Here is a 57,671-nt window from a genome sequence, read left to right on the forward strand (position 1 = left end):
GTGTGGAGCTGACGAGTACTAATCGGTCGAGGGCTTATCCTACGAATGACACTCAGGTTGATGATTTGATTCACCTTCTTCTTTCACCGCTTTTGTTTCGCTTCCAGTTTTCAGGGCGCAAGAGCCTTGAATGTTGAATGGTTCTGTATCGGTTCAGGTCTTGTACCGAATCGCGTACTCGTTGTGGCGGCGTAGCTCAGCTGGCTAGAGCATTCGGTTCATACCCGGAGGGTCAGGGGTTCAAGTCCCTTCGCCGCTACCAATTATACTTCCCATGGAGGCTTAGCTCAGCTGGGAGAGCATCTGCCTTACAAGCAGAGGGTCGGGGGTTCGATCCCCTCAGCCTCCACCATAATTACATCCCAAAAGCGAACTGCTTGCGGGGATAGCTAGTAACGCGGAGCCGTGGTGTAGAGGCCTAACATGCCTGCCTGTCACGCAGGAGACCGCGGGTTCGAATCCCGTCGGCTCCGCCATTTACTTAAGGCTCGATAGCTCAGCTGGTAGAGCAGAGGACTGAAAATCCTCGTGTCGGCGGTTCGATTCCGTCTCGAGCCACCATTCGTTTGATCCGGTATTGGCAAGCCAATCAGGTATGCGCTCTATCGGCGGGTTTAACATGGAGGGTTAGCGAAGTGGCCAAACGCGGGAGACTGTAAATCTCTTCCTTCGGGTTCGGTGGTTCGAATCCATCACCCTCCACCATTTTCACCCCAAAAAGTGAAACAAAGCGTTGTAGTGAATTCCGATTACTTTTCGGGGCCCCCGCGATGCGAGCCATTAGCTCAGTTGGTAGAGCACCTGACTTTTAATCAGGGTGTCGAAGGTTCGAGTCCTTCATGGCTCACCAGTTTTGAACCTACAGCAGACGTTGATACGTCTGTTTTTTTATATTTTCAACGAAAGTTGCCGTCATCGAAATCGAACCAGTAGGGTTTTATGTAGGGATGCGTTGCCTCCTTGCCTCCATTTCTCTAGAGGGTGATTTTGTCCCGTTTGGGGAAAAGTAAGGGAAATCGCCGATCAACCGATCAGGAGGATTCCCATGGTCTACCTTTACGCGCTCAGCCTTGCTTTTCTGCTTATACTCTTGACTGTGCCCGTGGTCCGTACAGTCGCGCTTAAGATCGGATTCGTGGATCGCCCTACCAAACGGAAGGTGCATTCCGAGCCCGTCCCGCTCAGCGGGGGAGTGGCCATATACGCGGGAGTCATTGTCACGGTTTGGGCATTCCTGGGCAAAGGACCGCTGCTGGCGGCACTGGCGCTGGGCGGAGGCTTGCTTGTAGGCATCGGATTGATCGATGACGCGTTTAAGGCATACGCCAAGGAATTCCCGATATGGCCAAGACTGATCACCTACATAGGCGTGTCGATGATTCCGTCCGCGTTCGGCATCTCGATTGCCGGCATTTCCGTTCCCGCCCGTTCGGCAATGATCCTGTTCTCGCCCGGCTGGGCCGCTTTCTTCACCCTGCTATGGGTGTTCGCCTTGCTCAACATGCTGAACTTCATCGACGGCATCGACGGGCTCGCCTCCGGCGTGACTGCAATCTCTTCCATGACGCTGTTCGCAGCTTCGCTTATCTTCTCGCATCAGGACACGGCCCTTGTCGCCGTAGCGCTCTCGGGAGCGTGCCTGGCTTTCCTCGCTTACAACTTCCATCCTGCCCGCATTTTCATGGGCGACGCAGGAGCGACCTTCCTCGGATATACGCTGGCGGTGACCGCCGTGGACGGAACCCTCAAAGGGGCTACGCTGCTTTCGCTGTCCGTCCCTATGCTTGCCCTCGGAGTGCCGATTCTCGATACGATGATCGTCTTCTCACGAAGATTGCTTGTAGGCAAAGGACTGCATCGCGCCGATAATCTGCATACCCATCACAGTCTGATGAAGTGGGGCTTGACCCAGGTCCAGACCGTGTCCTTTCTCTATTTGATCGCGGCAGTTTTCTCGCTTCTTTCCATTGTTGTGCTTCTCGTGCTTCGCTGAGTGTCCCTCGGTCGCGCTATATATGGTACAATGACCCCATACCGCTATCTTCGTGACAAGGGGCTTCAACGATGAACAAAACCAAGCTGCAGCAGTTGGGGCAACTGCTGAACGCGAGTGTCACAGCAAAAGTGCTGGCCGGCTCGGAATGGGTTGCGGCCGGCGGTAAAAAGCATCCTGAGGCCGGCGACGCGCTTCAGACGGAGAACAGCTGCTTTATGATTACGCGGGTGGACGGCTCCGATCTGCACGGGATGGAGATCGGCGGAACGCTGACGGCCCTGGAGACGAAGCTGCTCGGCTGGGCCCTCCAGCAAGGCGGAATGAAAAGCTTGTCTGCGGCTTCCGACCTGGAACGTCAGGCGAAGCGGCTTGGCGACTGGATTCAACAGTCCGTAGCGGCCGGAGAATGGCGCGCCGAGGTTCCCGATCGGATGGAGCTGCGCAACCGGCTGTTCGATGGAATGGTTCCTTTTCTGCTGCTCTGCGAGCAGGTTGGAGATAAGGAGCCGTCGTATGCGGAATTGGAAAAGACGATCCGGACGTTTATCGCGGACGACACGCTGCTGATCCCGCTACGCGAGCACGAATGGCTCGTATTAAGCAGCGACAGCGTCTTGTCGGAAGCGGATGCGGACGGCGATGAATTGCTTGGCCCGGAGGAAACGAAGGAACTGCTCGGGACCCTCGCGGAGGGCCTGCAGCAGCTGATCACGGGGGAATGGGGCGGCGAGTGCCACGTAGCGGTCGGAGAACCGATCGTACCCTCGGAGAACGTGGTGAGAATTGTGTCCACGTTGCGGGAAACGATGTTCCTCGGACGCAAATTCCATGTTGGCATGCAAATTCACTTGCCGTGGCTCGTACATCTGGAACGGCTGTTAAGCGGCATTCCCGAGACGGTCAGATCGCGATTTGTTGAAGAGATGATGGGCAGACCCGATTTGTTCACGGATTCGGAGACCGTCGCGACGCTTGACGCGTTCTTCTCCATGGACTGCAATGTCAGCGAAACGGCCAAGAAATTGTTCATTCACCGCAACACGCTGCTGTACCGATTGGATAAAATCAAACACGAGGCGGGGCTGGACGTTCGTTCCTTCAACGACGCGGTACTTGTCCGCATATTATTGCTATTGTACAAAGTTACGAAAAGGAAATGAATTTTTTGTACGCTTTGTGCATAGTCATCTGGGCAGAGCGTGAGGTAAGATAGTCCTGTACCTTCAAACGAAGTTTAGGGGGAAATGTACAATGGCAGGCGTTCGCTTAGAAAAAGTGTATAAAAAATATCCGGGATCCGACAAAGCATCGGTTACGGACTTCAATCTGGATATTCAAGACAAAGAGTTCCTTGTACTCGTAGGTCCTTCCGGTTGCGGTAAGTCGACTACGCTGCGCATGATCGCAGGTCTCGAAGAAATCTCCGAAGGCAAACTGTACATTGGCGACCGTGTCGTAAACGATGTGGCTCCGAAAGATCGCGATATCGCGATGGTATTCCAATCGTACGCTTTGTATCCTCATATGAACGTGTATCAAAACATGGCATTCGGTCTGAAGCTGCGGAAGTTCCGCAAGGACGAGATCGACCGTCGCGTACGCGAAGCGGCTCGCACGCTCGAAATCGAGCACTTGCTCGACCGTAAGCCTAAAGCCTTGTCCGGTGGTCAACGTCAACGGGTTGCCTTGGGACGCGCGATCGTTCGCGAACCTCAAGTCTTCTTGATGGATGAGCCTCTTTCCAACTTGGATGCCAAGCTGCGTACACAAATGCGTGCTAACATCTCCAAATTGATGAAGCGTCTTGAAACCACTTGTATCTACGTAACGCATGACCAAACAGAAGCAATGACGATGGGCGATCGTATCGTCGTCATGAAAGACGGCTTTATTCAACAAGCCGATACGCCAGATGTGCTGTACAACCACCCGATTAACCTGTTCGTAGCAGGCTTCATCGGCGCTCCGGCGATGAACTTCATCACGGGCCAACTGGTTGAAGAAGGCGGTTCGATCCGTTTCCGCGCTACAGGCTTCAACGTTGAAATTCCGGAAGGCAGAGCGAAAGATCTTCGCGCCAAAGGCTATGTCGGACGCGAAATTATTCTGGGCATTCGTCCTGAAGACCTGCACGAAGAGCCAGTCTTCATCGAAGCTTCCCCGAACAGCGTCGTGAGCGCGACAATCGAGGTTGCCGAGAACCTGGGTCACGAGCAATACCTGTACCTGAACGGTCTGGGCAACGAGAACGTCATCGCTCGTATCGACGGACGTTCCGGTCTTCGCGAGAACCAAAACATCAAGCTCGCGATCGACATGAACAAGATCCATATCTTCGACAAAGACTCGGAGCTTAACGTTTTCGAGAACTAATATATTCGTAAGAGCGGAAACCGTCCGGCCATTGCCGGGCGGTTTTTTGTCTATTCAGGGCTTGGAGTAGACCCATCGGTTCCGACGTGAGATAATTGCTTTGTTCCATTATTTTCGATACGATAATTAAGGAAAATAGAAAAGGAGCTGTACGATGGCGAAAAAAGTGAGGGTATCCGAGCTCGTGCAGCAATTTCATCTTGAAATTGTCGCCGGCGAAGACGGATTGCGACGTACAATTATTACGGACGACCTAAATCGGCCTGGCTTGGAGATGGCCGGTTATTTCAATTACTATCCGGTCGAACGTACGCAAATACTTGGCCGCACAGAGCTGGCGTTCCTGGAAACCTTGACTTCGGAGGAGCGGCGCGACCGCATGGAGCGCTTATGCCACGAGGAAACGCCTTGCATCATCCTCACCCGCGGACAAGAAACTCCGGCCGAGTTGATCGAGATCGCCAACGAACGGCATTTTCCCGTATTGAGAAGTTCCGTCGCCACGACGATTCTGCTCAGTCGGATCACCAATTTTCTGGAGAAGAAATTAGCCCCGTCGGCCACGATTCACGGGGTGCTTGTAGATGTATATGGACTTGGTATGCTGATTACGGGCGGCAGCGGCATCGGAAAAAGCGAAACCGCGCTGGAGCTGGTGAAGCGCGGACATCGTCTAATCGCGGACGACGCCGTGGAAATTCGCCAGACTTCGGACAATCATCTGTTCGGCACGGCGCCGGACTTGATCCGTCACCTTCTTGAGATTCGCGGGCTGGGCATTCTTAACGTGATGACGCTGTTCGGCGCAGGCGCGGTAAAAAATCAAACCAGCATTAGCCTTGTCGTACGCTTGGAGAATTGGCAGCAGGACAAGCAATACGATCGTCTGGGGCTTGACGAGGAGACAACCAAGATTATCGAGACGGAGGTTCCGTTGCTTACGGTGCCGGTGCGTCCGGGACGAAATCTGGCGGTTATTCTCGAAGTGGCGGCCATGAATTATCGCTTGAAGCGTATGGGCTACAATGCCGCGCAGCAATTTACGAACAAGCTGACCGAAGCGATATCCGAGGACGATTATGAATAACGTAGGAGGTTGAACATGTATACGATGCTTTTGAATCCGATCGCTTTCTCGATTGGATCGCTGGATGTACATTGGTACGGGATTATACTGGGAACTGCGGCTTTGGCCGGCTTGCTGCTGGCGGTTAGGGAAGGCAAGCGCTTCGGTCTCAACCCCGATTTTTTCCTGGATTTGATGCTGTTCGGAGTTCCTTCGTCGATTATTGTGGCGCGCCTCTATTACGTAGCCTTCAAATGGGGGTATTATAAGGATCACCCGGGAGAGATTCTGCAGATTTGGAATGGCGGGATCGCGATATACGGGGCTTTGATCGGCGCCTTGCTGTGCGGATTTTTCTACATCCGGGCGAAAGGCTTTAATTTCTGGAGAGTCGTGGACATCTGCGCTCCCTCTCTGCTTATCGGCCAGATGATCGGACGTTGGGGGAACTTCGTCAATCAGGAAGCCTACGGCGGTCCCGTCGAGAAGTCCTTTCTGAGCGACACGTTACATATTCCGGCTTTTATCGTCAATCAGATGAACGTCGAGGGCACCTACCATCATCCCGCGTTCTTATACGAATCCTTATGGAGCCTGGTCGGTCTGGCGATACTGTTCGTCATCAGACGCCGTAATTTTCTTCGCTCGGGCGAATTGTTTATCAGCTACTTTATCTGGTATTCCATTGGGCGTTTCTTTATCGAGGCGCTGAGAACGGATAGTCTGGCCTTCCAAGGCCCCGCTTGGCTGAAAACGCTGCTCGATGCCTTATGGTCGCCGATGACGGCTGTGTTCGAGCAAGGCTACCTGAATCCCGACGAAGGCAATATCCGCGTCTCGCAAATGCTGGCTGTCCTTCTCGTCCTGGCGGGCATTGTTCTTATCGTCCTGCGCCGCAAGCTGGGATGGTCGACTCAGAAATACAACGATCCGCTCATTAACGTGAAGATGGGAAAGGCCGCCAATGAGGCGCAAGCAGAAACGGAGAGCATCAAGAATGAAGCAAACAAGGAAGATCACGACCGTCCTGTTTGATCTGGACGGGACAATCATCGATACGAACGAATTGATCATCCAGTCGCACATACATGCGCTCCGCGGAGCCGTTCCCGAAGGCTTCGGAAGGGAACAGATCATTCCGCTGATGGGCATGCCGCTGACGCTTCAGATGGAATTGTTCACCGGGAGGAAGGACGTCGCTTCGCTCGTGCATGCTTATCGGGAATATAATCTGATCAAGCATGACGAGATGGTGTCCTTGTTCCCGGGAGTGCGCGAGACTTTGGAGGAACTGCGAAGCGCAGGCTTGCGTATGGGGATCGTGACGACCAAGATGCGCCAAACGACGATTCGGGCGCTGAAGCTTCTGGAAATCTATTCGTTCATGGATACGATCGTGAGCCTGGACGACGTCGAACATGCGAAGCCGCATCCGGAGCCGGTAGCCAAAGCGATCGAAGCGCTGGGCGCGGAGCCGTCCGAGACGATGATGGTGGGGGATAGTTCCATGGACATCGAATCGGCGTTAGCGGCGGGAGCCGTTCCGGTCGGCGTGGCTTGGTCTCTGAAAGGGGAACAGGCGTTGCTTGACGTCGGGGCCGCTCACATCCTGCAGCGGATGAGCGAGCTGCCGGCACTGTGCGGGATTGGGAATGAGGGTGCTTAAGGTTGAGAAACGTAGAGCGGTATCCGGTGGAAGGGCCGAATGCGCTTTGGCAAGTGTATCGGACGGTGTCGCGGGTGAAAGCGGTACGGAACTTCATTTTTATTCAAATCGCCCGTTATTGTCCGATACTGCCCGTCAAGAATTGGATCTATAGACGTGTCCTCGGCATGAAGGTCGGACGCCATACGGCGTTCGCGCTCATGGTGATGGTCGACGTCTTTTTTCCTGAACGGATATCCGTCGGGGACAACTCGATTATCGGGTACAATTCTACGCTGCTGACGCATGAGTACTTGATCAAGGAGTATCGCTTGGGAGATATTCGCATCGGCTCGAATGTCATGATCGGGGCGAACGTAACGGTTCTTCCCGGCGTGACGATCGGAGACGGGGCCGTGATCGCGGCCGGCGCGGTTGTCCATAAAGATGTGGCTCCCGGCGCCCGGGTCGGGGGAAACCCCTTGCGGGAGCTTGGCGTTACAGGCAGCGCTTTGGACGAGGAGAGTTAACAAAAATGCCCGGATGGAAACGCATATGCAAAATCGTCGGTTATTTGCTGCTCGTTCCGCTGCTGCTATGTTTCACGTACCAGAACCGGTTGAACGAGTCTACCTATAAATCATTTCAAGAACCGCTGGACACCGTGGTCTCCGCGAGCCATATCGCGAGCGAATACGACGTGATTGTGGCCGGAACGGATCCCGAAGGCATTGTGGCGGCGATCTCCGCGGCTCGCAACGGCCTTAAGGTGCTTCTGACGGAAGATCGGGACCGTCCGATCCTAGGCGGCCTAATGACCCTTGGATGGCTGAATTCGCTAGATCTGAACAAGGCCCCGGTGTCGTATCGATTCTGGAACAATCCCGTGTATCTGGATAAGGGACTGTTCCAGGAATGGTATAACGGAATCAGAGGCACGTCTTTCGACGTTAATCATGCGGCGAATTTGTTTTACCGGATGGTATCCTCGGAGCCGAATATCGATCTGCTGATGATGGTTCGGAAAATGGAGCCGTTGATGGAGGGCGACCAGGTCGTCGGAATGGACCTGGTCAAGGAGAACGGCGAAGAGATTCGCGTTCGAACCAAGGCGATCATCGACGCGACGCAGGATGCGGACATTGCCGTCGCCGCCGGGGCGGCATATACGCTCGGGCGCGAAGATATCGGGGAGCCGGACGGCCAGATGGCGGTCACGCTCGTGTTCAAGCTTAGCGGGGTGACCGGCAAGGTATGGCACGGGTTGAAACAACATAAGAATACGGGCTTTGACAATCGGAGCATCTGGGGTTACCAGGATGCGAGGGAATACGCCTCGTCCGACCCTTCGAGGGTGAAAATCCGCAGCTTGAACATCGGCCGGGAAGACGGCGATACGGTTCTGATCAACTCGATGCAGATCTACGGCATCGATCCGCTAGATCCCGAGTCGCTTAAAGAAGGCATGAGGATTGGGGAGAAAGAAGCGCCGCTGATCGTCGATTTTCTAAAAAAGAAGTTCAAGGAATTCCGCAACGTGGAGTTCGCGGGCACGGCCCCGGAGCTGTACGTGAGGGAGACCCGGCATATTCAAGGCGAATACCGGCTAACGATGTCGGATCTAATGGAGAATCGCGATCATTGGGATGCGATCGCTTACGGTTCTTATGAAGTCGATATTCAAAGCTTGAACGCGAACAACAAGGGATCGATCATGATGGTTCCGGAGCAATACGGCGTTCCTTTCCGCTGCCTTGTTCCGCTTAAGGTGGACGGCTTGCTCGTCGTCGGCCGTTCGGCGAGCTTCGATACGCTGCCCCACGGCAGCGCCCGGGTCATTCCGCTGGGGATGGCGACGGGGCAAGCGGCGGGCGCGGCGGTGAAGCTGGCGCTCGATCGCGGCGTCACGCTGCGCGACCTCTCCAAGTCGGCAGACGGGATCGCCGAGCTTAGGCATCGGCTTACGAAGCAAGGGATGGATCTGAAGATGCGGAGCTTCCCGACCCCGGCTTACGCCAATCATAAGGATTATCAGGGATTGCTTGCGGCAACGAGCCACTTCCTAACCATCGGCGGATATTCGAACGACGGTTGGAATCTGGACGAAGCTTCGAACCCGAAAAGATTCGCCAATCAAATTCGCATCGTACAGAAAAGATATCCGGAAACGTTCGCCAGGGCGCTCACTTCCGAGTTTATCGGAGGTTCGTCATCGGACGGGCCGCTTGATCTGGATCAAGCGGCGTATACGATCGCTTTGGCGGCGGGAATCTCCGACGACAAGAAGGCGGCACTGCAGGCGCTTGCGGACCGGGGCTGGATTCGCAAGGAAACGATCGACGGTTTGGCGGACCGGGACCGACTAACGAACGGAGATACGTTCACGATCGTTCGCGACGTGATGGAATACGGAGTCGGCATTACGTTCGAGTAAGGAGAAACCGCTCGATGACCTGAAAGTCATCGGGCGGTTTTCGATATCCAGGGAGGTTATGGCGGGATTGACTGCGCGGAAGCCGCGTGGTAATATACGACTAACTTCTTCATTTTGGCAGCATGGTAACTTGGTAGCACTTTAACGCAATGAAGTAAAAAGCGACAATAATTTTAACCGTACTTTTGTTGGATAGAAACGAGGCGAGCAACGATGTCGAAACCGAAAGTGTTCGAAAAACCGACCGGCGTGAAGGATTATTTGCCGCACGCGGTCGCCAAGCTCCGCCGCATCGAGCGCAGCGTGCTGGAGTGCATGCGCCTGTGGGGTTACGAGCAGATTATTACGCCGACAATCGAATATTACGATACGGTCGGGGTGGCAAGCGCCACCTCCGATCAGAAGCTTTTTAAATTGTTGAATCAACGGGGCACGACGATCGTGCTGCGCTCGGATATGACGGGGCCGATCGCCCGCGTCGTCGGTTCCTTGCTTAAAGACGGGCCGTTTCCGATACGTCTCAGCTATCATGGCAACGTGTTTCGCGCGTTCGAGGAAGAGGGCGGCCGGGACGCGGAGTTCTATCAAACGGGCGTAGAGCTTGTCGGAGACGCGTCTCCCGAGGCGGATGCGGAAGTGATCGCGCTTGCTGTCGCTTCCTTGAAGGCCGCCGGCGTGCCGGAGTTCAAGATCGCGATGGGGCATGTGGGCTTCTTGAACGGATTGTTCGAAGAGACGCTGCCCGGTTTGGAGAGCGAGCAAGAGGCTTTAAAAGCGTGTCTGCTGCAGCGGGATTATGTCGGATACCGCGACATGATTCGCAAGCTGTCGCTCGGCGACGAGTGGAAACGGGAGCTGGAAGAGATTCTTCGTCTTCGCGGAGGGCAGGAAGTATGCGATCAGGCACTCGAGCTTAGCGAGAACGAAAGCGCCCGCGCGGCGATCAAGCATCTGTGCGAAGTATGGGACGTGCTGGAGGCTTACGGCATTCAAGAGCATGTGCTGATCGATCTAACGATGATCGGGGATTTCTCTTATTATACGGGTTTGACTTTCGAAGGGTATGCATCCCGTTTGGGATTCCCCGTGTGCAGCGGGGGCAGATACGACAATCTGCTGGCGCAGTTCGGAAGACCGGCTCACGCGACGGGATTCGCGCTCAAGACGACGCGAATTCTCGAAGTCGTGGAGGACGCGGAAGAGGAACCGGGACGGACGCTGATCGTGTACGGTCCCTCGTCGCGCAGAGAAGCGCTGGAGCAGGCCGCGGGCAGACGGGAGAAGGGCGAAGCGGTCGTCGTTGCCGCCTACTCCCCGGATGATGCGGAGCTACTGGCCGCAAGGCGGCAGGTTGGAACGGGCGCTCAGGTCTACAAGGGCCAAACCTATCGCGACATCGTATGGATCGGCGCGGAAGAGGGGGGATTGGCGTGACGGATAACGGCGTATTAAAGGTTGCTATGCCCAAAGGGCGTATCTATAAGCAGGCAAGCAAGCTGTTCCGCCAAGCAGGACTGCCGATTCCGGAGGATTTCGACGATTCCCGGAAGCTGATCATTCCGGTGCCGGAAGCGAACATGGAGTTCATCATGGCCAAGCCGGTCGACGTACCGACTTATGTCGAATACGGCGTCGCGGATATCGGAATCGTGGGCAAGGACGTGCTTATGGAAGAAAATAAGGACGTCTACGAGCTGCTCGATCTTGGCATCGCGAAATGCCGGATGTCGGTAATCGGGCTGCCGGATTGGAAGCCGGTCATTCATCCGCGCGTGGCTTCGAAGTACGCTAACGTGGCTTCGCAGTATTTCCGAGAGCAAGGTCAGCAAGTAGAAGTGATCAAGCTGAACGGCTCGATCGAGCTGGCGCCTCTGATCGGCCTGGCGGACCGCATCGTCGATATGGTGGAAACCGGGCAGACGTTGAAAGAGAACGGCTTGGTGGAGATGGAGACGCTGTTCCAGGTCACGAGCCGCTTGATCGCCAACCGTGTCAGTTACAGGCTGAAGAACTCGGCGATCCAGGAACTGTGCGACCGATTGGGAACGGTGATCGGGGCTTCGGTGTAAGCGGAAAGGGAAAGGAGGAGCCAGGATGTATATAGGTAAAGCGGCCGATTTTCGGTTGGAACGGGAAAACGAATACGGTTCCCCGGAGCAGAACGCGGCGGTGAAAGAAATCGTGGAGGCCGTGCGCAAGGAAGGCGACGCGGCTCTGCTGCGATATACGGCCATGCATGATAAGGTGTCGCTGAAGCCGGAGCAGTTGCGCGTAACGGACGAAGAAATTCAAGGCGCATACGCTAAGGTGGAGCCGGAGTTTCTCGAAGCGCTGAGACAGGCCGCGGCGAATATTACGGCTTTCCACGAGAAGCAGAAGCGCGGCTCGTGGATGGACGTCTCCCCTGACGGCACGATGCTCGGCATGGCGATCCGTCCGCTGCGGCGCGTCGGACTGTACGTGCCCGGAGGCAAGGCGGCTTATCCGTCGTCGGTGTTGATGAACGTGCTTCCGGCCAAGGTAGCCGGCGTGCCGGAGATCGCGCTGGTGACGCCTCCGGCGACCGGCGGTCGGGAAGGCATCGACCCGTATATCCTCGTCGCGGCCGCGGAAGCGGGCGTGACGGAGATGTACCGGGTCGGGGGAGCGCAGGCGGTCGCCGCGCTCGCGTACGGGACGGCGAGCATTCCCGCCGTCGACAAGATTTGCGGGCCCGGCAACATCTACGTGGCGCTGGCGAAACGCGCCGTGTACGGCGCGGTCGACATCGACAGCATCGCGGGCCCGAGCGAGATTGTCGTGCTGGCGGACGATAGCGCGCATCCGGGCTACGTGGCTGCGGATATGCTATCGCAGGCGGAGCATGACGAGATGGCCTCGTCGGTGCTGGTGACGACATCGCGGAAGCTTGCAGATGCCGTTGCGGCGGAGCTGGAACGGCAGGTGGCTACGCTGCCGCGCGCGGACATTGCCAGACGCTCTCTGGAGCAGTACGGAGCGATCCTGGTCGTGGACAGCCTGGACGAGGGGCTGGATGTCGTAAACAAGCTGGCTCCGGAGCATTTGGAAGTGCTGACGGAGGAGCCGCTGGAGCTGATCGGCAGGATCGAGACGGCGGGCGCGATATTCCTCGGGCCGTACAGCTCCGAGCCGGTGGGCGATTATTTCGCCGGTCCGAACCACATTTTGCCGACGAACGGAACCGCCCGGTTCTCCTCGCCGTTGAATGTGGACGATTTTCTGAAGAAATCCAGCTTGATTCGATACAGCAAGCAAGCATTGTTTAGAGACGCCGCGGGGATCGCGACGCTGGCCCGTCATGAGGGGCTCGAAGGACACGCCCGCGCGGTGGAAATCCGACTGGAAGGCAGGAAAACGAAGTGAGCGAACAAGTAAAGGGAGGCCGCGCGTCGGCTGTATCCCGCAAGACGAACGAGACGGACATTCAATTGTCCTTAGGCGTAGACGGAACCGGCGAGGTGTCGCTCGAGACGGACGTTCCGTTCTTGAACCATATGCTGGACCTGTTCGCGAAGCACGGGCAATTCGATCTGAAGGTCGAAGCCCGCGGGGACGTGGACATCGACGATCACCATACGGTGGAGGATATCGGCATTTGCTTGGGCCATTCGCTCCGCGAAGCGCTAGGCGACAAGGCGGGCATTAAACGTTATGCCAGCGTGTTCGTGCCGATGGACGAAGCGCTCGCGCAAGTCATCGTTGATGTCAGCAACCGGCCGCATTTCGAGCTTAAAGGCGAGTTCCCTGCCGCGACGGTCGGAAGCTTCACGGTAGAGCTCGTACATGAATTCCTCTGGAAGCTGGCGCTTGAAGCGCGCATTACCTTGCACGTCATCGTTCACTATGGACGAAATACGCATCATATGATCGAGGCAGTATTCAAGGCGCTCGGCCGCGCGCTCGACGAAGCGACGTCGATCGATCCGCGCGTGAAGGGCGTGCCTTCCACCAAAGGAGTGTTATAAGTGATCGCGATTATCGACTACGGCATGGGAAACTTGCACAGCGTCAGCAAAGCCGTAGAGCGGCTTGGCTGCGAAGCGTTGGTCACCTCCGATCCGGAGCGGATACTGGCTGCAGACGGCGCGATCCTGCCGGGCGTCGGAGCGTTCGGAGATGCGATGGCGAATCTGCACGCGACAGGCTTGGCGGATACGACCAAGGAGTATGCGGCTTCCGGGAAGCCGCTTCTCGGCATTTGTCTGGGCATGCAGCTGTTGTTCACGGAAAGCGAGGAGCACGGCGAGCATCAGGGCCTGGACTTGCTGCCGGGGCGGGTCGTCCGGTTTCAAGGGAACTACAAGGTGCCGCACATGGGCTGGAACGACCTGATCTTCAAGCAGGAGAGTCCGCTGTTCAAGGGTGTGAAGCCGGGACACGTGTATTTCGTGCACTCTTACCACGCGTTGCCGGAGCGGGAGTCCGATCTGCTGGCGGTGACGGACTATCATCAGCCGGTAACCGCGATCGTGGGCCGCGGCTCCGTGTTCGGCATGCAGTTCCATCCGGAGAAAAGCGGCGAGTTTGGCATGACGCTACTCCGCAAGTTCACGGATATGACAGTCGGGAAAACTAATTGGACTTTTTGAACTACCTCTGTAAAGGACTGAGTAATTTTGAAGTTCAGACCTTGTATCGATATTCACCAAGGCAAGGTGAAGCAGATCGTCGGGGAAACGCTTCAGGCGGACGCCTCGAAGGTCGTGGAGAACTTCGTCTCCGAACGGGGGGCGGACTACTATGCTTCGCTGTATAAACAAGACGGGTTAACCGGCGGGCATATTATCATGCTCGGCGGCGGCAACCGGGAAGCTGCGCTGTCCGCGCTAAGGGCATATCCCGGCGGCTTGCAGATCGGCGGAGGCATCACGGCGGATAACGCGGCAGCCTTCTTAAGCGAAGGGGCTTCGCACGTCATCGTCACTTCTTACGTTTTCAAGGACGGTCGCCTTCAAATGGACAACTTGCGGAGAATCGTATCCGAGGTTGGCCGGGAACGACTTGTACTTGACCTCAGTTGCAAGGAACGGGACGGCAAATGGTACGTGGTGACAGACCAGTGGACGAAGTTCAGCGATCTGGAAGTAAACGAAGCCAATGTCCGAGAGCTCGAAAGCTACTGCGACGAGTTCTTGATCCACGCGGTCGACGTTGAAGGGAAGCGGGAGGGCGTTCAAGAGAAGCTGGCCTCTCAGCTCTCCGAATGGGCGACAATTCCGGCCACTTACGCAGGCGGCGCGCGATCAATCGCGGATTTGGAGCGATTCCAAGAGTTAACGCGCGGCAAGCTGGACATTACGATCGGCAGCGCTCTCGATATTTTCGGAGGGACTCTTCCATATAGCGAAGTCGTGGCCTATTGCGATCCATCGCGGTCGCGATAACGATAACGGATAACGCGATTAAAGAGCGTGTTCAAAAAGTTCGATTTTCAGTACCGAGGCTGGTCGTTCGCCTCCGGCGAACTGCTCGCCCATGCATCCGGGAAGGTTGGATGAAGACCGGTGATGAGGAACGGAGCGTAGGAGAACCTACGTGAGTACCGGAAGAACCGGCTGAATTCAAGATTCGATGTCGATTATTCTTCTTGAAATGGCTTCGTAATCAAAATCGGACTTTTTGAACTACCTCTAAAAGGAGGAACGTCACTTGTTAGCTAAAAGAATTATTCCTTGCCTCGATGTGAAAGATGGCCGAGTCGTCAAGGGCGTGAATTTCGTGAATTTGCGGGATGCCGGCGATCCGGTGGAGCTGGCGGCGATCTATGATCGCGAAGGCGCGGACGAGCTGGTATTTCTGGATATTTCGGCTTCGGTGGAGGGCCGGGCAACGATGGTGGACGTCGTGCGCAGGACAGCCGGAGAGATTACGATCCCCTTCACGGTAGGGGGAGGCATCTCTGCCGTGGAGGATATGAAGCGATTGCTTCGCGCGGGTGCGGACAAGATCGGCATTAATACAGCCGCGATCCGCAACCCCGATCTGATTACCGACGGCTCGCGGACCTTCGGCGCACAGTGTATCGTAGTGGCGATCGATGCCAAGTTCAATGCGGAATGGGGCGAATGGGAAGTCTACACCCATGGCGGCCGCAATGCGACTGGCATTCGCGCTCTAGCATGGGCCAAGGAGGCCGAACGCCGGGGAGCGGGAGAACTGCTGCTTACGAGCATGGACGCCGACGGAACGAAAGACGGCTTTGATGTCGCGCTTACCCGCGCGGTATCTTCCAGCGTCGGCATTCCGGTCATTGCCTCCGGAGGGGCGGGCAACGCCGACCATTTCGCGGACGTATTCGCGGAAGGTCAAGCGGACGCGGCGCTCGCGGCAAGCATTTTCCACTACAAGGAAGTTTCCGTGCAAGAGGTTAAAGATAAGCTTCGCGGCAAAGGAGTGAACGTGAGATGATCCAATCGTCTTGGCAAGAGCAAATCAAGTGGAGTCCTGAAGGACTGGTGCCGACCGTCGTGCAGGATGCGGTAAGCAAGGAAGTGCTTATGCTGGCATATATGAACGAAGAGTCGCTGGCCAAATCTCTGGAAAGCGGACAAACCTGGTTCTGGAGCCGCTCGCGGAACCAGCTGTGGAACAAGGGCGCAACCAGCGGACATACGCAGCAGATCGAGTCCTTGCATTATGACTGCGACGGGGACACGCTTCTCGTCAAAGTGCGGCAGAAAGGTCCGGCGTGCCATACCGGAGCGTACAGCTGCTTCTATCGGGAGGGAACGGACGGCAAGCCCGAGCAGGAAGCCCAGACCGCGTCCGAAGACCGCTTCGGGCCTCTGAGCAGGCTGGAGGCGACGATTGCCCAACGAGACGCCGAACGCACAGAAGGGGCTTATACGACCTATCTGTTCGAGAAGGGGCTCGACAAAATTCTCAAGAAGGTCGGAGAAGAGACCGCTGAAGTCATTATCGCCGCCAAAAACCGCGACGCCGTCGAGCTGCGCAGCGAGTCGGCCGATCTGATCTTCCATCTGATGGTGCTGCTGCGCGAGCAGGGCGTGCCGTTCGACGATGTTCTGAAGGAATTGGAATTCCGGCACCGGAAGCCGGTCAAGAAGGACTAGGTGAACTCATGACGACTCATCAAGGCATGCCCATAGACTACCACACGCATAACTATCGTTGCGGACACGCGGTCGGCCAGCTGGAGGAGTATATCTTGAGCGCGATCGACAAGGGCATGGAGCAGATCGGCTTGTCCGATCATATGCCCTTGCTTCACTTGAAGAACGAAGAGCATCCCGACATTGCGATGACGATGGAGGAGCTTCCGCGGTATGTCGAAGAGTGCTTGAGCCTCAAGGAGAAATATAAAGGCCGGATCGAGGTGCGCGTCGGACTCGAAGGGGATTATGTCGAAGGCTATGAAGAGCAAATCGAAGCGATCGTGAACGGATACCCCTGGGACTACGTCATCGGCTCGGTTCATTTTCTCGGAACGTGGGACGTGACCGATTTTCGCCAAGTGCATAAGTGGGAAGGACGAAATGTCACGGAAGCCTATGCGCAATATTACGACGCTATCGGCAAAGCGGCAGCGACGGGGTTCTACGACTATATCGGCCACATCGACGCGATCAAGCGGTTCGGCTATAAGCCCGAGGAGGACGTAACCGAGCTTGAGGAAGCAGCGCTCCAGGCAGTCAAGAAGCACGATCTGGCCTTTGAGCTGAATGCGGCTGGCTTCTATGCGCCTTGCAAGGAGATGTATCCCTCGCTTTCCATTCTTGAGCGGGCCAAGGCCTATGATATCCCCGTAACCTACGGCTCCGACGCCCATCATCCCGAGAAAGTGGGACAAAAAGCGGCGGATGCGCGAACGATGCTGAAAAACGTCGGATATACGCACATAGCTACGTTTGCTGAACGTAAACGGAAGATGAAACCTTTTTAAATCTTGCCCGTACTCATGTATAATGAGGGAGTTGACTGACGGTTTTCGACACAGGCGTGTTGAATCGCTAAATATGGAGGGGCACATGGACAGCAGTAATAAGCTTCGTATCTTTTCGGGAACATCAAATCCGTTATTGGCGAGCAAGATTGCCGATAATTTGGGCCTGCCGCTGGGGAAAATAAAGCTTTCTCGATTCAAGAGCGGCGAAGTGTACGTTCACTTCGAGGAGACCATTCGCAATTGCGACGTCTTCCTGGTTCAATCGCTATCTCACCCAATCAATGACTACTTCGTTGAATTGCTGGTCATGATTGACGCCGCCAAGAGGGCTTCCGCCCGTACCATCAATGTTGTGTTGCCTTATTACGGCTATGCTCGACAAGAACGAAAAGCCGCCCCGCGCGAGCCTATCTCTGCCAAAATGGTTGCCGACGTATTAACGACGGTAGGCGCTCATCGGATCGTGACGATCGATCTGCACGCTCCTGCCATTCAAGGCTTCTTCAATATTCCGGTGGATCATCTGACGGCCTTGGACTTAATCAGCGATTATTTGAAATCCAAGAACATCCGTAATCCGGTTGTCGTGTCCCCTGATGCCGGACGGGCTTCGACGGCCGAGAAGCTGGCGAACCAACTGGATTGCTCCTTCGCCATCATGATCAAGAAGCGCCCGGCCCACAACGAATCGGTCATTACCCACGTTATCGGGGATGTCGAGGGCTGCACGCCGATTATTATTGAAGATATGATCGATACGGGGACGACGATTGTGAACGTCGTAGAGGGACTGAAGGAACGCGGTGCGGAAGACGGGTATGTATGCGCGACCCATCCTCTGTTCTCGGGCCCGGCTCTTCAACGGCTTGACCATCCGAACATCAAGGAGGTTGTCGTCACCGACTCCATCCTTCTGCCGGAGGATCGCTCCTCTCGCTTTAAGGTGATTACGGTTGCTCCGATGTTAGCGGAAGCAACGCGCATCATCATGGAGGGCGGCTCGATCAGCACGCTCTTTAAGAACGCTGGCGTTTAAGTTTAATGAAAAGAACCGCGAAGTTTCGGCCAATCGCCGACCCTTCGCGGTTTTTTGTCTTCTCTTCGGCAGTGAAGGACGGGAGGCGCGCATAGCCCGTACAGGACGGCGGAGGGCCTTGAGGCCTTGGGGAATGTTGTTTTATTTTATGGATGGCTCAGGCTGTGTTATAATCTTGGGTGATGATGTTCCAGAACAACGAGGAGGTGCCTTGCGATGAGCCAGCGGAAGCGTGCGGCCAAAAACCAACGTCCCAAAGTCATCCCTATTCGTCTGGATGCGACTTTCTTTTTTGAGCGAGCCGTACAGTCGCTGGATCGTTACCATTACGACAAGGCACTGAAATATTTCCGCCGGGCGGTGGAGTACGAGCCGGAGAATCCGGTTAATCACTGTAATATGGCGGGGATTTTGTCGGAGATGGGCAGATACGAGGAGTCGAACGTCATCCTTCGTTCGGTGCTCGATCAGATCGATCCCGCAATGACGGAATGCTATTACTATCTGGCCAACAACTACGCCAACATGGAGCTGTTCGAAGCGGCCGAGGACGCCCTGGTCCGATATTTGGAGAACGATGTGGAGGGGCAATTCCTGGAGGAGTCGGACGAGTTGCTCGATCTGCTCAATTATGAGCTTAATCGGCCGACTAAGCTTGCTACCATTAAAGCTAAGGAAAATATATACGCTCACGACAAAGCCCGGGAATTGCTGGAGGCTGGCCGATTCGCCGAGGCGGTCAAGATGCTGGAAGAAATTATCGCGAGGAAGCCCGACTTCCTGGCAGCAAGGAATAACCTAGGGCTGGCATACTATTATATGGGGCTGTTCGAGAAATCGGTGGCGACCATATCGGAGGTGCTGGCGACGGAGCCGGGAAATCTTCACGCGCTCTGCAACCTGGCTATTTTCTACCAGCACTCCAATCAGCGGGAGCTATTGGATTCGCTCGTCCGGAAGCTGAACAAGACCGTCCCCTTTCATCCCGAGCATGTGTTCAAGATGGCGACAACGCTGGGGATCGTGGGGCAGCATCGGGAGGCTTACCGCCATTTTCACCGCTTGCTGAGGACAGGAGAGCTGATTGACGAGCCCAGCCTGCACCATTTTGCCGCGATTGCCTCGGTCAATCTACAGCGCTACGAAGAGGCCAGGAAGCACTGGCAGCAGGCGGAGCGGATGGACCCGCAATCTCCCGTGCCGCCGTATTTCCTCAAGCGGCTCGATCTGGTGCGGCAGGGAACGGAAAGCCCGCCGACGCACTACCATTACCATCTCCCCTTCGAGGAGCAGTTCAAGCGATGGGAGAACAGTCCTGCGCAGGTGACGGAGGCGCTGAAGGGAGATCCCCTGATTCGTTCGTCCTTCTTCTGGGCTTTGCGGCACGGAGACAGGCGGACGAAGGTGCAGGTCATTCAGGCCCTCGGTTTGGTTGCGGACGAGGAAGTGATCGAGGCGCTGAAATCGTTCCTGATCGATCCTGACGAGGAAGACGAGCTGAAGCGGGTAGCCGTGCTTGTGCTTCGCTCGATCGGGATGCAGGACGCGTTGACGGTTATGTTCAGCGGGCGGACTATTACGCTGGAGGCGCGGAGAAAATCGGCGCGCCTGCCCGTCTGGGACAGCGCCTGGCAGACGGTGCTGGAACATGCGCTCGAAGGCATGTCGGGCCGTTACGATGTCGTGCAGCAGCACGACATGATGACCCTATGGGTCGACTACTTATCTCGCGTATACCCAGAGGTGCCCAAGCTGCACAAGTCGACGGGCTGGGCCGCCGCGCTGGAATACTGGACGGCGAAGATGCATCGCAGAACGGTCACTTACGCCGATCTGGTCAACCGTTACGGCGTCTCGCAGGCCAGTATCAGTCGGTATGCGAACCGGATCGACGAGGCTTGCGGAATTCGCGAGAAGCTGGATTTAACGAGACCGTCTTTTCACTAAAAACAACTTTGATGCTATTGCGACAACGATGCGTTATGAGAGGGTCGAACGGTGTTGTGGCAAGCAGGGAGGAAGCATTATGCACAAAACAATCGTAATCGGAACGGGGCCGGCCGGGCTGACGGCCGCAATTTACTTGGCGCGCGCAAATCTGTCGCCTCTGGTTATCGAAGGCCCTGAGCCGGGCGGACAGCTGACAACGACGACGGAGGTCGAGAACTTCCCCGGTTTCCCGGAAGGCATTATGGGACCGGATCTCATGGCCAATATGCGGAAGCAGGCCGAGCGCTTCGGAGCGCAGTTCCGCACAGGCTGGATTAACAAAGTCGACATGTCCAAGCGCCCGTTCACGCTGTCTCTTGAAGGCGGAGAATCGCTTCAGGCGGAGACGCTGATTATTTCCACCGGAGCTTCGGCGAAGTATATGGGCATTCCGGGAGAGAGGGACAATGTCGGACGCGGAGTGAGCACGTGCGCGACCTGCGACGGCTTTTTCTTCCGGGGCAAGAAGATTATCGTCGTCGGCGGCGGGGACTCCGCAATGGAGGAAGCCAATTTCCTGACGCGCTTCGCTTCCGAGGTGACGCTTGTTCATCGGCGCGACGAGATGCGGGCATCCAAAATCATGCAAGACCGCGCTCGCGAGAACAACAAGATTCTGTGGGGCCTGAACAAAACTCCGATTGAAGTAATCGCCGGGGATATGGGCGTAACCGGGCTCAAGGTATGCAACAACGAGACCGGAGAGGAAGAGATCATCGATACCCAGGGGTTGTTCGTGGCGATCGGCCACACCCCGAATACGAAGTTCTTGGACAATCAGATTGAGACCGACGAGCTAGGCTACATCAAAGTGAAGCCGGGCACTACCGAGACGAACGTTCCGGGAGTGTTCGCATGCGGAGACGTGCAAGACCACAAGTATCGCCAGGCGATTACGGCAGCAGGCAGCGGGTGTATGGCCGCTCTGGACTGCGAGAAGTTCCTTGAAGGGGCTCCTGTTCACGACTGGAGCCAATCGCTGTAACGTTATTTACCGCTTCCGCCGCCATGTCGGGCGGCGGAGCGCTTTTTATTCTTTCGCAAATCATTATTTGGTTATGAGGTGTCGACTATCATGTCAGAAGCATTGTTCGTAGGCGTGGATTTAGGCGGAACGGCGATTAAGGTTGGCTTGTGCAACGCGACGGGAGATTTGCTTCGCACGCACGAAGGACCTACGCAAGCCGCAGATGGACCGGATGCCGTGCTGGCCAACATCGCGACCTATGTCAAGGAGCTCGTTCCTCCGGGAACGCCGGAGTGGGAAGCTGTTGAGGGCGTAGGCATCGGGATTGCGGGATTTCTGAATATTCCCGAAGGCATTATCAACTTTTCTCCCAATCTTCCGTTCAAGGATGTACCTGCAAAGCGGATTATGGAAGAAAAGCTGGATAAGCCGGTCAAGATCAATAACGACGCCAATGTTGCAGCTCTTGGCGAAGCTTGGGGCGGAGCGGGCAGGGGAGTTCCCCATTGCGTTTGCTACACGCTCGGCACGGGCGTTGGCGGCGGAATCATCCTGCACAATCGGCTGATCGAAGGCTCTACGGGCATGGCCGGGGAGTTGGGACATCAGTCGATCGTGGCCGACCTGGAAGCCATCCAATGCGGATGCGGCAAGATGGGCTGCCTGGAGACCGTATCGTCCGCGACGGGAATCATTCGCATGGCGAAGGATGCCGTCCAACGCGGCGATCGGACAACGCTCTCTCATGTGGAAGGCGAGCTGACGGCGAAGGACGTCATCGACGCGGCTAAAGCCGGAGACGAGGTCGCTCAGCGCATCGTCAGCCGTGCGGCATTCTACCTGGGCAAATCGATGGCGGCGGTCGCCGTAGTCGTGAATCCTCAGCGCTTCATCATCGGCGGCGGCGTGAGCAAGGCAGGGGAGTTCCTCTTCGCGCAAATTCGCGAGGTGTTCAACAAGCTGACGCATGACAACGCCCGCGCAGGGGTTGAGATTGTAGCTGCGGAGCTGGGCAACAACGCCGGCGTTGTGGGCGCCGCGGGTCTGTTCCTTCGAGCATAATCAAAGCTAGAGCGCTCGGCTTTGGAGGCATAATTGCCAGCCGGGCGCTTTTCGTTTCGCCGACTTATGCGGCGGAGAGAGGGGAATATGCATGGAAACGATCGTGACACAGCCAACACTCATTATCATTACGGGAATGTCGGGTGCGGGGAAAACGATTGCCGTCCAGAGTCTGGAGGACTTGGGTTTTTTCTGCGTCGATAATTTGCCTCCTGTGCTCATTCCGAAATTCGCCGAGCTGATCGAGCAGTCGCAGGGCCGAATCGCCAAGGTCGCGCTGGTCATCGACTTGCGGGGACGGGAATTTTTTACCGCGCTATCCGAATCTCTGAACCACATTCGCGAGCATTACACGATCCACTGTGAAATTCTGTTCTTGGACGCGACGGATTCGGTGCTTGTACAGCGATACAAGGAAAGCAGACGCCGCCATCCGCTGGCGCCGGGGGGATTGCCTCTTGAAGGCATCCATCTGGAGCGCAAGCTGCTGGAGGATCTGAAGGGCTGGGCGAATCAGGTCATCGATACGAGCAGCTTGAAGCCGGCGGCCTTGAAGGAGAAAATCATCGGGCGGTTCACGAACATCGACAAAAATACCATTTCCATCAACGTGACCTCGTTCGGGTTCAAGTACGGAGTGCCGATCGATGCGGACCTTATTTTCGACGTCAGATTTCTTCCTAATCCGCATTATGTCGACACGCTCCGCCCTAAAACCGGAGTTGAACCGGAGGTATACGATTATGTAATGAAATGGCCGGAGACGCAAACCTTTCTAACGAAGCTGCTCGACATGCTGCAATATTTGATCCCGATGTATCATAAAGAAGGCAAAAGCCAGGTGGTCATCGGCATCGGCTGCACCGGCGGCAAGCATCGCTCCGTGGCCATCGCGGAATACTTGGGACGTCGGCTGGGTTCCAGCGATACGGAAAACGTGAGAGTGAGCCATCGCGATTCGGAACGCGATAGGCACAGTTGAGGTGAAGAGATGAGCGGACAATCCAAGCTCTCCCGCAAACCGCGTATCGTCGTCATCGGCGGCGGGACGGGGCTTTCCGTCATGCTGCGCGGTCTGAAGCTGAAGCCGCTCGACATTACGGCGATCGTCACGGTTGCCGATGACGGGGGCAGTTCGGGCATACTGAGGTCAGAGCTGCAAATTCCGCCTCCGGGCGACATTCGCAATGTACTATCCGCATTGGCGGATATCGAGCCGCTGATGGCCGAAGTGCTGAAGTACCGCTTCCAAAATGGAACGGGATTGGCCGGTCACAGCTTGGGCAATCTGATTCTTGCGGCCATGACCGACATAACCGGAGATTTCGTCACGGGGATTACCGAGCTTAGCCGTATTTTCGCGGTTCGAGGAAGGGTGCTTCCGGCCTCCAACCAAGCGATCGTGTTGAAGGCGGAAATGGAGGACGGATCGGTAGTGATCGGGGAGTCGGCGATTCCGAAGTCGGGCTTGGCGATTCGCAGAGTGTTCCTGGAGCCTGCCGATGCGGTAGCTCTGCCGGAGGCCGTCCAGGCTCTGAAGGAAGCGGATGCGATTCTGATCGGACCGGGAAGCCTATATACGAGCATACTTCCCAATCTGATCGTCCCGGAGCTGGCGAATGCGATCCTTCAGTCGAATGCGGTTAAGCTGTTCGTTTGCAATGTCATGACTCAGCCCGGAGAGACCGACAACTATTCTGTCAGCGATCATCTTGCGGCCATTCACGCGCATATCGGCCATCATTTGTTTGATTACGTGATTGTGAATGACGGGGAAATTCCGCCGCAAGTCGAAAGCCTCTATGCAGAGCAGGGGGCTAAGGCCGTACATCTTGACCTGGATGAAGTGACTCGTCGGGGCTACAAGGTCATCGCGGACACGCTGGTGCTGTTCCGGACATATTTGCGGCATGACGCGGCCAAATTAAGCGATCACATCTATCAGTTGGTCGAGAACTGGATGCTGAGGAAAGGGTGAGAAGGGCATGTCTTTTGCGGCGCAAACGAAGAAGGAGCTGACCCTGCTCGAAAGCGAAAACTGCTGCGAGAAGGCGGAACTATCGGCGCTGATTCGGATGAACGGGACGATCTCGCTCTCGAACAGGAGGGTCGTGCTGGACATCGCGACGGAGAATGCAGCCATTTCGCGGCGAATCTATACACTCCTTAAGCGGCATTTTGTAGTCGTTACCGAGCTTCTGGTACGCAAGAAGATGAGGCTGAAGAAAAACAACGTCTATGTCGTAAGAGTGCCCGCAGGCGCGGAAGGCATCTTGAACGAGCTATCCATCGTGTCGGAAGGCTTCCTGTTTCATCCGAGCATCGACAAGGAGCTGGTTCGCAAAGCCTGCTGCAAGAAGGCCTACCTTCGCGGCGCATTCCTGGCCGGGGGATCGGTCAACAACCCGGAGGGCTCCTCCTATCACCTGGAAATCTCGTCGATGTACGAGGAGCACTGCAAGGCGCTGGTCGAGCTGGCGAACAAATTTCAATTGAATGCCCGGTTTATCGAACGCAAGAAAGGGTTTATCCTGTACATTAAGGAAGGCGAGAAAATTATCGAATTCCTGAGCATCATCGGCGCCCATCAGGCCTTGTTCAAATTCGAGGACGTTCGTATCATGAGGGATATGCGGAATTCCGTAAATCGCATCGTGAATTGCGAAACGGCGAATTTGAACAAAACGATCGGAGCCGCCGTCCGGCAGATCGATAACATTAAGCTGCTGGAGAAGGAGGTCGGCCTGCACAATCTTCCCGACAAGCTCCGCGAGGTGGCGGAGATTCGGCTTCAGCATCCGGACATTAACTTGAAGGAAGTCGGGGATCTGCTGAAGGGGCAGGTCAGTAAGTCCGGGGTGAACCACCGTCTGCGGAAGCTTGATGAATGGGCTGAAAAAATCCGGAACGGCGGGGCATAAGCGTATGGCGCATTTGTTCCTATAAATGTTATAATGAAGAAGACTGCAGCACGGGAGTCCCTAACCTGAGGGACGAATAAAGATAGGGGGTATCCGGTCCATGACGAGACAGCCGGTTGTTGTTCGGCTTAAAACAGGTCTTCACGCCAGACCGGCGGCACTATTCGTGCAAGAAGCCAATAAATTCTCCTCCGACGTCTTCGTGGAGAAGGACGAGAAGAAAGTAAATGCAAAAAGCATCATGGGCATTATGAGCCTGGCGATCAGCTCCGGCACTGAGGTTGCTATAAGTGCGGAAGGTTCCGACGCAGAACAGGCTGTAACCGCTTTAGTCCAACTCGTCAGCAAAGAAGAACTGGAAAATCAATAAGATATTCCTTGGCATAAAGCTCCCTCATGGGGGCTTTTTGCATTTTTGCTGTAGAGAAGCAATGCATGAAACATTTGGGCAACCTGTTGCGTCAATAAGGTCAAACACTCGAAAGGGGTAAGGTCATGCAAAAACGTACAGCACAAATGCTAATGGTAGCCATGGCGGTAGCGGTAGTCGGTTGGTTCGGATTCAGAGGGGAGAGCAGCGCGGTGGCGGCTGAGTCGGTGAAGGCAACGGCGCCTTATACGGTGACGGTAGGAGCAACCGGAACGATCAAGGTAGAGCCGGATGTGGCTTATCTTAATCTTGCGGTGGAGACGCGCGGAGCGAAAGCTTCGGAAGCACAGCAGGCGAACGCGACAAAATTCGCAAGCGTGGAGAAGACACTATACGACAAGTTCGGCATCGACAAGAAGGACGTGAAGACGACCGGGTTCGACGTGCAGCCGGAATACAATTATACGGAGAAGGACGGACAGGTTCTCAAAGGGTATATCGCTGTACATGCGATCCAGGTGACCTACCGGAAGCTGCCGGAGATCGGCAAGCTGTTCGACGCGCTGACGGCAGCCGGAGCCAACCGTCTGGACGGCGTACAGTTCTCTACCGAGAAGAGGGAGCAATACGAGCTGGAAGCATTGAAGAAAGCGATGGAGAACGCATCGGCCAAAGCCGGCGTGCTGGCTACCTCTGCGAAGCGCCAACTGCAGGGTGTCGTCAATATTGTGCAAGGCGATACGTCCAACCTTCCCGTTATATTCGCTCGGGATCAGGCGAAAGTGATGATGGGCGAGATGGCTGCGGCTGCCTCGTCAACCTCGGTGCAATCCGGGCAGATTGAGATCAGCACACAAGTGACCGTGCAATATGAAATGCAGTAAACGGAACGCCTCATAGGGAGCGGGAAGTCCTCCTGAGAGAACTGAAGCATACAACGGGACGGAGCAGTGGAGAAAGCTGCTTCGTCCCTGTTTGTATTTAGGCCTTCTCCGCGGGTGCGATCAAATAAAAACCGCCTGCCAATGCGGCAGACGGATCAAAGGTGAGGTTGGGACAAGTTGATTGAGATTAAGCCTCTTTGTAGTGATTCAGCTGACGGATCGAGAGCGCTTCTTCCAGCAGCTCAATAAACTCGTCGGACAGATTCATTTTCTTGGCTTCTCTGTAAACTTCCAGCAGGTGCTCATCTTTAAGCGGGCGAAGCAGAGATGCTTTATCGCTCAACCGACGAGCCGCAACCATGTCCACATGACTGTGATGAGGGTTCAGGGGTGCGTATTTGTCTTCTGACGGCGTGGTTACAAGGTACGGATAGGATCTTTCAAGCATGTACGGATTCCTCTCTTCCAGAGTTCCTAAGAGGTAGCTATAATTGGGTCTAAATGGAATTCTTATATCTAAAAGGATATCACGGATTGTCCGAATAGCAGAGAGGGCATTCAAAGTTTTGAATTTTCGTTGACAGTGGAGTTGATCTGTGGTAATAGAGAGGCTGTGGATTATACTTCTTGTTTTGCCTATGTAAGTGGGGGTACCGTAACCAACGGAGTGTAATCGAAGCGATCAGGGTAAAGATAATTGACGGAGGTATGTTCAAAAGCAGGGAAGCGGAAGAAAAGAAGCGCGAGAGCCTAAACGGCTCTCACGCTTCTCGTCATGCTGCAACAATCGCGACCCTCGGTTGCGATTGTTGGGGGAAGATAAAAGGCCGACTTAGCCGAGCTTCTCGATGACCTTATCGATCAGGCCGTATTCGCGGGCGGCTTCGGCTTCCATGAAGTTGTCCCGGTCGGTATCCTTCTCGATTCGCTCGAACGGCTGCCCGGTACGCTCCGCCAGAATGCCGTTAAGCTTATCGCGAAGCTTCAGGATACGGCGGGCGCGAATCTCGATGTCGCTCGCTTGTCCTTCCGCGCCGCCCAGCGGCTGATGGATCATGACTTCGCTATTAGGGAGAGCGAATCGCTTGCCTTTGGCACCCGCCGCCAGCAGGAATGCGCCCATCGATGCCGCCATACCTACGCAGATCGTGGACACGTCGGGCTTGATGAATTGCATCGTATCGTATATGGCCATGCCGGCCGTGATGGAACCGCCGGGGCTGTTAATGTAGAGGTGGATATCCTTCTCCGGATCTTCGGCCGCCAGGAACAATAGCTGCGCGATGATGGAATTGGCAACCACGTCATTCACTTGAGTGCCCAGAAATACGATTCGATCCTTAAGTAATCGGGAATAAATGTCATAAGCCCGTTCTCCCCGATTGGTTTGCTCGACAACCATAGGTACAAAACTCATGTTTGACGTCCCTCCTCATATATTGGTTTTCTTATCATAGCGAATACGAAGACAAAAGTCAAAGTTAGTCAAATTGTTGAGAGGGCAAAAAGGGAAGGAATACAAAAAACCGACCGAATATATTCGGCCGGTTGCATATGCGTTGTAAAATATGGCGCGCCCGTGAGGAATCGAACCTCAATCTCAGCCTTCGGAGGGCTGCGTCATATCCGTTGGACCACGGGCGCACATCTCATATACAGCAAGAATTATTATATGCGATATATTCGCAAAAAGCAAGAGTGTTCAGCCGTTTTAAATTTGTTGTTTTCGTGGAGAGCAGCCCTTGCGTCGCAGTTCGAATTTCGTTAGAATGAAGGTGGGACTTAAAATGATAAGGCGGGACATTATATGTCCAACCAAACATTCGCATCGTTGCCGACGATGACCAGCCGGTCTCAGGAGGATAGGCGGAGGGAATGCGAAAAATAATCGATATTCAGAAGAAGCTGCTTCCGGACCTCTTGCAGGTGATGGAGAAGAGATACGACATTCTCCATCGGATATACCTAGCGGGGACGATCGGCCGGCGTACGCTGGCCGTCAGCCTGGAGATGACGGAGCGGGTGCTTCGCTCGGAGCTTGAGCTTCTCAGGGCCCAGGGTTTGCTGGATACGGCCTCGTCAGGGATGACGCTGAGCGCGAGCGGCATGCAGCTGGTGGAAGAGATGGAACCGATCGTAAAGGAGCTGTTCGGCCTGTCCGATCTGGAGGATGAGGTTCGCAGCGCCTTCGGCCTGAAGCGGGTCATCATCGTTCCTGGCGATTCGGACGAAACCGAGCATGTCAAGCTGGAGCTCGGTCGGGCGGGCAGCCGGGTGCTGCGGGACAGTCTTTCGGTCGGCGATGTCGTTGCCGTCATGGGAGGCTCCACAATGGCGCACATGGCCAGGCATTTTGCGGCGGCCTCGCAGTTCAAGGACAATTGGTTCGTGCCGGCGCGCGGCGGTCTCGGAGAGAGCGTCGATTACCAGGCGAACACGATTGCCTCGCAGCTGGCCAAGCGAGCGGGAGCGCGATACCGGATGCTTCACGTCCCGGACCATCTTAGCGAAGAGGCTTACCAGACGATCATGCAGGAGCCGAACGTAAGAGAAGTGGTCGATATGATCCGGAGCGCGCGTATTGTCGTTCACGGCATCGGCGATGCGGCGACGATGGCCAGAAGACGCAAGCTCAGGGACGATACCATGGATGAATTGGTTAAGGACGGAGCGCTGGCGGAGGCCTTCGGCTATTACTTCGATCGCAGCGGCAAAGTTGTACACCGGATGGCGACGGCAGGCTTGCGGCTTGAAGATATCGAAGCGGCCGAACTGGTGATCGGAATCGCGGGCGGCAGAAGCAAGGGAGAAGCGATCGCATCGGTCATGCGGTTCGGTCACGACGACGTGCTGGTGACGGACGAAGCGGCCGCTAGGGAAGCGCTGCGGCACATCTGAAGGAAATAAAGCGCGGCGAATAGGCAATCCTTACAATATGGCGGTCTCGGCGCATTTGCGCCTTGATATAGAGTTAATATCTTTTCCAATCCAAGGAGGACAACAATCATGGCAGCAGTAAAAGTGGGCATTAACGGATTTGGACGTATCGGACGTAACGTATTCCGCGCTTCTCTGAACAACCCTAACGTAGAGATCGTGGCCATTAACGATCTGACAGACGTCAATACGCTTGCGCACCTTCTCAAATATGACACAACGCACGGCAAACTGGACGCGACGGTTGTTGCGGGCGAAGGCGCTCTTATCGTCAACGGCAAATCGGTTAAAGTTTTCGCTGAGCGCGATCCAGGCAACCTGCCTTGGTCTTCCGTAGGCGCAGAAATCGTCGTTGAATCCACAGGGATCTTCACAGCTAAGGACAAAGCCGAGCTTCACTTGAAAGGCGGCGCGAAAAAAGTCATCATCTCCGCTCCGGCTACCAACGAAGACATCACGATCGTAATGGGCGTTAACCATGACAAATACGATCCGGCCGCTCACACGATTATCTCCAACGCTTCTTGTACGACGAACTGCTTGGCTCCTTTCGCGAAGGTATTGAACGATCAATTCGGTATCGTGAAGGGCATGATGAACACGATCCACTCCTACACGAACGACCAGAACGTTCTCGATCTTCCGCACAAGGATCTGCGTCGCGCTCGCGCCGCAGCCGAGAACATCATTCCATCCTCCACGGGCGCTGCTAAAGCGGTATCCCTCGTATTGCCTGAGCTGAAAGGCAAGCTGAACGGAATGTCCATGCGCGTTCCTACGCCTAACGTATCCGTTACGGATCTGGTTGCCGAGCTGAAAGTCAACGTTACGGTTGAAGAAGTTAACGCTGCGCTGAAAGCCGCTTCCGAAGGCCCGCTGAAAGGCATCCTGAACTACTCCGAAGAGCCGCTCGTATCGAGCGACTACAACGGCGACCCTGCTTCTTCCACGATCGACGCGCTGAACACGATGGTCGTTGAAGGCAACATGGTTAAAATCATCTCCTGGTACGACAACGAGTGGGGCTATTCCAACCGCGTCGTAGACCTGGCTGCTTATATCGCTGGCAAAGGCCTGTAAGAGTACGCATTCCCCTAAGTCCCCCTGCCCGAAGGGGGATTCCAAAGGGCTCTGCCCTCTGGACACCCGTAATTTCGTCGGAGTTGCGGCGGACGGCGGGGAGTTACGGCCTGCTAGGATCGCTCCGTCCCGGATTTGCTGCGCAAACCGGGACTATGCTTTACTATCGGAGCAAGCGGGAGGGCCTAACGCGCGCTTATCCGCGCTGCTGGGCTGAACCGCTCGTTCCCTCTCGCATGACTGCGCTTCTCAGGGAACTGCAATCAAGAGCATCAACGTATCTCCCCGCGCATGACTGCGCTTCTTGGGAGATGAACGAGTTATAGATACAAGGTTAGGGCTCCCCACACGGAGCCTAGCTTTGCGCACGGAGATCAACAGCCATCCAAGGAGGTTAGACTCTTGAACAAAAAAAGCGTAAGAGAGATCGACGTTGCCGGTAAAAAAGTATTCGTCCGCGTAGACTTTAACGTACCGCTGGAAAACGGCAAAATTACGGACGACACGCGCATCCGCGAGACTCTGCCGACCGTTAAATACTTAATCGAGAAGGGTGCGAAGGTCATTCTGGCCAGCCACCTGGGACGTCCGAAAGCGCAAGTCGTGGAAGAGCTTCGCCTGACGCCTGTAGCTGCGCGTCTGTCCGAACTGCTGGGCAAGCCGGTCGCCAAGTCCGACGAGGTTGTCGGAGCGTCCGTACAAGCGCAAGTCGATGCGTTGAAGGACGGAGACGTGCTGTTGCTGGAGAACGTTCGTTTCCTTGCAGGAGAAGAAGCCAACGATGTTGAGCTGGCTAAAGCATTCGCTTCGCTGGCCGATATCTACGTGAACGATGCGTTCGGTGCGGCACACCGTGCCCATGCATCCACGGAAGGTATCGCCCATCATATTCCGGCAGTCGCAGGCCTGCTGATGGAGAAAGAGCTGGACGTGCTCGGCAACGCGCTGAACAACCCTAAGCGTCCGTTTACGGCTATCGTAGGCGGCTCCAAGGTCAAGGACAAGATCGACGTTATCAACAAAATGATCGAGATTGCCGACAATATCATTATCGGCGGCGGTCTTTCGTATACGTTCTTCAAGGCGCAAGGCAAGGAAATCGGCTTGTCGCTGTGCGACGATTCGAAGCTGGAGCTTACGCTTGAGTTCCTGGAGAAGGCGAAGAAGCTCGGCAAAAATTTCTACCTTCCTATCGACGTTGTAATCGCGGACGATTTCAAAGCCGACGCGAACAAAGATATCGTAGACATCGATCATATTCCTGTAGGCTGGGAAGGCGTGGACATCGGCCCGAAAACCCGCGAAATCTATGCGGACGTCATCAAGAACTCCCAGCTGGTCGTCTGGAACGGACCAATGGGCGTATTCGAGATCGAGCCGTTCTCTTACGGTACGCTTGAGGTTGCCAAAGCTTGCGCGACGACCGAGGCTTACACCGTAATCGGCGGCGGCGATTCCGCAGCAGCGGCGGAGAAGTTCAAGCTGGCGGATCAGATGGACCATATTTCCACGGGCGGCGGCGCTTCCCTGGAATTTATGGAAGGCAAAGCACTTCCGGGCGTCGTAGCCCTTAACGACAAATAGAGGTGACAACGATGAGTAGAACTCCGATTATTGCAGGCAACTGGAAAATGTTCAAAACGGCCGGGGAAGCAGCATCCTTCGTGGCCGAAGTGAAAGGCAAAGCGGAGGTTGCGGGCGTAGAGAGCGTTATCTGCGCTCCTTTCACGGCGCTGCCGGCATTGGTTGAGGCGGTTAAAGGCACGTCGATCAAAGTCGGAGCTCAAAACCTGCACTTTGAAGATAACGGCGCGTACACGGGCGAGATCAGCGGCGTCATGCTGAAGGATCTGGGTGTGGACTACGTCATTATCGGTCACTCCGAGCGTCGGCAATATTTTGCCGAAACCGACGAGATCGTGAACAAGAAGGCCCATGCGGCATTCCGCCACGGGCTCGTTCCGATCGTCTGCGTAGGCGAGAAGCTCGAAGAGCGCGAAGCCGGACAGACGAAAGAGGTCGTTCGGGTGCAGACGGAAGGCGGACTTGCGAATCTGTCTGCCGAGCAAGCGGCAGAGACGGTTATCGCTTACGAGCCGATCTGGGCCATTGGCACAGGCAAATCCTCGACGTCCGAGGACGCAAACGAAGTGATTGCTTACATTCGCGGCGTAGTAGCGGCACAATTCGGCGCAGAGGTCGCCGGTAAAGTTCGTATCCAGTACGGCGGCAGCGTAAAGCCGAACACCGTAGCGGAATACATGGGACAATCCGATATCGACGGCGCATTGGTCGGCGGCGCCAGCCTGGAGCCGGCTTCCTATGTGGCGTTAGTCGAAGGGGCGAAGTAAGATGACGGCACCCAAACCGGTTGCGCTGATCATTCTCGACGGCTTCGGCCTTCGCGACGATGTTCACGGCAATGCCGTAGCGCAAGCGAAGAAACCGAACTTCGACAAGTACTGGAGCACGTTTCCCCATACGACCTTGACGGCCAGCGGGGAAGCGGTCGGTTTGCCCGAAGGACAGATGGGCAACTCCGAGGTTGGACACCTGAACATCGGCGCAGGCCGCATCGTCTATCAGGACCTGACCCGCATCTCCAAGTCGATTCGCGATCTGGATTTTTACGATAACGAAACGCTGCTCGGCGCGGTTCGCCATGCGAAGAGTCAGGGCAAGAAGCTTCATCTCTACGGCCTATTGTCCGACGGCGGCGTGCACAGCCACATTGCGCATTTGTTCGCCTTGCTGGAGCTGGCCAAGAAGGAAGGGCTGGAGCAGGTCTATATTCACGGCTTCCTGGACGGACGGGACGTATCGCCCGACAGCGCAGTCGGTTACTTAACTCAATTGCAAGGCAAAATAGACGAGATCGGGATCGGCCGCATTGCGACTGTCCAAGGACGCTATTACGCAATGGATCGCGACAAGCGTTGGGAGCGTACGGAAAAGTCCTACCGCGCTATGGTATACGGCGACGGTCCTACGGCCGTCGATCCGATCGCGGCGGTGAAGGAATCCTACGAAAAATCCGTATTCGACGAATTCGTCTTGCCGACGGTGATTGTCGGCGCGGACGGCAAGCCGGTGGGCTTGGTCGAATCCGAGGACGCGGTTATTTTCTTCAACTTCCGCCCGGATCGCGCAATTCAACTGTCCAACGTGTTCACGAACGAAGATTTTCGCGGCTTCGACCGCGGCTCCGGCTTCCCGAAAAATCTGTATTTCGTATGCATGACGCTATTCGCGGAAACCGTAGGCGGCTTCGTTGCGTATAAGCCTAAAGAGCTGGACAACACATTTGGCGAGGTTCTCGTGCAGCACGGCAAAAAACAGCTCAGAATCGCCGAGACGGAGAAGTACCCGCACGTCACTTTCTTCTTCAGCGGCGGACGGGATCACGTGCTGGAAGGCGAGACGAGAATTCTGATCAACTCGCCCAAGGTTGCCACGTACGATCTTCAGCCGGAGATGAGCATTTACGAGGTTACGGACTCGCTGGTCAAGGAAATCCAGGCGGATAACCATGACGCGATCGTGCTGAATTTTGCCAACCCGGACATGGTCGGCCATTCGGGCATGCTGGAGCCGACGATTAAAGCAGTGGAAGCGACGGACGAGTGTCTTGGACGCGTCGTCGAAGCGGTTACGGCCAAAGGCGGGGTCTGCGTCATCATCGCGGATCACGGCAATGCCGATATGGTAACCGACGATAACGAACGTCCGCATACGGCCCACACGACGAACAAGGTTCCTTGCATCGTTACGCAAGCCGGACATACGCTTCGCGAAGACGGCATTCTTGCCGATGTGGCGCCGACGCTTCTGACGCTGTTGCAGCTTCCGCAGCCGGTTCAAATGACAGGCCAAACGCTGATTGTCTAACCTAACTACGAAAATCTAAAAGGAGTGTTCTACTCATGACGATCATTACTGACGTATACGCACGCGAAGTGCTTGACTCTCGCGGCAACCCAACCGTAGAAGTTGAAGTTCGCCTGGAATCCGGCGTGCTCGGCCGCGCAATCGTACCTTCGGGAGCTTCTACCGGAGCCTACGAAGCGGTCGAGCTTCGCGATGGGGACAAAGGCCGTTACCTCGGAAAAGGCGTTCTGAAAGCCGTTGAGAACGTAAACACGATCATCGCTCCGGAAATCATCGGCTACGATGCGCTGGATCAAGTCGAAATCGACAAAAAAATGATCGAGCTGGACGGCACTCCGAACAAAGCCAAGCTGGGCGCTAATGCAATTCTGGCCGTATCCATGGCTGTCGCTCGCGCAGCTGCGGACGCGCTGGACGTTCCTCTCTATACTTACCTTGGCGGCTTTAATGCCAAAACGTTGCCTGTGCCGATGATGAACATCGTCAACGGCGGAGAGCACGCGGATAACAACATCGACGTGCAAGAGTTCATGGTTCTGCCAGTGGGCTTGCCGACGTTCTCGGAAGCGCTGCGCGCAGGCACGGAAATCTTCCATGCGCTCAAAGGCGTATTGAAAGCCAAAGGCCTGAACACTGCTGTCGGCGACGAAGGCGGCTTCGCTCCGAACCTCGGTTCGAACGAAGAAGCTCTGTCCACGATTCTGGAAGCGATCGAGAAAGCGGGCTACAAGGCCGGCGAAGAAATCTTCCTGGGCATGGACGTAGCTTCCACCGAGTTCTTCAAGGACGGCAAATACCACCTCGAAGGCGAAGGCAAATCCTTCACATCCGCCGAGTTCGTGGACTTGCTTGCAAGCTGGGTTGAGAAGTATCCGATCATCTCCATCGAAGACGGCTGCTCCGAAGACGACTGGGAAGGTTGGAAATTGCTTACCGAGAAGCTGGGCGACAAAGTTCAACTCGTGGGCGACGACCTGTTCGTTACGAACACCGAGCGTCTGGCTGACGGCATCGAGAAGGGCGTAGGCAACTCCATCCTCGTTAAGGTAAACCAAATCGGTTCCTTGACCGAGACTTTCGACGCGATCGAGATGGCGAAGCGTGCAGGCTACACGGCCGTAATCTCTCACCGTTCCGGCGAATCCGAAGACAGCACGATTGCGGACATCGCGGTTGCGACGAACGCAGGTCAAATCAAGACGGGCGCACCTTCCCGTACGGACCGCGTCGCGAAGTACAACCAATTGCTGCGCATCGAAGATCGTCTTGGCTCCACTGCGATCTACGGCGGCAAAGCGGCGTTCTACAACCTTAAAGGCTTCAAAAAATAAATAAGTCGGAGCTCCGAACTCCGCTTCATCAAGAAGAGCAGACCCTTGTGCTTATAGCACGGTCTGCTCTTCTTTTTGTCGCTTGTTATTGACGCCAGACGACGTAGCCGTATACAGGCACATTCGCCTGCAGACACCCGCGTGCGGCAACGACCTGCTCGCCGGTAAAGGCGTTCGTCCAGCCTTCTCCTGCGGCGACCGGTACGGATACGTCTGCGGTCTTCTCCGAGACGTTCATGACAATCACGAACCGCTCGTCGCCGTCCGACGCGCGCCGCTCGTACACGAGCAAGCCGCTGCCGGCCTCGGCTTGAAGGAAGCGGAAGCCCGCGCTCCGGAGCGCTTCGTGTTCCTTGCGAAGCCGGATAGCTTCGGAGAAGAAGGCGAACAGCGCCTTGTCCTGCTTGTCCTCCTCCCAGACCATGCATTCCCGGCAACCGGGATCGCCCCCGCCAGTCATGCCGACCTCATCTCCGTAATATACGCAAGCTGTTCCCGGATACGTAAGCTTAAACAGCGTAGCCAGCTTCATGCGATTCGTATCGCCTTCGCACAGCGTGAGCAGGCGAGGGGTATCATGGCTGCCGAGCAGGTTAAACGTGGTCTCCGTCGCTTGCTGCGGATAGGCGGCGAGCTGCGCGCCGACGGCGTCGGCGAATTGCTTGGCATCGGACGTTCCGTAGGCGAAGAAATCGAGCGCCGCATTCGTGAACGGGTAGTTCATGACCGCGTCGAACTGGTCGCCCTGCAGCCACATGATGGAATCGTGCCAGATCTCCCCCAGGATATAGACGTCGGGGTTGAGCTTTTTGACGGCCATGCGGAACTCCCGCCAGAAGGCGTGGTCGACCTCGTTGGCGACGTCCAGCCGCCATCCGTCGATGCCGACCTCTTCGATCCAGTATCGCGCCACGTCCAGCAGATAGCTTTTAACCTCGGAATTCTCGGTATTCAGCTTGGGCATAATCGGCTCGAAGCCGAAAGTGTCATAGGTCGGGATACGGTCCACGACTCTAAGCGGGAACTCCCTTACATGGAACCAGTCCTTATATACGGACGAGGCGCCCTTCTCCAATACGTCGACGAAAGGAGGGAATTCCTTGCCCGAGTGATTAAATACCGCATCCAGCATTACCTTGATGCCCCGGGCATGGCAGGCTTCCACGAGCTCCTTCAGCTTCTCGTTCGTCCCGAAATGAGGGTCGACCTTCAAGTAGTTTTTCGTATCGTATTTGTGATTGGTTGTCGCTTCGAACAGCGGATTGAAATAGATCGCGTTGACGCCCAAGCGCACGAGATGATCCAGATGATCGATGACGCCTTGCAGATCGCCGCCAAAAAAGTTCGTCGGAGTCGGTTTGCCGCCCCAAGGCTCGACCTGCTCGGGATTAAGAGAGGGGTCGCCGTTGGCGAAGCGTTCGGGAAAAATCTGATAGAATACCGCGTCCTTGACCCAAGCGGGCGGCGCGAACACGTCGACGGGATTCACGAAAGGGAAATCGAACAAGTTCAGACCGTTGGGCGGCGGAGTGGGCAGGAAGGACTTCTCGATCCGATACAGGTGTTCCTTGCCATCATAGAAATGAAAGGCGTACTGGAGCCGGCGATATGGGGGCTGCACGGCGACCTCCCAGTAATCGAACAATTCGTCGGAGGACAGGAGCGCCATCGGCACGGTCCGGTTCGTTTGCTCCCAGGCGTACTTGTCGCCGGCAATGAGATTGACTTCGGTCATGTCGTTCCGTCGGGTGCGCACCCGAATGTGTACCGTGTTGTTGTCATAGGCGTAAGCCCAGTTCTGTTTCGGTCGATGATAGATCGCTTCACGCAGCATGAATGATTCTCCTTTGAGTTGTAATCGGGAGCAGGATGCAAAAAAAGTACAACCTCACCCGTCTGAAAGCCGAGGTTGTACCGTAAGGTAACATTGCCTTTATGATGCGGTCTCCGGCCATTGTCCCGCATCGGCGAGCCTGTCGACAGCCAGCACGAACATGGCGTGGGACCAGGTAAGGGGTACGATCCAGGCGGGCTGTCCGGTTTCCTTGTCGACCTGCTCGGGAAGGAGACCGATGTCGGTGCGATGATCGACGGCCCATTGAAGCAGCGTGCGTGCGGCCTCGTACTGGCCGATCGCAATGCGATAATGGGCCAGCCACAATGTCGTCAGGATCCAAGGGTTGCCCCCAATGTAATGATCGTCCTCGTACCGCTTGATGCCGCCAACGACCGGAGAGAGTAGCCTGCGCTCGATCGTGTCGGCAAGGCGGGTCATATACTCGTGATCCGGCGGCAGAACGCCGAACGGAACCGATAGGCCGAGCAGGCTGATGTCGATGACCGGATCGAACTTGAGACGATGGACGGGATAGCCTTTGGACGTATATTGCACGCTTCCCTCTGCTCCGGATGAGACGGCCTGATCATAGCGAGAGCCGTCCACCTTCAAATGAAGACCCCGATAAAAGCTGCTCTCGCTCTCATTCCAGCATTGCGCAACAATCGCGTCAGCGATTCCGTCCGCGATCTTCTCCCAATGACCGGCAGAGTCCGCGTCTCCCATCAGTCGGGCGAAAGCGGCAGCGGCCCGTATTCCGCCGCAGACTGCCGCCGCGGAATACGTATGCTCCCCGTTGCGCTCCTCCCACAGATCGATGCTGGGCAGGGGCAAGCCGGTATTCGGGTCGAGGAAGGCGGTCAGGAACTCTGCGCCCTTCCGCACGGCGGGCCATACGGCATGAGCGAAGCTCTCGTCCCGCGTCGTCTCGTAATGCTGCCACATTCCCCACAGGATAGAGCCGCCCTCGTCGATCTGCAGTCCCCAGGAAGGAGCGAGACTACCGTCGTGATAGTGACGCTGCTGCCAGGAGCCGTCCGGCTCTTGGGCGCGAAGCGTCCACTCGTAGAAACGCCGGGACGCGTCCGTCAGCCCGCAACGATCCAGAGCGGTCGTAATGAAGGCGGCGTCTCTTCCCCAGCAATAGGCATAGCCGCCGCAGCGAACGTGGCGCTCGTCGACCTCGGGAGCGGCCAGCAGGCTGCCGGTTCGGCTGTCCGCCATCAGCTTGAACATCAGCACGGAGCGCTCGTACAGCTCGGCGATGTCCGCCGGTCCTCCCGGACAGCGGCGGGCCTCCCGCAATTGTGCGTGCCAATAGGCCTCGGTGAGGCGCAGCCAATGCTCTGCAGGGTGCTGCTTGACGAATGCCAGCTGCTCCAACGATTCGGTGAGCGTGCTGCCCGCAGCAAGATAGACGGCAAACGTCTTGCTCTCCCCGGCGGGCAATCCGTCCACGTCCCAGAGAAGCGCGCCGTCCGATTGCATCTCGATCTCTTGGCCGTTCAGATGGCCGTTCTCCGCCGCCTCGCCAGCAAAGCCGCACTGGAACTGACTGCACGGGCTTGTGCCCGATACGGCAAAGAAGGCGCGGTGATGATAGTGAACGATCGCGTCGTTGGGCTCGTTGAACAGCGTTGTGTTGTAAAGCTCGCTTTCGTTGACATGCAGCGACGAATGCCAGACGAAGCGGAACGAAAGCGCGCCGTTCGACACGTTGCGGAACGTATAGTGCCTTACCAGCACATCCCGGCCGGGCAGTGTGTAATCCTGCTGCCGGACGGCGATCGGGAAGCGAGGGTGCGACGATTCGGCAACGGTGATATTCGTGCCCGGCATGTAGGAGATCCGGCGCTCCCACTGGCCGTCCTCCTCATCGAACCAGACTGTTCGTTCCCCGGCGAATTGAATGCCCGTCCGAATGAGATCGACGTGCTGCGAATGATCGATATGAGGCCACCATAGCCGATGCAATCTCCCGGAGCGTCCGAGAGAACCCAGCATTCGGCCGTTCCCGATAATGGAATCAATCAAAAATGGTTTGTTAGACAACGTGCTCAGCTCCTCTTGCGTGCTTGTTGTATGGAAGATTCGCGTACGATGAGCCGATGCGGAATAACGATCGGATTATGGTGGATCCGTTCCCCCTGAAGCAGGTGAAGCAGCGATTGCACCGCGCTATAGCCAAGCTGATAGGTGCCGATATCGACCGAGGAGATCGGCGGACTCGCCAGCTCGGACAAGGGGATGTTGTTGAAGCTGACCAGGCAGATATCATCCGGCACTCCGTAGCCGAGCTCGGCGAGCCCTCTGAGTACGCCGAAGGCGACATTGTCGTCGATGACGACGAGCGCGGTCGGACGCTCCGGCAGGCTCATGACCAGGGACATGGCCCGAAAGCCGCTTTCCTGTAGAAATTCGCCTTCGACGATCCACTCCGGCCGCTTCGGCAGGGAAGCCTCGGCCAGCGCCTGCTCGTACCCGCGCAGCCGATCATGGGACAGCGTCAGGTTGTTCGGACCGCTTACGAAGCCGATCCGCTCATGGCCTTGGGCGATCAGATGACTGGCAGCGTCATAGGCGGCCCGGACATTGTCATTGTCGACCATCAGAATATCGGGATGGCTCTCGCTGCGGCCGATCAGCACGAACGGGAACTGCTCCTCGTTCAAATACGCGATGAGCGGGTCGTCCCGCCGCGAGCTGAGCAGCACGATGCCATCGACACGACGTCCCCGAACGAGACGGGAGATCGTACCGAGCTCATCCTGCTCCGAGGTGGCGGTCGTCATCAGCAGGTCGTAGCCCATGCGCGTCGCCTGGGTCACGATACCACGCAGCACTTCGCCGAAGAAATCGTTGCGAAACAGCTCCTCTGCAGGTCTTGGCAGCAAAATACCGAGCGTGTGAGTCGTTTTGGACACCAAGCTTTTGGCCATTACATTAGGATGATAGCCCTGCTCATCCATAATCCGCTTCACCTTGCGCGACGTTTCCTCGCTGATGCGGGGGTGGTTGGAGACGACGCGAGATACGGTGGAGGGAGAGACTCCGGCTAATCGGGCGATATCTTTTATCGTAACCATCGCTTAAAACTCCTTATTTGTGCAATCGTTTGAACTGGCACGGGAAAACGTCCTCAAACATTCAAGTTCATGTTATCTCAGTTCCGTTCTTCTGTAAACTGGGGAATGAAAAATGGGATATTTCCATTCCAACCTGACTTGAAAATGAAAGTATTATAGACTTATCTATCGATAATCACACGATATGGCAAGAAAATCGGATAATTCACTGAAAAATCACCCGAAAATGCGGGATTTCGCATTTGCAAACGCTTTTATGCATCGCTTATGATGAATGTGTGCAATCGTTTTCACTACAACGGGGCTCGTTCGACATTAAACATTCTGGAAACAAGACGGTTTTTACGGGGCAATTCGGCGAGGGGGATCATGTCTGTCGGGTTTAAGCTCTTTTCTCAGTCCTGACAAGGGATTTGGGAGCGGTTCTTTTTTTTGCGAGTTAGGTATAACGTTTGCACAGATGTGATGAAAACAATCCAAACGGGGGGATCGACAAGAATGAACATGAAAAAATGGGGAATGAGTCTGCTTTGCGCAGTGTTGATGGTTGGATTGGCTGCTTGCGGAGGAGGGAACGACTCCAATAAGGCCAGTCCGTCGGGAGAGAGCCCGTCGGCTACGACGCCGGCTTCCGCTTCTGCGCCAAGCAGCGGGGGCGAAGAGGAAGTGGTGGAGCCCGAGGCGGGGGCCAAGCTGAAGGTGTGGGAATCCAAAGAGCAAATGCCTTACATGAAGAAGGTGGCGGAAGGCTTCGAGAAGGAATTCGGCATCCCGGTCACCTTCGAGGAGGTAGCGGGCGGAGATCAAGGCGGACGCCTGGCGACGGATGGTCCGGCCAAGCTGGCGGGAGACGTCGTTTCGCTGCCGCACGACCAGATCGCCCAAGCGGTCAAGGCGGGGCTGCTGCTGCCGAACGACCTGTTCGAGGAAGAGACGCGCGGCTCGATGCTGGAGGCAGGGATCAACGCATCTTCCTACGACGGCGTACTGTACGGCTATCCGAAATCCGTTGAGACCTACGCTATGTTCTACAACAAGGACCTGTTTCCAGAGGCTCCGAAGACCTGGGACGAAATCGTCAATTTCGCGGGCACGTTCACGAACGCGAAGGAGAACAAGTATGCGATCATGTGGGAGTTCGTCGGTTATTATTCCTATCCGTTCATCGGCAGCTTCGGAGGCTACTTCTTCGGCAAGGACAATACCGATCCGAGCGACATTGGATTGAACAACCCCGGCACGATTGAAGGCTTCGAATTCTTGAAAACACTTAAGCCGATTCTACCGATGAATGCGGCGGACGTGACCTACGACGTGAAAACGCAGCTGTTCACGGACGGCAAGCTGGCGCTTAACATCGACGGACCATGGTCGGTCAGCGCCTTCAAGGACAAGGTTAATTTCGGCGTCGCTCCGCTGCCGGCCATGCCTAACGGCAAACCGTCGACATCGTTCTCCGGCGTCAAATCCTACTATGTCAACTCGTATTCGCAGTATCCGATTGCCGCCCGAATGTTCGCGAATTATGCGGCCAACAAGGAGAATCAGCTGCTGAACTATGAGATGACGGGGGCGATCCCTGCCAACCGCGAAGCCGGAGAAGATCCGAAAATCAAGGACGATCCGATCGTCAGCGGCTTCTTCCAGCAGTTCGCCAACTCCACGCCTATGCCGGGGATTGCCGAGATCAATGCCGTATGGGACCCGCTCAAAGCGGCATTCACTACGCTGTGGGACGACCCGAAGGCCGATGTGAAGGCAACGCTGGATTCGACGGTTAACACGATCCAAACGGTCATTTCATCCAAATAACGAGAAGGCCTGCCGATTACGGCTTTCACCCGACTGTTTGCCGGTCGGGTGAAAGCCGTCAAATTGCGAGGAAAGAGGTTGTATAGCGCATGCAAAGAAAAACAGCAGGAGCCGTGCTGTCGGCGCTCTTCATGGGGCTGGGCCAGATGTACAATCGGCAATGGATGAAGGGAATATTGCTTCTCGCTGTCGGAGCGGGTTGTCTGTACGGAGCTGCGGTTCTCGGCTTGCCGGGGTATTTGAAAGGCCTATGGACGTTGGGCGAACAGCCCAGCGGCATGGTCAAGGTCGGCAAGCTGATGAAGATGGTAGAGGGAGACCACTCTATCTTCCTCATGATCAAGGGGTTGATGGCTGCGCTTGCTGCGGTGTTGGCGCTGGCTTTGTACGTGGTGGGAATCCGCGACGCCTACAAGGTGGGGAAGCTTCGGGACGAAGGCCGGCAGGTCAACACGTTCCGCCAGTCTCTTCGGGGCGTGAACCAAAGAAATTTTGCATACCTCGTCTTGCTGCTGCCTGCCGTCTTTATTTTGTTCCTGACGGTTCTGCCCCTCTTCTTCTCGGTTTTGCTGGCTTTTACCAACTATGCCGACCCCATTTTGCCTCCGGCGAATCTGATCGACTGGGTGGGCTTCGCGAATTTCATCAAGCTGGTGAGCCTGCAGGTCTGGAGCGATACGTTCTTCGGCGTGCTGTTCTGGACGGTGATCTGGGCGGCGATCGCGACGGCGACGACGTATATCGGCGGCATCTTCGTCGCGGTGCTGATTCATCAGCCCCGCGTTCGGTTCAAGGCGTTCTGGCGTACGATCATGATCGTTCCGTTTGCGATTCCGAGCCTGATCTCTTTGCTTGTGATGCGCAATATGTTCAATAACAAATTCGGTCCTATTAACGACACGCTGCGCATGATGGGGCTCGAAGGCGTTCCCTGGCTGACGAATCCGGTATGGGCCAAAGCGACCCTTCTGCTCGTGAATATGTGGATCGGGATTCCGATTACGATGATTCTGGCTTTCGGAATCTTGACGACGATCTCCCGGGACTTGTACGAGGCTGCGGACGTGGATGGAGCCAGCTCGTTCCAGAAATTCCGCCGCATTACGCTGCCCATGGTGCTGTTCGCCACGGCTCCGGTGCTCATTATGCAATTTGCCGGCAACATCAACAACTTTAACGTCATTTATCTGCTTACCGACGGCGGACCGGTAAATCCCAATTACCAGTATGCCGGCCATACGGATCTGCTCGTTACCTGGCTCTATAAGCTGGCGCTCGATCAAGCGCAATACAGCTTCGCCTCGGTCATCGGCATCATCATTTTCCTGATCGTAGCGACCTTGTCCATCTGGAGCTATCGCCGCACCCGATCCTACAAAGAGGAGGATATGTTCGTATGAACCGTCGAAGCTCCAACGTCAAGCTCGCGCTCAGCTATGCTTTGCTCATCATCCTCGCATTTGTCAGTCTTTATCCGGCGTTGTGGATTGTGCTGTCCTCCTTGAAGGAGGGCAATAGCTTGTATAGCGATACCCTAATCCCGCGAAATTTTACGTTCGATCACTATCGGGATTTGTTCAATACGACCAAGTACCCTCTGTGGTTTATGAATACGCTGAAGGTGGCGGTGCTGTCGACGGTGCTGGGAACCTTCCTGCTGCTGCTCACCGCATACGCCGTCTCCCGGTTCCGTTTTGCCGGACGCAAGTTCTCGTTGAATGTTCTGCTTGTGCTCCAGATGTTTCCCGGCTTCATGGCGATGATCGCCGTATACGTGCTGCTGAATACGATGGGCATGCTGAATTCGCATTGGGCGCTTGTCCTCGTCTATAGCTCGGGGGCGATCGTGACGAATGTGTTCGTAGCCAAGGGATTTTTCGATACGATTCCCAAGAGTCTTGAGGAAGCCGCGCGTATGGACGGGGCGAGCCATCTGACCGTATTCTTCCGGATCATGATGCCGCTTGCCAAGCCGATGCTGACCTATGCCAGCCTGATGATTTTCAATGGCTGCTTTGTCGATTTTATCTTTGCCGACCTGGTGCTGCGTTCCGAGGATCAGAGAACGCTGGCCGTCGGACTGTACAAGATGGTGAACCAACGGAACTCCACGGAGTTTACGATGTTCGCGGCGGGGGCGGTGCTTGTGGCCCTGCCGGTAACGATGCTATTCCTGCTGCTGCAGCGCAATCTGGTGGATGGACTGACTGCCGGGGCTTCAAAGGGTTAACCTGGGCTGCGGCTTGGGAAATAGAAAGACAGAAAAGAATGCAACGGATGAAGATGTCCGTCGGCATTCTTTTTTTGTTTTCATTAATTTGCGGCAAAAATAAGCAAAAACAACGTTGACAAACAAATATTTGTATACTAATCTAGGGTTAATTATAGGGTGTTTGCCGCAAAACCGACGAGAAAGAGAAAGTGGGATATTAAGGAATGCTTTAGAATGAGAGGGTGGAGGCATGAAGAACATGATATATCCGGTTTTGAAAAGGCTTACAGGAGTAAAAAGGGGGCTGAGGATCACCTTTTCACTTCCTGACTAATTGTTGCGGCAAATTTTATGAATTTTAAGCCAAAAATAATTGACAATCGTGCAAATTTGCATTAGGATCGATTCATGAAAGAAAAATGTTATATTACCTAACACCAAATTAAGAAATTACACTTTAACCTGAAGACAACGGAGTGAAGCTGACATGAGTAACATTAGAATGGCGTTTATCGGAGTCGGGGATATGGGCTCGCATCACTGTATCGGGTTTGATCGGCTGGAAGGCTGCGAGGTTCGCTACATCTGCGATATGAACGAAGCCAACGTTGCGCGCACGGTTGCCGAGCTGACGAACAGCACCCCGTCGGTGTTCAAGGATTACAGGGAGCTGTTGGACAAAGAGGATCTGGACGCCGTCGTGATCAGCGTTCCCAACTACAAGCACAGGGAGGTTGCGGTTGCGTTCCTTGAGGCGGGCAAGCATGTGTTTCTGGAGAAGCCGGTCGCGCATACGATCGAGGATTGCGACGCGATTATCGAGGCGGCCAAGAAGGGCAACCGTACGCTGCAGATCGGTCTCGTATACCGTTATTCCAACCTGTATCGCCGAATGGCCAAGGAGCTGGAGAGCGGCCGGCTCGGAGACGTGAAGCTGATGTGGTGCAAGGAATTCCGCGATCCGTTTCCACCGACCGACTGGTTCTATGACAAATCCAAATCCGGCGGGGCGATCGTCGAGAAGGATTGCCATCACTTCGATATCTTCAACTGGATGATCAAGGCGAAGCCGGTCCGCGTGTTCGCTTCCGGCGGCCAGCACGTTATGAAGCAAGGCGGGTCCAATGTGATTACGAATTCTTACACGCATTATCCGGCTAAGGTGATCTCCGACGTATCTATCGTGGATCATGCCTTTATCACGGTCGATTACGACAACGGCAGCAAGGCGAACCTGGGGTTGTGCATGTACCTGAAGCCGCGAAATCTGATGGGTGAAGGTCTGGAGATCGGACTTATCGGAGAAAATGGCGGGCAGATGGTCGCGCGCAACGACAAGACGATCGATATTGTCGGCGGCAATGATTTAACGAAGGATCATCTGGACATCGACGTCACCTCGGACTCTATTCTGGGAGGCCACACGGGCGGACAAACCCAGCGCATTGAATTTCTCCAATGCGTGACGGAGGGGAGGCAGCCGTTCGCGAATGCGGAGGTAGGGCGGAACGCGCTGCTGATCGCGCTTGCCGCGGAGAAATCGATTATAGAAGAGCGCTACGTGTACTTGAGCGAAATTGCCGAATAAGGGGTGATCTCATGAAGGGTCTCCGGAAGTATGACACGTTGCAATTTTTTCTTTTTATCCTGCCGTGGATCATCGGGTTCAGCGCCTTCTTCCTCATTCCGTTCGGCACGTCGATCTTCTACGCGTTCACGGATGCCAGACTTCCCGGCGCGGTCGATTACCAATTCATAGGGCTGGACAATTTTGCAAGCATGGTGAACGATCCGATCTTCTCGAAAAGCTTGGGCAACACGATGTACTTCGTGCTGATCGGCGTGCCGATCGTGACGGCGGGCATGCTGCTGCTGGCGATGCTGCTTAACTTCAACGTCAGGGGAATCGCCTTGTTCCGTACCTTCTATTACTTGCCCACTCTCGTGCCGATCGTCGCGACGGTCATTATATGGAAGCTGGTGTTCAACTCGGAGTTCGGCATTCTGAATGCGGGGCTGTCGCTGCTCGGAGGAGACAAGATCGACTGGCTGGGCGGAAAGTCTACGATCAAGCCCGTCATCATTATGCTTCAGGTGTGGATATCCGGCAGCGGGGTTCTGATCTTCCTGGCAGCCCTGAAGAACGTGCCCCGGCATCTGTACGAGGCGGCCGATATCGACGGAGCCGGCAGAGGGCGCAAGTTCCTGACGATTACGCTGCCTATGATCAGTCCTTCCATCCTGTTCGTGATCATTATTCAGACGATGTACAATTTTCAGATGTTTACCGAAGCGCTGCTCCTTTCCAAGGGCGGACCCAACTACGCTTCCTACACGTTCGTCTATAACGTCTACAAATCGGCCTTTACGGATCTGAAGTTCAGTATGGCGATGTCGCAATCTCTCTTTCTGTTCGCGCTGATCGCTCTCTTCACCTTCGTGCTGATGAAATTGTCCAAGAGGTTTGTCTACTACGAAGGGGAAAACTAGGAGGGGATAGCGATGACTAGCGGACAAAAAACGACGCCGGCTTCAACGGCGCTCAAATATGCGCTGCTGACCGGTACGCTGGCTCTGTTCGCGGGGCCGCTGATCTGGATGCTCTCAACGATGATGAAGACGAAGGCGGAGACGTATAAGGTGCCGCCGACCCTTCTGCCCGAGCGGCTCACATTCGAGGCGTTCGACCGCTTGTTTGCGGTGCAGCCGCTTATGTGGAAGTGGATTCAGAACTCGTTCCTTATCTCCGTGCTGGTGGCCATGGGAGCTGTCGTCTCCAGTTCGATCGTCGCATACGGGTTTTCGCGGTTCGCGAACAAATATCGGGATCGGCTGTTTCCGATCGTCCTGCTGACCTTGATGATTCCGCCGTCGATCATGATGATTCCTTCCTATGTCCTGTTTACGAAGCTGGGCTGGATCGATACCTGGCTGCCGCTTATTGTGCCGGCATGGCTGGGCGGGGCGTATTACATCTTTCTCTTCCGTCAATTTTTCCTGACCATACCGAGGGAGTTGGACGAGGCTACCTATCTTGACGGCGGAAACAGATGGACGGTGTATGCCAAGGTGATTATGCCTTTATCCAAGCCGATCATTATTACGACTGTCATCTTCGCCTTCGTGAATTCCTGGCTCGATTTTCTCGGGCCGTTCCTCTATATCAAGGACAACGAGATGTTTACGCTGAGCGTCGGCTTGCAATTCCTGATCGGCCAGACGAGCCAGGACTTCCCGGCGCTGGCCGCCGGAGCCTTCATCAGCATCATCCCGATCGGCCTGCTCTACTTCTTCGCCCAAAGATACATCGTGGAGGGGGTGGTGCTTACGGGCTCGAAAGGATAGCTCGGCTGTTTTCTTCCGCACTGAAATATCACATTATGCAAAAGGGGAACTGCACATGAGGACGAATAGCAAGCGCCTGATAACCGTTTGGATTCTGACGTTGGCAATGGCGATCGTGTTTACGGCATGCGGAAACAATAACGATAAAGGAGGCGCGGAAAGCTCGTCTCCGTCCGCGCCATCCGCTTCCGAACCGTCGAAGGAAGCCGCCGAGGAGCCCGTAACGATCACGTATTCCCAGTGGGGCACCGCCGAGGAATTGCAGCGCACGCAAGAGCTGCTGAACAAATTCATGGAAGCCAACTCCAACATCACCGTCAAGCTGGAAGGCAAGGATTGGGGCAGCTATTGGGACGGCCTGACGGCCAACGCCGCGGGCGGAACGCTTCCGGACGTCTTCAAGACGAGCTTTGCCTTTATTGAAAAGTATGCGGAGCTTGGGATATTCAAGGAGCTGGACGGCCTTCTGTCCGGCAATGGATTCGATCTGAACAACGTCGACGCAAGCCTGCTCGGCCTTCATCAGTATCAAGGCAAGCAAGTGTCGCTTCCCATCGACGCCAACGTCATCGTCTGGTACTACAACAAGGCTCTGTTCGCGGACCCCGCGAAAAATCCGAAGGGCGCGGCGGCTCCTTCGCTTGAGCCGACATGGGAAGAGATCGTCGGTATCGCAACCAAGATGACAGTGGATAAAAACGGGAAAACGGCTGATGAGGCTGGGTTCGATGCCAAAAATATCGTGCAATGGGGGATGTCGATTTCTCCGGGCTCCACGATGGACTGGTTCCTGGAGCCCGAGCTGTGGTCCAACGGCGCCAAGCTGATCAACGACGACGGCACGCTTGCTCTGGATACCCCGGAGGCGCAAGAGGTGTTGAACTTCTTCATCGATGTCACGAAAAACAAAAAAATCAACACGACCCCGGCGCAAATCGAGGGCCTGGGCGGCCAAGTGAATCTGGCGATCACAACGGGCAAGGTCGCCATGAACCCGGGCGGAAGCTGGAATACGGCGAATTACAAGGAAGCGGGCACCGACTACGGCATTACGTTCCTGCCGAAGTTCAAGACGGCGCAGACGGTCGTTCAGCCTGCGGGCATGGCGATTGCGGTCAACACGAAGCACGAGGCTGCCGCATATAAGCTGCTGGCATGGCTCGCAGGACCTGAAGGACAAAGCGAGCTGGCCAAGCAAGGCTACTCGATTCCCGCGAACAAGGCGGCTTCCGAGGCTTACGTGTCCACGGCGGGAGAAGGCAACCAAATCTTCCTTGATGCCCAGAAGTACGGAATCGTCTCTCCGTTCACGACGAAGAAAACCGACCTGGTGTGGACTTACGGAGAGCAATCCCTTAAGCTTCCGCTTGCGGGAGAAGGAGATTTGCAGGCGGCGCTGCAGGATCTGGCGGCGCAGATCAAGTAATCGGCAGCTGCGGCGATAGCTCCGGGAAGAAGGCGGGACAAGCGGTCATAAGCGCTTGTCCCGTCTTTTCCGTCTTGTCCGGGACGTATTCTTGACTTAACGGCTTATCGATTATAGAATTGGTTTTGCCGCAAATCGTGTCGGGTTGATGTCGAATTGCCCCAATTTGATCGCGGCCATAAAGAGCAGTTCTGCGGAGAGAGGAATGACCATGGCCAAACTGAAGGATATCGCCGATCAGGTAGGCGTATCGATCTCGACCGTATCGCGGGTGCTGAAGAACGATACCCAGCGCTCTGTCAGCGACGAAACCCGCCGTAAAATATGGGAGATGGCCGAGAAGCTCGGCTATCGCACTCAGCGTGCCTCCAAAACCCCCAAGAACGATCCTCGCAGCGGTTATCCGATCGGCTGCGTGGTGACCATTCCGCAAAATAAATACAACAATCCATACTTTTCGATCATTCTCGAAGGGATCGAGAGAGCGCTGGCCGCCGTCGGCAAAAGGCTGGAGTTCGTCTTAAGCATCGAGAAGCCGTCCGATATCGAGCAGCTTCAGGCTCTGGTGAAGGAGCACCGCATTGAGGGGATGCTGGTCGTAGAGCGGATCGATGCAGAGGCCTACCAATGGATCAAGGCCAACGTGCGCCAAGTCGTCGGAGTCGATATCGCGGACAAGGAGGTGCCGGTCGTCAGCTACGACCGCGCCGCCGCGGCTAAGGAAGCGGTGATGCATCTGATCGGGCAAGGCCATCGCCGCATCGCGTATATCGGAGGCGCCGAGCTTAACGGCAATTTCCGCGAAGAGAAGCGTTACCTCGGGTATGAGAGCGCGATGCGGGAGGCGGGGCTGCCCATTGACGAGGCTTGGGTAATTGACGTCAAGTGGGATGTCTCGCTGAGCTACGAGCTGACGAAGCAAGCGTTTCAGTCCGGCGGGCAGATCCCGACAGCCGTCTTCGCGGCCAGCGATATGATGGCCATCGCGGCGATGAGAGCGGCGACGGAGCGGGAGCTGAAAATTCCGGACGACATCGCTTTCTTCGGCGTAGACAACATTGAAATCTCCGAGTTTACCTCGCCGCCGCTGTCGACGATTCACGTCCCGAAGCTGGAAATGGGAATGTACGCGGTCAAGCTGCTGCTCGATTATCTGGATCATCAGTATACGATTCCCGTGAAGATGACGATTCCTTACAGATGCGTGTTCCGGCATTCGACGAACGGCAAAGTCGGGGATTAAAGCTTCTAAGTCCGCCGAGAGGCAAAGAAAAGGCCTGCCCAATTGTCTGCAACAGACTTGGACAGGCCTTTTCGAGCGCTAGCCATCATATCGGAGCCGGCAACTATTCCGATTGGGGCGCGGGTGACCCGGCAAGCTGTTCCTTCACGTAGCTCCTGACCTTCCCCGTGTCCGGCACGAGAACATCCATGTCACGGATTCTCGCGTTCCTGAAGGCGTTCATCTGCGGAAGCTGGATGCTCGCGAGAGAGCTCGTATTGAGCTTCAGCCCAAGCCTCGCCAGCTTAAGGAGATCCCCTGGCGGGATATTGGTTTCGATATACGGGGCAATGCCGTTAAGGAGCTGCGGCAGCTTAAGCAGGCCCGTGGTCGACTGGAGCTTGTCGGCGATGGCGGTTAGAAACTTCCGCTGCCGTTCCGACCTGGAGAAGTCGGACATGGCGTCGCCCCGATAGCGTACGTATTGCAGGGCGGTCAGACCGTCGAGATGCTGCAGGCCCTTCTCCAGCTTGATATTGTACCGAGGATCGTCCCGGTTGTCGGTGTTCCGCATGTTCTTGTCCACCTCGAATTCGATGCCGCCAAGCTCGTCGATCAGGGAGATGAACCCTTCGAAATCGGTGTAGACGTAATAATGGATCGGCATATCGATCCACTGGTGCACCGTCTCCATCGCAAGCAACGGACCGCCCATCGTGATCGCGGCATTGAGCCGGTTGGAGCCGCGCTGGGGAATTTCCACGTAGGTGTCGCGCAGAAGAGAGAGCAGATGCGTGCTCTTGGCGACAGGATCGATCGAGACGACGATCATCGTATCGGAGCGGGGCTTAACGGTGCTTTTGACGCCGCGCGAGTCCCCGCCCATAAGCAAGATGTTGATCCGCTCGTCTCCGTTCCATTCGGGCGGCTCGATCAAGGGCGCCATCGTGGGGACGGTGCCGTCAGTCGGGGTCGCAACCGCAGTAGGCTGCTGGTCGCGAGGGTCAACGTAGATTTTCCCTGCGAAGTCGTAAAAGAGATAAACGAGATACCCTGCCAGAAGGGCGACAACCGAAAAGACGCCCAGAGCGCTGTACAGCACGATCTTTTTTTTGCTCATCCGCTTTTTGGCGGCGGCTCTGCCGGGGAGTTGCGTCGGTTCTGTGGATTGATCCATCCCGTAATTCCTTCCCTTCCTTATATCCGTCAACCTTAATACGAAGGAAAGGGGTGGAAAGTTGTTCCATAAACGAAAAAAATCGCGAGAGCTGTCGGGATAGAGGGAAGTTAACCGGATGGCGGACTCCAAATTGCATACAAAGAGAACAAAAACTTCACTCGTGAGAACGCATACTTAGGCCTATAATAGGAACTAGCAACCGACAATAGGCCATGCGGGCACCCGCGCGGTTCAGACCAAACCTTAGGATGGTGGAATTGAAATGAGCAAACCGCAAGTAGGAATTCAGTTATATTCCGTGCGCGATCGCAGCGCGAACGACTTCCTCGGCACGATTCGGGAAATCGGAGAGATCGGTTATCGGAACGTAGAGCTGGCGGGATATTACGGGCACTCCGCGAAGGAGGTTCGCCAAGCGCTGGAAGCTGCCGGGCTGAACGCGCCTTCCGCTCACGTGGGTCTGACGGTGAACGATGCCGCAATCTGGGACAATCTGAAGCAGCAAGTGGAATATAGCCTGGAGCTGGGACTGAAGAGATTTATCGTGCCGGCGTATCCGCTCGCCGAAAGCCCGACGCTGGACGACGTCTACAAGATGGCGGACACGCTGGAGCAAGCGGCCAGAATCGTAACGGAGGCCGGTCTTGCGTTCGGTTATCACAACCACGCGTTCGAGTTCAAATCGGTTGAAGGCAAGCTGGTGATCGACCATATTCTCGAACGTGTGCCTGCCGAGCTGCTGTTCGCGGAATTCGATCTGGGCTGGGTTAAAGTCGGGGGGCAAGATCCTGCGGCCTACGTGCGTAAATATGCCGGACGGGTGCCTGTCGTTCATGCGAAGGATTTCAAGGAAGACGGCACCGATACGGAGATCGGCAAGGGCTCGGTCGACTGGGACTCCGCTCTGGCCGCCTGCGAATCGACGGGTGTGGAATATGTCATTATCGAGCAGGAGCGCTACGACGTATCCTCGCTGGAGAGCGCGAAGCTGAACTTTGCCTGGTTCAAGGAGCGCGGCTGGGTCTAACGCTCGACGCATGGACAAGAAGAGGGTGCTCCGCAAGCCAATGTGATGGCCGGAGCACCCTCTTCTTGTCCTAAATAGCCTCATGGCTAGAGCTCTATAGAGTCGTTGGAGATCGCTTCCGCCAAGCCTCTCAGCGTGGCGCGAAAGGCCGAGCGGAAGGTCGGCGTCAGTCTCGCCAGCAGCTCTTCGGCCGTCTCTTCGGAATGGGCATACGTAGAAATAATGCCATGCAGCATAAAAAAATAAATCCGTGAGCAGGATAACAGCCGGCGGTCCTGGGCGTCTAACCGCAGAGCGCCTTGAACAGTTGTCGATAACTGACCGAACAGCTCATTGCGGGTTCGGTTGATTTCCATCTCGGGGGCCGGCTCGTCTACTCTTCCGGCTTTGACGTTAAAGAACAGTTGATATAGATTGCGATGGGTGAAGCAGAAATCGATGAAGGCTAGGCTAAGATCCTCCAGGATCTTAGCCTGCTCTTCGTTCTGGGCAGTCAGCTGATTCACTCTGTCCGATAGCGATTGAAGCGGCGGCAGCGACAATTGCTGAAGCAAGGCTTCCTTGTCCTTGAAGTAAATATAGATGGTCGTATGCGAGCAGCCGGCTTCCTTCGCGATTTCTCTCATCGTGACGGCATCGTAGCCCTTCATGGAGAAGAGCAGCCCGGCAGCTCTCAGAATGCTCGCCTTCGTCTCTTCCGAACGTTGTTCCTGTCTGGACACCAAGTTGGCCATTCCTCCGCTCTCTTAATGCCCACATTGTAACCAAAGGTTATCTCCTCGTCAATTTGCGCGGTTCGCCGGCCGCCGTTCTTCCGCCTTGATCCATCGGGCATCCAGCCAACCGCATGCTCCGGCGAACAAGATAAGGATTACGATAAAGCTCATCGGTATCCCTCCTGACGTTATGGGGGTAGTTCAATTCGCTTAAAACAAGCTTGTGGTATCCATAACAAGCGCAAAAGCGAGCGACAGGCCAAGCGCGGCGGTCGACAGGTAGGCAGCCTTCTTCGTCCGCGGAGTCGCGGCCTTCGGAATGGAGCGCGCATACAGGATCAGTCCCGCAGCCAGCAGGGCAATCTCCAGACCGATCGCGACGCCTTCGTATTTCCAGACTCCGAGCCCCAGCAAGGGCAGATTGCCCAGATTGCCGGGCAGGAAGGGCATATCCGCCCGATGCACGACAAGATCCAGCAGCCAATGGCTGAACGCGACGCCGCCTACGATCCAGCCCGCCCGCCGCCCCCACAACCGCCTGCCCAGCCACAGCGCAAGCAAGGAAAGGAGCAGCGCTCCAAGCAGCGAATGGGTGTAGTCGGCATGAATGATGGCATCTCCGTAGCCGGACCCGTGACGATCGTCAATGGTTTCGACGCCCGTCAAGAACAAGGGGACGAAAGCCACGTCGAGCAATTGGGTGCTCAGCATGAGCGTCCACAACGGTACCTCGGGCGCTTTAGGCCGGATTGCCGCCGCTAATCCAAAATGTCCTGCAAACATCATATCCCTCTTTTCCATGTTAATGACCATTGGTTAGTAACCTTTGGTCATATTATAACCATTGGTTATTTTGTCTGTCAACAATAAATCAATACGCAGGAAAAAGCCTTGCAAAACGGGCGATTGGCAGCTGCGAGCTCAGTGAAGTACATGAAAGTCAGAATCGTTCACGGCGAGAAAAGCCGATTTGTTCAGCGAATTCCGATATTTGCACTACCTTGCGGTTCCGCCCGCTTCTATAGTGGAATCAGGTCGCGGTGCGCCGGATGATTAAATACCGACCGAGGGGGAACAAAGGCAATGACAAAGAAGAGAGGCATTGTGCACGAGCTGGTTACCAACCGAATCTTATTCCTGATGCTGCTGCCGACCGTTCTGTTTTTTCTAATTAACAATTATTCTCCGATGCTGGGCATCTATTATGCTTTCGTCCAATTCGACTTTAACAGCAGTATGTTCCAGTCGCCGTTCGTCGGACTGAAAAATTTCGAGTTTCTATGGAAGTCGGGCAAGCTGGTCAGTCTAACGCTGAACACGCTCGGCTATAACCTGGCGTTCATCGGGCTCGGGAACATTCTCTCCATCGCAGTCGCAATCTTGCTGAATGAGATCAGGGGCAAATGGTTCAAGAAGGCGACGCAATCCATTCTGTTCCTGCCCTACTTCGTTTCCTTCGTCATCTTGAGCGTAATTGTTTTTAACATGTTCAACTACGAGCAAGGGGTATTGAACTCCATCCTGAAATCGCTGGGCATGGAGCCGGTTGATATGTATAGCAAGCCGGTCGCCTGGATTTTCCTGATTACGATATTCTATCTGTGGAAAAATTTCGGTTACAGCATGGTGATCTACCTGGCGGCGATTACGGGGATCAGCGACGAATATTACGAAGCGGCGAAAATCGACGGCGCGAGCGCCTACCAGAGGGCCCGGCACATTACGCTGCCTATGCTGAAGACGACGTTCGTCATTCTGCTGCTGTTCTCGCTCGGCAGCATTATGAAGGGGCAATTCGACCTGTTCTATCAGATGATCGGCAATAACGGACTGCTGTACAACACGACGGATATTCTGGATACGTACGTCTATCGCTCGCTCCGGGTAACCTTCGATTTCGGCATGGCCACTGCCGCCGGGGTCTACCAGTCGATCTTCGGATTTATGCTGATCGTCGTGGTCAATTCGATTATTCGCAAGCTGAATCCTGATTACGCGTTGTTCTAGGGGGGATAGAGATGCAGATTAAAGACGACCGGTATGCCGGATTATTCCGCTTGATCGCCATCGTCGTAGTCGTCCTGGGAAGTGTCCTTTGCTTGCTGCCGTTTCTGTTCATCCTGTCGGGATCGCTCTCAAGCAATGAATCGATTCTCAGAGAGGGCTATCAATTGTTTCCGAAGCACTTCTCAATGGAAGGCTACAAGCTGATCTTCCGCGTCCCGGACGAGCTGCTCAGAGCCTACGGCGTGACCATCCTGACGACCGTCGTCGGGACCGCGCTGGGCTTGTTCTTCATGACAATGGCGGGTTACGTCCTGCAGCGCAAGGACTTCAAATACCGCAATTTCTTCGCATTCTTCATCTACTTCACGACTTTGTTCGGGGGCGGACTCGTGCCCTGGTACATCCTGATCACGAAGTATTTGAAGCTGGCGGACACGTATTACGCCCTGATCTTCCCAGGATTGATGACGCCCTTCCTGATCATTCTGATGAGAAGCTTCATGAAGTCGGTCATTCCAGACGAGGTTATCGAGTCGGCGAAGATCGACGGTGCGAACGATTTCAAGATCTACTATCGAATTGTGCTGCAGCTCGCGCTTCCGGGCATTGCGACAGTAGGGTTGTTTCTGGCGCTGCAGTATTGGAATGATTGGTTCAGCTCCTCGTTGTTCATTAACGATCAGAACAAGTTCCAGCTGCAATATTACCTGTACAATATTATCAACACCTCGGCGTTCCTGACGTCCTTCGGAGCCGGCGCGGGAATAACGCTATCGGAGGACGTGCCCAGCGAATCGATGAAGATGGCGATGTCCATCGTGGTGACGGGTCCGATTCTGCTGTTGTATCCGTTCGTGCAGCGCTATTTTGTCAAAGGATTGACCATTGGCGCGGTGAAGGGCTGATTCGGGTTAGCTCCGTGCGTGGGGCCCCGCGTACGGCTGACATAGAGCAAGTAAAGCGAAAAAAGGGAGGATTCACATGGGCATCAAGTCAATAAAAGGGTTAGGGTTGTTATTGACGCTTTCGTTATTTGCAGCGATTCTGGCGGCTTGTAGCGGAGGAGGCAAAGAAGAGCAAGCCTCGTCTTCGCCGTCGCCTTCGGCATCGGCCTCGCAGTCGAGTCCTGCAGCCTCGGAGACTCCGGCGGGGATCGATACCTCGAAGAAGGTCACGCTGCAATTTTACATGCTGGGGGATGCCCCCAAGGATCTGTCCAAGGTAGAGGCCGAGATCAACAAAATGGCCGAGGCCGAACTGAATGCGACGGTCAAATTCAACTATACGACATGGACGGACTGGGAGCAGAAGTATAAGCTGCTCTTGTCCACGGGTCAAGCCGTGGATTTGATCTTCACGGCCGAATGGACGCAGTACCAGTCTTACGCCAAGAAGGGGGCTTTCCAGCCGCTTGAAGAGCTGCTGCCGAAGGCGGCGCCGAAACTTCAGGAGTTCGTTCCGCAGGAGATGTGGGATGCGGTCAAGATCGACGGCCACATCTACACGGTTCCGGCGACTTATAAGGAGTATGTTACGAACGGCTTCGTCTGGCGGGAGGATCTGAGGGAGAAGTACAACCTGCCGAAGCCGGTCGATCTGGCGACATTCGAGCAATATCTTGACGGGATCAAGCAGAACGAGTCCGGCATCCAGCCGCTCGCCATCGGGGCGGACCTGCGCTCGGCGATGTCCGACACGTACCGCGAAATCGCGCACAGTCCTATAGGCGCTCCCGTGCCTTACGGAATCGGCATCAAATACGATACTCCGGGAGAGGTGTATTCCTACTGGGGCTCCGAGGAGCAGCTGGAGGACCTCCGAACCTACAGGCGCTGGGCGGAAAAAGGCTATATTTCCAAAAACGAGATGAACGAAAAGACGGTCAACCAAGACAA

General features: G+C 55.5%; 52 protein-coding genes and 7 tRNA genes (1 of these 59 running past the window's edge). 50 read left to right on the top strand and 9 right to left on the bottom strand.

The genetic code is table 11. The annotated features are described in order from the left end of the window. Positions 1-185: 185 nt before the first annotated feature. From ACFO1S_RS10700 to ACFO1S_RS10855, 32 genes are all read left to right on the top strand, one after another. Positions 186-262 (top strand) — tRNA-Met (locus ACFO1S_RS10700). Between the two features lie 14 nt (positions 263-276). Beyond that, a tRNA-Val gene (locus ACFO1S_RS10705) sits at positions 277-352 on the top strand. A gap of 47 nt (positions 353-399) precedes the next feature. Then, a tRNA-Asp gene (locus tag ACFO1S_RS10710) sits at positions 400-476 on the top strand. A gap of 9 nt (positions 477-485) precedes the next feature. Beyond that, positions 486-561, top strand: a tRNA-Phe gene (locus ACFO1S_RS10715). 60 nt (positions 562-621) lie between these two features. Beyond that, positions 622-705: transfer RNA gene (locus ACFO1S_RS10720), tRNA-Tyr, on the top strand. A 69-nt stretch (positions 706-774) separates the two neighbouring features. Then, a tRNA-Lys gene (locus ACFO1S_RS10725) sits at positions 775-850 on the top strand. 195 nt (positions 851-1,045) lie between these two features. After that, complete coding sequence (locus ACFO1S_RS10730; RefSeq protein ID WP_204601915.1) at positions 1,046-1,993, top strand: MraY family glycosyltransferase; 948 nt, start codon at positions 1,046-1,048, stop codon at positions 1,991-1,993. 71 nt (positions 1,994-2,064) lie between these two features. After that, entirely contained in the window at positions 2,065-3,156 is a 1,092-nt protein-coding gene (locus tag ACFO1S_RS10735; RefSeq protein ID WP_204601914.1) for a PucR family transcriptional regulator, read from the top strand. 91 nt (positions 3,157-3,247) lie between these two features. Next, complete coding sequence (locus ACFO1S_RS10740; RefSeq protein WP_204601913.1) at positions 3,248-4,369, top strand: ABC transporter ATP-binding protein; 1,122 nt, start codon at positions 3,248-3,250, stop codon at positions 4,367-4,369. 154 nt (positions 4,370-4,523) lie between these two features. Beyond that, positions 4,524-5,456, top strand: a complete 933-nt coding sequence (gene hprK, locus ACFO1S_RS10745; RefSeq protein ID WP_204601912.1) for an HPr(Ser) kinase/phosphatase — start codon at positions 4,524-4,526, stop codon at positions 5,454-5,456. Between the two features lie 15 nt (positions 5,457-5,471). Further along, positions 5,472-6,470: a prolipoprotein diacylglyceryl transferase gene (lgt, locus tag ACFO1S_RS10750; protein ID WP_204601911.1), complete on the top strand. Its 999-nt coding sequence runs from the start codon at positions 5,472-5,474 to the stop codon at positions 6,468-6,470. Further along, complete coding sequence (gene ppaX, locus ACFO1S_RS10755) at positions 6,433-7,101, top strand: pyrophosphatase PpaX (RefSeq protein WP_204601910.1); 669 nt, start codon at positions 6,433-6,435, stop codon at positions 7,099-7,101. Before lgt ends, ppaX begins: the two co-directional genes overlap by 38 nt. A 2-nt stretch (positions 7,102-7,103) precedes the next feature. After that, positions 7,104-7,610, top strand: a complete 507-nt coding sequence (locus ACFO1S_RS10760) for an acyltransferase (protein WP_204601909.1) — start codon at positions 7,104-7,106, stop codon at positions 7,608-7,610. 5 nt (positions 7,611-7,615) lie between these two features. After that, positions 7,616-9,514: an FAD-dependent oxidoreductase gene (locus ACFO1S_RS10765; protein WP_204601908.1), complete on the top strand. Its 1,899-nt coding sequence runs from the start codon at positions 7,616-7,618 to the stop codon at positions 9,512-9,514. A 213-nt stretch (positions 9,515-9,727) separates the two neighbouring features. Then, positions 9,728-10,948 carry an ATP phosphoribosyltransferase regulatory subunit gene (locus ACFO1S_RS10770; protein WP_204601907.1) on the top strand — a complete coding sequence of 407 codons (1,221 nt, stop codon included), beginning with the start codon at positions 9,728-9,730 and terminating at the stop codon, positions 10,946-10,948. Positions 10,949-10,974: 26 nt separating this feature from the next. Continuing rightward, positions 10,975-11,583, top strand: coding sequence for an ATP phosphoribosyltransferase (hisG, locus tag ACFO1S_RS10775; RefSeq protein WP_378126768.1), 609 nt, complete (start codon positions 10,975-10,977; stop codon positions 11,581-11,583). A 25-nt stretch (positions 11,584-11,608) separates the two neighbouring features. Next, positions 11,609-12,898 (top strand): histidinol dehydrogenase, encoded by a 1,290-nt coding sequence (gene hisD, locus ACFO1S_RS10780; protein ID WP_204601905.1) that lies wholly within the window; start codon positions 11,609-11,611, stop codon positions 12,896-12,898. Further along, positions 12,895-13,500, top strand: a complete 606-nt coding sequence (gene hisB / locus ACFO1S_RS10785; protein ID WP_204601904.1) for an imidazoleglycerol-phosphate dehydratase HisB — start codon at positions 12,895-12,897, stop codon at positions 13,498-13,500. The genes hisD and hisB overlap by 4 nt, the downstream gene beginning before the upstream one ends. Beyond that, positions 13,501-14,124 (top strand): imidazole glycerol phosphate synthase subunit HisH, encoded by a 624-nt coding sequence (hisH, locus tag ACFO1S_RS10790; RefSeq protein WP_204601903.1) that lies wholly within the window; start codon positions 13,501-13,503, stop codon positions 14,122-14,124. It abuts the gene before it with no gap. A 27-nt stretch (positions 14,125-14,151) separates the two neighbouring features. After that, positions 14,152-14,919, top strand: a complete 768-nt coding sequence (gene hisA, locus ACFO1S_RS10795; RefSeq protein ID WP_204601902.1) for a phosphoribosylformimino-5-aminoimidazole carboxamide ribotide isomerase — start codon at positions 14,152-14,154, stop codon at positions 14,917-14,919. Positions 14,920-15,184: 265 nt separating this feature from the next. Then, complete coding sequence (gene hisF, locus ACFO1S_RS10800) at positions 15,185-15,943, top strand: imidazole glycerol phosphate synthase subunit HisF (RefSeq protein WP_204601901.1); 759 nt, start codon at positions 15,185-15,187, stop codon at positions 15,941-15,943. Then, the gene (hisIE, locus tag ACFO1S_RS10805) at positions 15,940-16,608 is read left to right on the top strand and encodes a bifunctional phosphoribosyl-AMP cyclohydrolase/phosphoribosyl-ATP diphosphatase HisIE (RefSeq protein WP_204601900.1); all 669 of its coding nucleotides are present in this window, start codon (positions 15,940-15,942) and stop codon (positions 16,606-16,608) included. Before hisF ends, hisIE begins: the two co-directional genes overlap by 4 nt. 26 nt (positions 16,609-16,634) lie before the next feature. Beyond that, positions 16,635-17,438, top strand: coding sequence for a histidinol-phosphatase HisJ (gene hisJ, locus ACFO1S_RS10810; protein WP_204601991.1), 804 nt, complete (start codon positions 16,635-16,637; stop codon positions 17,436-17,438). 85 nt (positions 17,439-17,523) lie between these two features. After that, entirely contained in the window at positions 17,524-18,477 is a 954-nt protein-coding gene (locus tag ACFO1S_RS10815) for a ribose-phosphate diphosphokinase (protein WP_204601899.1), read from the top strand. 216 nt (positions 18,478-18,693) lie between these two features. Beyond that, positions 18,694-20,424 carry a tetratricopeptide repeat protein gene (locus tag ACFO1S_RS10820; protein ID WP_204601898.1) on the top strand — a complete coding sequence of 577 codons (1,731 nt, stop codon included), beginning with the start codon at positions 18,694-18,696 and terminating at the stop codon, positions 20,422-20,424. 79 nt (positions 20,425-20,503) lie between these two features. Continuing rightward, positions 20,504-21,451, top strand: coding sequence for a thioredoxin-disulfide reductase (gene trxB, locus ACFO1S_RS10825; protein WP_204601897.1), 948 nt, complete (start codon positions 20,504-20,506; stop codon positions 21,449-21,451). Positions 21,452-21,541: 90 nt separating this feature from the next. Next, positions 21,542-22,495, top strand: coding sequence for an ROK family glucokinase (locus ACFO1S_RS10830; RefSeq protein ID WP_204601896.1), 954 nt, complete (start codon positions 21,542-21,544; stop codon positions 22,493-22,495). A 91-nt stretch (positions 22,496-22,586) separates the two neighbouring features. After that, positions 22,587-23,477, top strand: a complete 891-nt coding sequence (gene rapZ / locus ACFO1S_RS10835; protein ID WP_204601895.1) for an RNase adapter RapZ — start codon at positions 22,587-22,589, stop codon at positions 23,475-23,477. Between the two features lie 9 nt (positions 23,478-23,486). Beyond that, a complete protein-coding gene (locus ACFO1S_RS10840; protein ID WP_204601894.1) occupies positions 23,487-24,473 on the top strand; it encodes a gluconeogenesis factor YvcK family protein in 987 nt (328 codons plus the stop codon). A gap of 7 nt (positions 24,474-24,480) precedes the next feature. Continuing rightward, complete coding sequence (whiA, locus tag ACFO1S_RS10845) at positions 24,481-25,416, top strand: DNA-binding protein WhiA (RefSeq protein ID WP_204601893.1); 936 nt, start codon at positions 24,481-24,483, stop codon at positions 25,414-25,416. 100 nt (positions 25,417-25,516) lie between these two features. Next, positions 25,517-25,786 carry an HPr family phosphocarrier protein gene (locus ACFO1S_RS10850; RefSeq protein WP_094042918.1) on the top strand — a complete coding sequence of 90 codons (270 nt, stop codon included), beginning with the start codon at positions 25,517-25,519 and terminating at the stop codon, positions 25,784-25,786. Positions 25,787-25,911: 125 nt separating this feature from the next. After that, entirely contained in the window at positions 25,912-26,670 is a 759-nt protein-coding gene (locus ACFO1S_RS10855) for an SIMPL domain-containing protein (protein ID WP_204601892.1), read from the top strand. 187 nt (positions 26,671-26,857) lie between these two features. Here ACFO1S_RS10855 and sda read toward each other — a convergent pair whose 3' ends face one another. The 3 genes from sda to ACFO1S_RS10870 all read right to left on the bottom strand — a co-directional run bounded on the left by sda (position 26,858) and on the right by ACFO1S_RS10870 (position 28,314). Next, the gene (sda, locus tag ACFO1S_RS10860) at positions 26,858-27,118 is read right to left on the bottom strand and encodes a sporulation histidine kinase inhibitor Sda (RefSeq protein WP_378126755.1); all 261 of its coding nucleotides are present in this window, start codon (positions 27,116-27,118) and stop codon (positions 26,858-26,860) included. Between the two features lie 384 nt (positions 27,119-27,502). After that, positions 27,503-28,087: an ATP-dependent Clp endopeptidase proteolytic subunit ClpP gene (gene clpP, locus ACFO1S_RS10865; RefSeq protein WP_204601891.1), complete on the bottom strand. Its 585-nt coding sequence runs from the start codon at positions 28,085-28,087 to the stop codon at positions 27,503-27,505. 152 nt (positions 28,088-28,239) lie between these two features. Next, positions 28,240-28,314, bottom strand: a tRNA-Arg gene (locus tag ACFO1S_RS10870). Between the two features lie 231 nt (positions 28,315-28,545). Between ACFO1S_RS10870 and ACFO1S_RS10875 the strand changes: the two genes are divergently transcribed. From ACFO1S_RS10875 to eno, 6 genes are all read left to right on the top strand, one after another. Next, complete coding sequence (locus tag ACFO1S_RS10875) at positions 28,546-29,568, top strand: sugar-binding transcriptional regulator (RefSeq protein ID WP_204601890.1); 1,023 nt, start codon at positions 28,546-28,548, stop codon at positions 29,566-29,568. 108 nt (positions 29,569-29,676) lie between these two features. Then, positions 29,677-30,687 carry a type I glyceraldehyde-3-phosphate dehydrogenase gene (gap, locus tag ACFO1S_RS10880; protein ID WP_204601889.1) on the top strand — a complete coding sequence of 337 codons (1,011 nt, stop codon included), beginning with the start codon at positions 29,677-29,679 and terminating at the stop codon, positions 30,685-30,687. Between the two features lie 402 nt (positions 30,688-31,089). Further along, positions 31,090-32,271 (top strand): phosphoglycerate kinase, encoded by a 1,182-nt coding sequence (locus tag ACFO1S_RS10885; protein WP_204601888.1) that lies wholly within the window; start codon positions 31,090-31,092, stop codon positions 32,269-32,271. An 11-nt stretch (positions 32,272-32,282) separates the two neighbouring features. Continuing rightward, positions 32,283-33,038 (top strand): triose-phosphate isomerase, encoded by a 756-nt coding sequence (gene tpiA, locus ACFO1S_RS10890; protein ID WP_204601887.1) that lies wholly within the window; start codon positions 32,283-32,285, stop codon positions 33,036-33,038. Position 33,039: 1 nt separating this feature from the next. Next, on the top strand, positions 33,040-34,575 hold the full coding sequence (gene gpmI / locus ACFO1S_RS10895) for a 2,3-bisphosphoglycerate-independent phosphoglycerate mutase (protein WP_204601886.1): 1,536 nt from the start codon (positions 33,040-33,042) through the stop codon (positions 34,573-34,575). A 35-nt stretch (positions 34,576-34,610) separates the two neighbouring features. Continuing rightward, positions 34,611-35,906, top strand: a complete 1,296-nt coding sequence (gene eno, locus ACFO1S_RS10900; protein ID WP_204601885.1) for a phosphopyruvate hydratase — start codon at positions 34,611-34,613, stop codon at positions 35,904-35,906. 85 nt (positions 35,907-35,991) lie between these two features. On the opposite strand, the gene ACFO1S_RS10905 is transcribed toward eno, so the two are convergent. The 3 genes from ACFO1S_RS10905 to ACFO1S_RS10915 form a co-directional block, all read right to left on the bottom strand. Then, positions 35,992-37,740: an alpha-glycosidase gene (locus ACFO1S_RS10905; RefSeq protein ID WP_204601884.1), complete on the bottom strand. Its 1,749-nt coding sequence runs from the start codon at positions 37,738-37,740 to the stop codon at positions 35,992-35,994. 99 nt (positions 37,741-37,839) lie between these two features. Next, complete coding sequence (locus ACFO1S_RS10910; protein ID WP_378126759.1) at positions 37,840-39,795, bottom strand: glycoside hydrolase family 15 protein; 1,956 nt, start codon at positions 39,793-39,795, stop codon at positions 37,840-37,842. 5 nt (positions 39,796-39,800) lie between these two features. Continuing rightward, positions 39,801-40,829 carry a LacI family DNA-binding transcriptional regulator gene (locus ACFO1S_RS10915; RefSeq protein ID WP_204601883.1) on the bottom strand — a complete coding sequence of 343 codons (1,029 nt, stop codon included), beginning with the start codon at positions 40,827-40,829 and terminating at the stop codon, positions 39,801-39,803. A 498-nt stretch (positions 40,830-41,327) separates the two neighbouring features. Here ACFO1S_RS10915 and ACFO1S_RS10920 point away from each other — a divergent pair, with 498 nt between their 5' ends. From ACFO1S_RS10920 to ACFO1S_RS10955, 8 genes are all read left to right on the top strand, one after another. Further along, positions 41,328-42,641 carry a sugar ABC transporter substrate-binding protein gene (locus ACFO1S_RS10920; protein WP_378126761.1) on the top strand — a complete coding sequence of 438 codons (1,314 nt, stop codon included), beginning with the start codon at positions 41,328-41,330 and terminating at the stop codon, positions 42,639-42,641. Positions 42,642-42,730: 89 nt separating this feature from the next. Next, positions 42,731-44,041 carry a carbohydrate ABC transporter permease gene (locus ACFO1S_RS10925; protein WP_204601882.1) on the top strand — a complete coding sequence of 437 codons (1,311 nt, stop codon included), beginning with the start codon at positions 42,731-42,733 and terminating at the stop codon, positions 44,039-44,041. Next, positions 44,038-44,871: a sugar ABC transporter permease gene (locus ACFO1S_RS10930; RefSeq protein ID WP_204601881.1), complete on the top strand. Its 834-nt coding sequence runs from the start codon at positions 44,038-44,040 to the stop codon at positions 44,869-44,871. The genes ACFO1S_RS10925 and ACFO1S_RS10930 overlap by 4 nt, the downstream gene beginning before the upstream one ends. Positions 44,872-45,340: 469 nt before the next feature. After that, positions 45,341-46,441, top strand: a complete 1,101-nt coding sequence (locus ACFO1S_RS10935) for a Gfo/Idh/MocA family protein (RefSeq protein ID WP_204601880.1) — start codon at positions 45,341-45,343, stop codon at positions 46,439-46,441. Between the two features lie 11 nt (positions 46,442-46,452). Beyond that, the gene (locus tag ACFO1S_RS10940) at positions 46,453-47,343 is read left to right on the top strand and encodes a carbohydrate ABC transporter permease (RefSeq protein WP_204601879.1); all 891 of its coding nucleotides are present in this window, start codon (positions 46,453-46,455) and stop codon (positions 47,341-47,343) included. A gap of 12 nt (positions 47,344-47,355) precedes the next feature. Further along, a complete protein-coding gene (locus ACFO1S_RS10945) occupies positions 47,356-48,198 on the top strand; it encodes a carbohydrate ABC transporter permease (protein WP_204601878.1) in 843 nt (280 codons plus the stop codon). A gap of 55 nt (positions 48,199-48,253) precedes the next feature. Next, on the top strand, positions 48,254-49,624 hold the full coding sequence (locus tag ACFO1S_RS10950) for an ABC transporter substrate-binding protein (RefSeq protein ID WP_204601877.1): 1,371 nt from the start codon (positions 48,254-48,256) through the stop codon (positions 49,622-49,624). A 211-nt stretch (positions 49,625-49,835) separates the two neighbouring features. Further along, positions 49,836-50,867, top strand: a complete 1,032-nt coding sequence (locus ACFO1S_RS10955; RefSeq protein WP_204601876.1) for a LacI family DNA-binding transcriptional regulator — start codon at positions 49,836-49,838, stop codon at positions 50,865-50,867. A gap of 103 nt (positions 50,868-50,970) precedes the next feature. Here the strand turns inward: ACFO1S_RS10955 and ACFO1S_RS10960 are convergent, their stop codons facing one another. Then, complete coding sequence (locus tag ACFO1S_RS10960; protein WP_204601875.1) at positions 50,971-52,023, bottom strand: LCP family protein; 1,053 nt, start codon at positions 52,021-52,023, stop codon at positions 50,971-50,973. A 265-nt stretch (positions 52,024-52,288) separates the two neighbouring features. On the opposite strand from ACFO1S_RS10960, the gene ACFO1S_RS10965 reads away from it, so the two are divergent. After that, entirely contained in the window at positions 52,289-53,053 is a 765-nt protein-coding gene (locus ACFO1S_RS10965) for a sugar phosphate isomerase/epimerase family protein (protein ID WP_204601874.1), read from the top strand. A gap of 86 nt (positions 53,054-53,139) precedes the next feature. On the opposite strand, the gene ACFO1S_RS10970 is transcribed toward ACFO1S_RS10965, so the two are convergent. Together ACFO1S_RS10970 and ACFO1S_RS10975 are read right to left on the bottom strand one after the other, a co-directional pair. Then, positions 53,140-53,787, bottom strand: coding sequence for a TetR/AcrR family transcriptional regulator (locus tag ACFO1S_RS10970; protein WP_378126765.1), 648 nt, complete (start codon positions 53,785-53,787; stop codon positions 53,140-53,142). A gap of 192 nt (positions 53,788-53,979) precedes the next feature. Beyond that, entirely contained in the window at positions 53,980-54,552 is a 573-nt protein-coding gene (locus ACFO1S_RS10975; RefSeq protein WP_204601981.1) for a metal-dependent hydrolase, read from the bottom strand. Between the two features lie 300 nt (positions 54,553-54,852). Here ACFO1S_RS10975 and ACFO1S_RS10980 point away from each other — a divergent pair, with 300 nt between their 5' ends. The 3 genes from ACFO1S_RS10980 to ACFO1S_RS10990 form a co-directional block, all read left to right on the top strand. Then, complete coding sequence (locus ACFO1S_RS10980; RefSeq protein WP_204601873.1) at positions 54,853-55,776, top strand: ABC transporter permease; 924 nt, start codon at positions 54,853-54,855, stop codon at positions 55,774-55,776. An 11-nt stretch (positions 55,777-55,787) separates the two neighbouring features. After that, a complete protein-coding gene (locus ACFO1S_RS10985; RefSeq protein WP_204601872.1) occupies positions 55,788-56,681 on the top strand; it encodes a carbohydrate ABC transporter permease in 894 nt (297 codons plus the stop codon). Between the two features lie 76 nt (positions 56,682-56,757). Beyond that, on the top strand, positions 56,758-57,671 hold the 5' portion of the coding sequence (locus tag ACFO1S_RS10990) for an extracellular solute-binding protein (protein ID WP_204601871.1). The gene runs 679 nt beyond the window's last position; 914 of the gene's 1,593 nt are visible here — the first part of the coding sequence; the start codon lies at positions 56,758-56,760; the stop codon falls past the right edge of the window.

Source organism: Cohnella boryungensis (assembly GCF_042651945.1).
Classification (GTDB): domain Bacteria; phylum Bacillota; class Bacilli; order Paenibacillales; family Paenibacillaceae; genus Cohnella; species Cohnella boryungensis.

Bases quoted from the DNA above. Each gene is read 5' to 3' on its own strand.
- ACFO1S_RS10905 (WP_204601884.1), bottom strand. From the start codon at position 37,740: ATGCTGCGTGAAGCGATCTATCATCGACCGAAACAGAACTGGGCTTAC.
- ACFO1S_RS10770 (WP_204601907.1), top strand. From the start codon at position 9,728: ATGTCGAAACCGAAAGTGTTCGAAAAACCGACCGGCGTGAAGGATTAT.
- eno (WP_204601885.1), top strand. From the start codon at position 34,611: ATGACGATCATTACTGACGTATACGCACGCGAAGTGCTTGACTCTCGC.
- gpmI (WP_204601886.1), top strand. From the start codon at position 33,040: ATGACGGCACCCAAACCGGTTGCGCTGATCATTCTCGACGGCTTCGGC.
- ACFO1S_RS10850 (WP_094042918.1), top strand. From the start codon at position 25,517: ATGACGAGACAGCCGGTTGTTGTTCGGCTTAAAACAGGTCTTCACGCC.
- gap (WP_204601889.1), top strand. From the start codon at position 29,677: ATGGCAGCAGTAAAAGTGGGCATTAACGGATTTGGACGTATCGGACGT.
- hisG (WP_378126768.1), top strand. From the start codon at position 10,975: ATGCCCAAAGGGCGTATCTATAAGCAGGCAAGCAAGCTGTTCCGCCAA.
- clpP (WP_204601891.1), bottom strand. From the start codon at position 28,087: ATGAGTTTTGTACCTATGGTTGTCGAGCAAACCAATCGGGGAGAACGG.
- ACFO1S_RS10925 (WP_204601882.1), top strand. From the start codon at position 42,731: ATGCAAAGAAAAACAGCAGGAGCCGTGCTGTCGGCGCTCTTCATGGGG.
- whiA (WP_204601893.1), top strand. From the start codon at position 24,481: ATGTCTTTTGCGGCGCAAACGAAGAAGGAGCTGACCCTGCTCGAAAGC.
- ACFO1S_RS10950 (WP_204601877.1), top strand. From the start codon at position 48,254: ATGAGGACGAATAGCAAGCGCCTGATAACCGTTTGGATTCTGACGTTG.
- hisIE (WP_204601900.1), top strand. From the start codon at position 15,940: ATGATCCAATCGTCTTGGCAAGAGCAAATCAAGTGGAGTCCTGAAGGA.
- ACFO1S_RS10875 (WP_204601890.1), top strand. From the start codon at position 28,546: ATGCGAAAAATAATCGATATTCAGAAGAAGCTGCTTCCGGACCTCTTG.
- ACFO1S_RS10955 (WP_204601876.1), top strand. From the start codon at position 49,836: ATGGCCAAACTGAAGGATATCGCCGATCAGGTAGGCGTATCGATCTCG.
- ACFO1S_RS10915 (WP_204601883.1), bottom strand. From the start codon at position 40,829: ATGGTTACGATAAAAGATATCGCCCGATTAGCCGGAGTCTCTCCCTCC.
- ACFO1S_RS10840 (WP_204601894.1), top strand. From the start codon at position 23,487: ATGAGCGGACAATCCAAGCTCTCCCGCAAACCGCGTATCGTCGTCATC.
- ppaX (WP_204601910.1), top strand. From the start codon at position 6,433: ATGAAGCAAACAAGGAAGATCACGACCGTCCTGTTTGATCTGGACGGG.
- ACFO1S_RS10975 (WP_204601981.1), bottom strand. From the start codon at position 54,552: ATGTTTGCAGGACATTTTGGATTAGCGGCGGCAATCCGGCCTAAAGCG.
- sda (WP_378126755.1), bottom strand. From the start codon at position 27,118: ATGCTTGAAAGATCCTATCCGTACCTTGTAACCACGCCGTCAGAAGAC.
- lgt (WP_204601911.1), top strand. From the start codon at position 5,472: ATGTATACGATGCTTTTGAATCCGATCGCTTTCTCGATTGGATCGCTG.
- ACFO1S_RS10730 (WP_204601915.1), top strand. From the start codon at position 1,046: ATGGTCTACCTTTACGCGCTCAGCCTTGCTTTTCTGCTTATACTCTTG.
- ACFO1S_RS10960 (WP_204601875.1), bottom strand. From the start codon at position 52,023: ATGGATCAATCCACAGAACCGACGCAACTCCCCGGCAGAGCCGCCGCC.
- ACFO1S_RS10945 (WP_204601878.1), top strand. From the start codon at position 47,356: ATGACTAGCGGACAAAAAACGACGCCGGCTTCAACGGCGCTCAAATAT.
- hisD (WP_204601905.1), top strand. From the start codon at position 11,609: ATGTATATAGGTAAAGCGGCCGATTTTCGGTTGGAACGGGAAAACGAA.
- ACFO1S_RS10765 (WP_204601908.1), top strand. From the start codon at position 7,616: ATGCCCGGATGGAAACGCATATGCAAAATCGTCGGTTATTTGCTGCTC.
- ACFO1S_RS10930 (WP_204601881.1), top strand. From the start codon at position 44,038: ATGAACCGTCGAAGCTCCAACGTCAAGCTCGCGCTCAGCTATGCTTTG.
- ACFO1S_RS10855 (WP_204601892.1), top strand. From the start codon at position 25,912: ATGCAAAAACGTACAGCACAAATGCTAATGGTAGCCATGGCGGTAGCG.
- ACFO1S_RS10940 (WP_204601879.1), top strand. From the start codon at position 46,453: ATGAAGGGTCTCCGGAAGTATGACACGTTGCAATTTTTTCTTTTTATC.
- hisJ (WP_204601991.1), top strand. From the start codon at position 16,635: ATGCCCATAGACTACCACACGCATAACTATCGTTGCGGACACGCGGTC.
- ACFO1S_RS10820 (WP_204601898.1), top strand. From the start codon at position 18,694: ATGAGCCAGCGGAAGCGTGCGGCCAAAAACCAACGTCCCAAAGTCATC.
- ACFO1S_RS10830 (WP_204601896.1), top strand. From the start codon at position 21,542: ATGTCAGAAGCATTGTTCGTAGGCGTGGATTTAGGCGGAACGGCGATT.
- ACFO1S_RS10935 (WP_204601880.1), top strand. From the start codon at position 45,341: ATGAGTAACATTAGAATGGCGTTTATCGGAGTCGGGGATATGGGCTCG.
- ACFO1S_RS10970 (WP_378126765.1), bottom strand. From the start codon at position 53,787: ATGGCCAACTTGGTGTCCAGACAGGAACAACGTTCGGAAGAGACGAAG.
- ACFO1S_RS10920 (WP_378126761.1), top strand. From the start codon at position 41,328: ATGAACATGAAAAAATGGGGAATGAGTCTGCTTTGCGCAGTGTTGATG.
- ACFO1S_RS10965 (WP_204601874.1), top strand. From the start codon at position 52,289: ATGAGCAAACCGCAAGTAGGAATTCAGTTATATTCCGTGCGCGATCGC.
- rapZ (WP_204601895.1), top strand. From the start codon at position 22,587: ATGGAAACGATCGTGACACAGCCAACACTCATTATCATTACGGGAATG.
- ACFO1S_RS10735 (WP_204601914.1), top strand. From the start codon at position 2,065: ATGAACAAAACCAAGCTGCAGCAGTTGGGGCAACTGCTGAACGCGAGT.
- ACFO1S_RS10985 (WP_204601872.1), top strand. From the start codon at position 55,788: ATGCAGATTAAAGACGACCGGTATGCCGGATTATTCCGCTTGATCGCC.
- ACFO1S_RS10815 (WP_204601899.1), top strand. From the start codon at position 17,524: ATGGACAGCAGTAATAAGCTTCGTATCTTTTCGGGAACATCAAATCCG.
- ACFO1S_RS10980 (WP_204601873.1), top strand. From the start codon at position 54,853: ATGACAAAGAAGAGAGGCATTGTGCACGAGCTGGTTACCAACCGAATC.
- ACFO1S_RS10740 (WP_204601913.1), top strand. From the start codon at position 3,248: ATGGCAGGCGTTCGCTTAGAAAAAGTGTATAAAAAATATCCGGGATCC.
- tpiA (WP_204601887.1), top strand. From the start codon at position 32,283: ATGAGTAGAACTCCGATTATTGCAGGCAACTGGAAAATGTTCAAAACG.
- hprK (WP_204601912.1), top strand. From the start codon at position 4,524: ATGGCGAAAAAAGTGAGGGTATCCGAGCTCGTGCAGCAATTTCATCTT.
- trxB (WP_204601897.1), top strand. From the start codon at position 20,504: ATGCACAAAACAATCGTAATCGGAACGGGGCCGGCCGGGCTGACGGCC.